The sequence below is a fragment of the Massilia sp. UYP32 genome, assembly GCF_050434365.1.
Classification (GTDB): domain Bacteria; phylum Pseudomonadota; class Gammaproteobacteria; order Burkholderiales; family Burkholderiaceae_D; genus Telluria; species Telluria timonae.
On record NZ_JBNDIK010000010.1, the window covers coordinates 57,197 to 114,517 of the forward strand.

The following is a 57,321-nucleotide window of genomic DNA, read 5'->3' on the forward strand; positions in this document are numbered from 1 at the left end:
AGTACATGAAGTCGTTGCCGGCCACCGAGCGCGCCAGGTCGGTGCCGCCGCCGTAGTAGGGCACCACCTCGTCGCGCCAGTAGAACGACAGCACCGAGCCCACCAGGCGGTCGTCTTCGGTATAGATGGTGCGCACCTCGCACTCGTCGCCGAAGGTTTTTTGTAGCAGGGCGAAGTATTTTTTCGGGAACACCGGGGTGCCCAGGCGCAGTACGCTGGTGGCGTAGGCCTCGAACATGCGGTCGACGTTGTCCTCGACCACGCCCTTCAGGCCCAGCTTGATCCCCTTGCGCACCATCGCGCGCTGCTTGCGCGGGATGGCGTTCATATTGGTCTCGTCGTCGCCCGTGATCTCCTTGCGGAAGGTGACGTACAGTTCCTTGGTATGCCACGAGTCGTCGCCCGGATGGGCGCGCTGCATGCCGCGGTATTCCAGGTGGCCCACGCCCAGCTTCTTCGCGAGCTGGTCGGCCGCGCCGTCGAGCAGCAGGCGCGCGCCGTCGTCGACCGCGGCCACGCCGCCGTACACGCAGAACGGCATCGCGCCCAGCGAGTGGCCGAACAGGCGGCTCTTGATCTCGGCCAGCGGCAGCACGCCCTGGATCTGGCCGTCCTGCTCCACGTAGTAGAACCAGGTCTTGATGCCGAACGACTGCTCGATGACTTTCTGCCAGCCCGACAGGTGGAAGAAGGTGGCGCTGGGGCAGGCGCGCACGAAAGCGTCCCAGCGGGCTGCGTCCTGCGGCTGCATCAGGCGCAGGGTCTGGGCGCCGGCGGCGGCGGCCGGCATGGCGCGCTTGGCCTGCGCCGCTTCGATGATCGAGTTCATGGCTTGTCCAGGAAGATGCGGTCCATGCGGTCCCACTTGAAGTCGCGCGCCAGCTGTTCCAGGCGCCGCTCCATGCGGTCGATATTGACGTAGTGGCGGAAGCGCGCCTTGGCGCCCAGGCCTTCGGGACGCGGCTGGCCGGGATCGACTTCCCACGGGTGGAAGTAGAACAGGGCCGGTTCGCCGTCCTCGCGGTTGACCTTCTCCATCATCCAGCGCGACAGGGCGTAGGGCAGCAGGCGGAAGTAGCCGCCGCCGCCGGCCGGCAGGTTGCGGCCCGCCATCTTGACCGTGGTGATCGGCACTTCGAGCAGGCCGTCCGGGCCGTTCGGATAGAAGGCGAAGCGCGGCGCGTCCGGCATGCCGTAGTGGTCGTGGGCGATCGGATAGATGCTCGAGCTGTACTTGTAGCCGGCCTCGTGCAGCGCGTCCAGCGCCCACAGGTTGGCGTGGCCGATCGAGAAGCTCGGCGCGCGGTAGCCGACCACGGCTTGTCCGCCGATGTCTTCCAGCAGCGCCTTGCTCGACCGGATGTCGTTGTCGAATTCGGCCCGGCTCTGGTCCGAGGCGCGCAGGTGGCCGTAGCCGTGGCTGGCCAGTTCGTGGCCGGCGGCGACGATCCGGCGCACCATGGCGGGATAGCGCTCGGCGATCCAGCCCAGGGTGAAGAAGGTCGCGCGCACGCCGTGGCGCTCGTACAGCGCCAGGATGCGTTCCATATTGGCCTCGACCCGGCATTCGCGGATCGGCCAGCTGGCGCGGTCGATGTAGGGGGCGAAGGCCGAGACCTGGAAGTAGTCCTCGACGTCGCAGGTCATCGCATTGCGGATCTTCTCGCCGGGCGCTGGACGCGGCCGGGCTGCGGGAGCGGTCATTTTCATTGCCGGGTTCCTGAACTGTTATTCCTGGTTGTCCACGTGGCGCGGAGAGGTGCCGGACTGCGCACCGGGTGGGGTGGCGGCGATCTTTTTCAAGATCGACAGCACCGACACGATCGATTTTTCGAGGCGCATCATGCGTTCGTCGAGCTGCTCGACGCTGGCGCTGCGCCGTTCCCCGTGCTGCAGCTGGTGCTGGCCGGAGGTCGCGCGCATGGAGGCCGGCTCAGGCTCGCCCAGTCCGTCGGGGGCCTGGAACTCGTCCGAGATGTCGCGCACGACTTCCTCGATGTGGGCGCCGCCGAATCCATGCAGTTCTTCGAGGTAGCCCATCAGCAGCACGCGGTCCATCAGCGTGTTGGTCTTGCGCGGAATGCCGCCGCTGTAGGCATAGATCGCGGCGTGGGCGGCGTCGTCGAACGACGGGTCGCCCTTCCAGCCGACCGTGGCCAGGCGGTGCTCGACGTAGGCGCGGGTCTCTTGCGCGTCCATCGGTCCCAGGTGGTAGCTGGCGATCACGCGCTGGCGCAGCTGCTGCATGGTGGGGCTGTGCAGGGTGGCGCGGAACTCGGGCTGGCCGAGCAGGAAGGTCTGCAGCAGCGAGCGGTCGTCGGTCTGGAAATTGGACAGCATGCGCAGCTCTTCGACCGTGCGCGCGTTCAGGTTCTGGGCCTCGTCGATCACGAGCAGGGCGCGCTTGCCCTGGCGGTCGACCGAGCGCAGGAATTGTTCCAGGCGATTGAGCAGCTCGGCCTTGCTGGCGCCCTCGTAGGGCAGGCCGAAGGCGGAGACTACCATGCGCAGCGTGTCTTCGGGATCGAGGCTGGTGTTGACGATGTGCGCCGCGATGATCTGGTCGAGCGGGATGCGGCCCAGCAGGTTGCGCACCAGCGTGGTCTTGCCGGCGCCGACCTCGCCCGTGATGACGATGAAGCCCTCGCCCTGCGACAGGCCGTAGTCGAGGTAGGCCATGGCGCGCTTGTGGCCCTTGGAACCGAAAAAGAAATGCGGGTCCGGGCGGAGCTGGAAGGGCTTGGCCGACAGGCCGTAATAGGATTCGTACATCGTGGTTCCCTGGGGTCTGTTGCGCTTAAAACGTCTTGAACAGGCTGGCCGAAATGGCGTTCTCGGTGTAGGTGCCGGCGTTGAAACGGTCGCCGCTGCGACGACGCAGGTCGACCGATCCGATGGTCTCGCCGAAACGGCGCGACACGCCGAGCTGGAACACGCGCTGGGTGCTCTTGTAGCCGCGGTCGCGCGACTCGCTTTCGTCGATGTCGTAGCGGGCGGTCAGGTTCGAACGCGAGTTCAGCCGGTAAGTGTAGTTCGCTTCGAAGCCACGCTGGCGCACGTTGTCGCTGTAGCGGCCCTGCTGGCTGCCCAGCAGCGGGCTGTCGCTTTGCTGGTCCGAGATCGCGCTGCGGTCGCTGGCATGGGCCGACAGCACCGCGCTGCTGCGGCCCTTGCGGTACACCATCGATGCCTGCAGCCGCTTCTGACGCATGAAGCGGTTGCTCAGGTAGTTGATGCTGTCGGACAGCGATGGCGGCAGGCCGGTCTGGTCGATATAGGCCTGCACCACCTGCGCGCGCACTACCGGATCCGGGTAGGCGGTGGAAAACATGCGGTCGAGCAGGCCCGCGGTGTCGATCGTCGACGGCAGCGTGAACTGCTGGCGCGACGTCGTGATGACGTCGTTGTAGCTCACGTTCCAGCTGGTGTGGCGGCTGCGGTGCAGGGCCATCAGGTTGCCGGTGTTGCCATAGAAGTGGCGGCCGGCGGTGGCCTGCAGGCTGGTGCGCGAGGACGGCGTCCAGGCGAAGCCGAGCGACCAGTTGGCGCCTTGCTCGCCGCCGCCCAGTCCTTCGAACTCGTAGCGGTCGTAGCCGGCGTTGGCCAACAGCGAGAAGCGGCCGTTGACCATGTAGCGCAGGTTAGTGGCCAGCATTTCGCTCGAGGAGTCGCCATAGCGCCCGCCGTTCAGGTCCTGCTTGGTGTAGGTGACGCCCCAGCCGACGGTGCGGAAGGCGGGACCGTTCACCAGCGAGGCCAGCAGGGTGTTGCCGCCGGTGCGCCGAAAGCCGATATTGTCGCCGCCACCGACCGAGTCGCGCGTGAAGCGCAACTGGCCCGCGGCGGTGCTGCCGAAATTCTTCAGCAGGTAAGGGCTGATGCTCCAGGTATCGATGTCGGTACGGTTGGCGTTCGAATACTGGTCGTTGGTGATGCGCGGACCGAAGGCCGAGATGTTCTGCTGGCCGCGCGACGCGGTGGCGTCGACGTACAGCAGGTCTTGCGCCAGTTCGCCGCGCAGGTTGGCGCGGTAGCTGCGCCGCACGCTCGACACGCCGCCGTTTTCGCCATCACCGAAGGAACCGTCGCGGTTGCGCTTGTCGCTGTCGTGCAGGTAGGCGAACGTATGCAGCTGGGCGCTGGCGTTCACGGTCAGGCGCCGGGTCTGGTTGCTGAGCCTGAAGCCGGGCGATATCTGTGTGATCAGGTCGCTGTACGCGAGTTCGTCTTCCGTCAGGTTGACGTTATCGGTCCAGGTCTCGACCACCCTCAGGGTCGGCGTCACACGCCAGTCGGCGTGGGCCGGCAGGGCGGCCAGCAGCAGCACCGCCACCGCCAGCGGCGTCAGGACGGGCATCCGGCGTCCCGGCATGCGCCGCGAGCGGATGACGGCGGATTCTTTAGCCGTAGTGATAGTCATACGTTTCTTCGATGCCGGGGATATCCCTGGTCTTGTTATAGACGAGATTGACGTTGCTCATGCCTTCGAGCTGCTGCAGCGATTCCTTGACCGCATGCTGGGTCGTGGTCTGGGCTTCCACCACCACCACGATCTGGCCCATGTGGCTGGCCAGCACGCGCGCCTCGGTGGTCAGCATCAGCGGCGGCGAGTCGAAGATGATGACGCGGTCCGGATAGCGGTTGGCCAGTTCGGTCAGCATGGCGGCCATCGTCGAGCTGGCCAGCAGCTCGGTGGCGGCGTTGGAGGTGGCGCCGGCCGGCAGCAGCGCCAGGGTGTCGACGTTGGTGCGCAGGATCACGTCCGGCAATTGGAGCGTGTCGTCGACCAGGATGTCCATCAGGCCGCGCTGGGCCGGCAGGCCGAGCGTGCGCAGGACCGACGGACGCGCCACGTCGGCGTCGACCAGCAGCACGGTGTGGTCGAGCTCCATGGCGATGCTCATCGCCAGGTTGATCGCGCAATAGGTCTTGCCTTCGCCGGGCAGCGAGCTGGTGATCATGATCAGGTTGGCCGGGTTGTCCTTCGGACCGCGCTCGGCAAAGGCGCGCTTGAGCAGCGGGCGCTTGATGATGCGGAATTCTTCCAGCAGGTTGGTGCGGCCGCCGGCGGCGGTGACCATGCCCAGCTCGCGCATGCGGCCCAGGTCGAGTTCGACACGGCGGGTGCGCGCCGGGGCGGGCGCGGCTTCCGCGGCCAGGTCCGGCGTCGGGGCCGGCGCGACCGGCACGTCGACCAGCACGGCGGCCGGTGCTTCGACCAGTGGCGGCTCGGCCGGCACGATGCTGGCGGCGGGATTAACGGGGGCGGCGTTCTGGCGCTGCTGGTCGATGCGGCTGGCGGCTTTTTCGATAATGCTCACATTTACTCCTTATTGGCCATCCGGCCTTACATCGCGGGGCGGACCAGGATGGCGGCGACGCCGGCGCCATAGGCGCCGAACAGCAGCAACACCGAAGCGGCAAGGGCGACCAGGCGGCGCTTGCGCAGCACGGTCTGTTCGGAGGTCCAGTTCATGCTCACCGAACCCAGGACCGGCAGGCCGGTGGCCTCGCGCAGGGAGGCCTGGCTGAGGAAGGTCGGGCGCAGTTGGCTCAGCAGCAGGGCGCCGGCCAGGCCGGCGGCGAGGGCGCCGACGAACACCAGCGAGAACAGCTGCAGGCGGTTCGGACCGGTCGGCACGGCCGGCGCGATCGGCGGATCGATCACGCGGAAGGTCAGCATGTCGGTGACCGAGGACACCTCGCCCGACAGCTTGGCCGATTCGCGCCGCTCGACCAGGCGCTGGTAGTTCTGGCGGTTGACTTCGTAATCGCGGTTGAGCTGGGCCAGCTGGGCTTCGACCTCCGGCACCAATTCGCTCTGGCCGCGCAGGCGCGCCACGCGGGCGCTGTATTCGTTCACGCGTGCCCGCAGCGAAGCGACGCGCGCCTCGGCGTCGGACAGCTGTACGGTCAGCTGCTGCAGCATGGGACTGAAGCTGGCGCCCGGGTCCGAGCTCTGCACGGGATTCTTGGCCGCATCGGCGCGGCGCTCCATCAGCTGCTCGAGCAGGCGGCGGTTGGCGACGATGTCGGGGTGCTGTTCGGTGTACTGGGTACGCAGGCTGTCCAGGTTCTTGTTGACGGCAGCGATGCGTTCGTCCAGCGCCGGGTCGCGCAGCACCGGGGCGCCGGCGCCGCCCTTGTAGTCGCCCGACATCCTGCTGCGGATCGCATTGCGCGCCTGTTCGGCCTCGGCCAGGTCGAGCTGCGCCTGGTTCAGGGCTTCGGTGGCCGACATCAGGCGCGCGCCGTAGTCGGCGCCGGCGCGCGGCAGCATGCCCATATTCTTGATCTTGAATTCCTTGAGCGAGTTCTCGGCCGCGGCCAGGCGTTCTTCATAGCTGCGGATCTGTTCGTCGATGAACTGGACTGCCTTTTCGGAGTCCTGCTTCTTGCCGGCGAAGCTGCCCTCGACGAAGATCGTCAGGAAGGCCTGCACCACGTCCTTGCTCTCGCGCGCGCTGGTGCCGGTGTAGCTGATGGTATAGATGTTCTCGCGGCCGGTGCCGGCCATCTTGAGCTTGTCGATCATGTCGTCGACCAGCCTGTCGAATTCCTTGGGGGTACGCGTGCGGGAGTCGAGGTCGAGCTCGCGCGCCACGCGCTCGACGTTCGGGCGGCTCATCAAGGTGCGGCGCATGAACTGCACCTGCTGGTTCAGGTTCGGCAGGGTGGTCATGCCCGACAGCAGGGGCTTGAGTATGGTCTGAGTGTCGACGTAGACGCGCGCCGACGCCTCGTACTGATTGGGGAGCGAATACACCACCCCCCAGCCGGCCAGCGCCACCACCCAGGTGATGACGACTGCATGCCAGCGGTACTTGCCGATGGCTTTGAGGAGGTGAAGAATCTGGGTTGTGATTTCAGCCATCGTGTCGATCTCGTCGGTCAGGGCCTGGGCTGCAGGCTCAACAAATAAACAATGTGCATGATCGCTTGTACCCTAATCAATTGCAATTGAGGGTTAAGGGATGCAGCGATTCGTGGTCACCGATGCCATCGGTTTGCAACACATGTTCCGCACTGCAATAAGAAGATGTTAAACAAATTGCATCATGCCAGTTGTTGCATTATCGCAAACATCTGAAGAATTCGCATGTTGTATTTCGCTAAACGAATCCACCTATCTGCCGGGGTTCGGTTCGTGGCCCTTCAGGGCCGCGCGGTTCTTCAAATAGTTGCTGAAATTCAAAGAAGCTTATTGTAATGTTTAAAAATGGAAAGGGGCTGTACGATTGCCTCAGCTCTGTTACAACTACCTCAAGATTGTGAAGGTTTGATGACGCGAAGACTATTTTCAAAACGCCTGGCCGCCGGCGCGCTGCTCTGGTGGGCGGGAGCCGGTCTGCAGGCGGCGACCCTGCCGCAGACGGTGGCGGCGGTCAAGCCGTCTATCGTGGGCGTCGGCACGCAGCTGCAGACGCGCAGCCCGGCGATCGTGTTCAGCGGCACCGGCTTCGTGGTCGGCGACGGCCTGAGCGTGATCACCAATTCCCACGTGGTGCCGGACAAGCTCGATGCGGCGCGCATGGAGCAGCTCGGCGTGGTGCTGCCGGACGGCGCCGGGGTGCGCTTCCGCCCGGCCCAGCTGGTGGCCCTGGACCGCGAGCACGACCTGGCTCACCTGCGCCTGGAAGGCGCGCCGCTGCCGGCCCTGCGCCTGGATGACGCGGACAGGGCGGTCGAGGGCCAGGACCTGGCCTTCACCGGCTTTCCGCTTGGCATGGTGCTGGGCCTCCACCCGGCCACCCACCGCGCGCTGCTGGCTGCGATCACGCCGGTGATGCAGCCTTCGCTCAGCGCGCGCCGCCTCGATGCGCGCGCCGTGGCCCGGCTGCAGCGCACGCCGTTCAGCATCTACCAGCTCGACGGCACCGCCTATCCGGGCAACAGCGGCTCGCCGTTGTACGACCCCGCGACCGGGGAGGTGGTGGGCGTGATCAATATGGTGTTCGTGAAAGGCTTGAAGGAATCGGCGATCTCGACCCCCAGCGGCATCACCTATGCCATTCCGGTGCGCCACGTGCGGGAATTGCTGAGCCGCTAGCATCGGTGGGCGGCGCGCGCTGGCGTACGGCAGCAACACGCAAGTATTTCAATTGTGCATGGCTTGTCGCCACGCCGGTCTGCGCTACAATAGCGCAGGCCGTGATGGCGAAATTACAATTTTTGATTCACGTCGAACACTATTCCACCAGGGATGGCCGGTAGGCGCGAAGGGGATGAACGCGATGATGACGAAGACCATGAAGAATCTGTTGGCAACCGGCGCCGCCGCTTGCATGCTGCTGCTGGGCGGCTGTTCCACTCCGGTACCTCCCAGCACCGCCGCGCTGGCGCCGGTCAACCCGGACTATCTGATTGGACCGGGCGATGCCGTCAACATCATCGTCTGGCGCAATCCGGAAGTGTCGATGTCGGTCCCGGTGCGGCCGGATGGCAAGATCACGACTCCGCTGGTCGAAGACCTGCCGGCAGCCGGCAAGACTTCGACCCAGCTCGCGCGTGACATTGAGCAGGCCCTGGCCCAGTTCATCCAGCAGCCGGTGGTCACCGTGGTCGTGACCAACTTCGTCGGCAATTTCAACGAACAGATCCGCGTGATCGGCCAGGCGGCGCGCCCGCAGGCGCTGCCGTATCGTCGCGAGATGTCGCTGATGGACGTGCTGATCGCGGTGGGCGGCGTCACCGAGTTTGCCTCGGGTAACAAGGCCAGCATCGTGCGCACCGTCGAAGGCAAGCAGGAAAAAATCAATGTGCGTCTCGACGACCTGATCAAGGATGGCGACATCTCGGCCAATGTCATGATGCGTCCAGGCGACATCCTGGTCATTCCCGAGAGCTTCTTCTAAGCCCGTTCATCCTGCCCGGCCGGCCCTCGCGCCGGTCGTCTTCCCCCTGGCATTCGCCATGGCGGCGCCTTGCCGCACAACCGGTCACCACCAGTGCGCCGGTTACTTTCTTCAAGACATATTGTCCCCGCGCGCCGCAGTGCCTGCTGAAGCTGCTATCGTCCACCATGCGGTGACATTCAAAATGTCAAAGTATCAAATACTCCTAGTTAATACAATTGATAATTTGTAATTTATAATGCTATGATGATCAGGAATGCCGCCGTCACTCGACGTGCCGGACTGCCTGGAGAATGACCATGATCGAGACATTAGCGCCGGCCTCCTTCTGTGCCGGCCCAGGCGACGACGAGGTCGCCGCTTCCGACGGACCCAGCATCATCGACGTCGCCATCAACGAGCGCGTGTTCGGTATCCGCGCGGCCGATATCGATTCACAGCGCAATTCCGCCAGCATGCTCATCAGTAAGATGTATTCCTGGCGCGGCTACAGCGGCAACCACCAGGTGCAAAGCGACCCCAACCGGATCACCTTGACGGCATCCGACCACGGCCAGGTGTTCGGCACGCTGAGCCTGGGCCTGGATTCCGAGATCGGCTTGCTGGCCGACCAGGTGTTCAAGGATTGCATCGATGTGCGGCGCAGCGACGGGCGGGTGTGCGAGATCACCAAGCTGGCGGTCGACCCGGCGGTCAAGTCCAAGGCGGTGCTGGCCTCGCTGTTCCACGTGGCCCTGATCTATGCCCGCGACCTGAACGGCTGCAAGGATATCTTCATCGAAGTCAATCCGCGTCATCGCCGCTTCTACGAAGCCATGCTCGGCTTCCAGACCGTGTGCGAGTCGCGCCCCAACCCGCGGGTGCAGGCCCCGGCGGTGCTGCTGCGCGTCGACACCGCCTTCGGCACCGAACAGGTGGAGAAATGGGGCGGCATGCAGGACCGGGCGGTGGGCGAGCGCTCGCTGTTTCCGTGGTTCTTCTCGCCGCGCGAAGAGGCCGGCATCATCAACCGCCTGCGCCAGCTGGGCTGAGCTACCCGATCCTCGCTTGCCTGCAGTTCATTAACGACCTATATTTTCCGCTTCTATCCAATCAACGAGGACGCTCCATGACGACCGGTAAGACCAGGGATGAAATCGCCGAAGCCTATTCATCCGAACCGTGGTGGTACGACCTGCGCGGCTTTTTCATTCTCACCTTCGCCTATAACAGCACGATCGGCACCCAGATGCGCTTCTTCGGGCCGAATTTCGGACCCGACCACCTGGAGGTGGCCTGCGGCACCGGCACCCTGCTCGAGATGGTCCTGAACTGGCGCCGCCGCCGCAAGCTGCCGCCGGTCAAGGTGACCGGCATCGACTACGCCCCGTCGATGCTGGCCGGCGCCAAGCGCCGCTTCGCCGGCAATCCGCAGGTCGAGGTGCAGCATGCCGACGCGGCCCAGCTGCCGTTCGCCGACAACCGCTTCGACACCGCCAATATCGCCAATTCGATCCACTGCTTCCCGACGGTCGACGGCGCCTTGCGCGACATCTTGCGCGTGCTCAAGCCGGGCGGGACGCTGGCCGCCAACGTGCTGCTGTATCCGTCCGGTTTCGCACCGCTGCGCTGGGCGGCGCAGAAGATCAATGACTGGGGCATCCGCAAGGGCATCCTGTACAGCCCCTTCCACGTCGAGGAGCTGCGCGCCAAGGTGCTGGCGGCTGGCTACGAGGTCGCCAGCGAATTCACCTCCGGAAATACTTGGAATGTAGTGCTGCGGAAACCCCTGTAGGACAAGACCGACAGCGCCATGAGAATTTCTAAAATGTGGCTGTCGGGATCTTTTACAGTGTTGTAATTTCTTCTACGAAATACTGGCTTAAGTAGTTGATTTTAAAAGGGTCGAGTTTGCTGGCACGATGGTTGCTTACATAGAGGTCGTTAGTACGAACCCTACAACCAGGAGATCCAAGATGAAAGCAGTTTCGAAGACCATTATCGCTTGCGCAATCGCTGCCACCTCGATGTTCGGCGCCGCCGCCCACGCCGATAACTTCAACCCGTTCACCGTGGAATACGACGGCCGTAAATTCACCGCCGACAAGATCACCGGCAACTACAGCGAAGTCGCTACCTTCACTCCGAGCACCCCTACTTCCACGAGCGGTACTTTCGACGTGTCGTTGTACTGGAATGCAGGCCAATTCGTTACCGGCGAAGGCAATACCGCCGTCAACGGCACCGGGTTGACCAACGACTACGGCCTGTATGCTGTGTACCGGGCCAGCGGCACCTATGGCGTCGTGAACGGGCGTAATCAGTTCACCTTCACCGAAGGCAGCGGTAGCCTGGCGATGTACCTGGATGCAGGCCTGAACACCACCTTCGGCCTTGGCGCAACGGGAGCTGACGGCGTCATCCTCGGCAACACCGGCGACGACCTGCTGCTGGCGGAAGGCGATCCGCTGTCGGGCTTCGGCGTACTCGATCCGACTCTGCCGACCTGCGGTCCTCGCGGCATCAACTGCGGTAGCTTCGGCGCCGACTCGACGTTCGCCCTGGCTGGTTTCGGTCCAGAGTTCTTTACCTCGCCGAATCCGTTCTACAACATGTCGTTCCAGTCGGGCCAGCTGAACAACTTCCAGGTCGGCGGCACCCAGCGTATCAATGGTTCGCTCGACGTGGTCTTCGGCAACGCGGCCGAAGTGCCTGAGCCTGCATCGGTCGCCCTGCTGGGCCTGGGCATGCTGGGCCTGTACGGCGCCCGCCGCCGCAACAAGAAAGCCGCCTGAGCACGACGCACGGGCCTGCCTCGCAGGCCCGATGTGCAAAGGTAAAAGCCACTGCCGGAGCGATCCGGCAGTGGCTTTTTTATGTCCGGGAAGCCGCCGGCCGGCGGCGCTCGCTCAGCGTCCGGCGGCCGCCATGCGCGCGAACTGGCGCCGCCCGATCGCCAGCATCAGCCGCTGGATCGGATGGCGGTTGCCGCCCGGCCGCCAGGTGCGCTTGAGCTTGTTGCGATAGGCGTCGAACTGCATGCCCCAGGGCGCCGCCAGCACGTCGCCGCGGCCGAGCAGGATCTTGAGCGCCTCGGTGGCGCAGACGCCGGCGCACAGCTGGCAAGCCATGATGGTCGATGGGCCGCGCCGCTCCGCCAGGTTGACCGATCCCGGCACCATCAGATAAGGCCGGTGCAGGCCGGCGGGGGCCAGGCCGACCACGAATCGGATCGCCTTCTCCTGCTCGGGCAGGTCGCCCCAGCCGAAATACTCTTCGAAGGTCATCTTGCCCGGCATGAAGTTGAGCAGGGCCGTTCCCATGCCCAGCGGCGCGCCGGTGGTGGCCGGGATGCCGAGCCGGGCGCAGGCGGCGAAAGTCTGCTGGCGCGCGTCGAAGGCGAAGAAATCGAGCGCGTCGACGTACAGGTCGACCCCCGCCAGGAAGGCGTCGAGATTGTTCTTGTGCACGCCGTCCGGAAAGATCTCGATCTCGATCTCGGGATTGATGTCGCGCGCCATGCGCGCCAGGACCTCGGCCTTGGGCTGGCCGACCGTCGACATCATGGCCCCGACCTGGCGATTGAAATTGGCGATGTCGAAACTGTCGAAATCGGCGATGTGGAAGCGGCTCACACCCAGTCGCGCAAGGGTCAGCAGGTGCACGCCGCCGACCCCGCCGCCGCCGGCAATGGCGACGCGCTTGCCGCGTAATTGCTGCTGTTCGGCTTGCGTCACCCAGCCGATATTGCGCGAGAAAGCCTGTTCGTAGTTGAACGGTTTATTCATTGGTTCAAAAAAAGTGGGGAACAAGAGCCCGGCCTCATGCCGGATGCGATTCGTCCATGCGCAACAGGCGATTGATAATGCCACGCTCTTCGCGTGGGGAAAAGAAATATGGATAGAAAGAACGTTCTTCTGTTTCGCCCTCGGCGGCCCAGGTGCCGCCGAAACGGTCGATCTGTTCGGTGACGAAGGCCAGGTTCACGCGCAGCAGGTAGGCCGGCGCGTCGACCCGTGGATTGATCTTGAGTTCGCCTTCCTTGCGAAAACCCAGCATGCGCTCGTAGAAGCGGCGGTGACGCGGATTGACCTCGATCACGATGTCGGTACAGCCATGCATGTCGCGCGCGTAGATCACGGCCAGGTGGAACACATTGGCCAGCGCGGTCTTGGAACGCACCGAAGGGTCGAAGGCGAACTTGGTGAACTCGCACAGTTTCGCGCCGCGCTGGCGGTGGGCGTCGAGTTCGTCCTTGAAGATTTCGTCGGCCATCAGGCCGACCTCGGAATCGATGCCGATGCTGAGCGTGCCGACCACGTCGCCCTTGTCGGTGGCGGTCAGGGTGATGCGGTTGGGGTCGCTACTGGGCTGGTGATCTCCGGCGTAGCCGCGCCAGGCATACATCCTGTTGATCAGCATACTGGCCGTGTTACGACCGTCCGAAGTATCGGTAAGCCGGATTCCGTACGAATCGTCGTCCACGATAAACATCCTCATTTAGGAGAACGTTATCTTATCGCGACATTAATAAATCCAGCGTTCGATAGGATGAGGCCGCGAGCCTTTACTGATGGGAAGAAGGGCGCCTCAACGGGTGCGCCGCGGGACCGGGCCAGGTCCCGCGGCGAAGGCACCGCTTACAGGGTCTTGAGCAGCGCGCGCGCCTCGTCGGCGTGGGCGAACGGCGCGTTCGACCCCAGCAGTTTGTCGAGCTCGCGGCGTGCGCCGGCCTTGTCGCCGCTCTTGTGCAGGGCCTGCGCCAGGTGGTAGCGGATCTCCATCGAGTTCGGCGCCTGGCTGCTGGCCTTCTGCAGCAGCGGCAGGCCGCGCGCGGTGTCGCCTTGCTCCACCAGCACCCAGCCCAGGGTGTCCATCACGCCCGGGCTGTCGCTGGCCAGCTTGTATGCCTTCTCGGCGGTCGCCAGTGCGCGCGGGTCCTTCACCTGCTGGTAGGCCCAGGCCAGGTTGTTCAGCACCAGCGGATGCTCGGGAGCGCGCTTCTGCGCGTTCTCGAGCCTGGCGATGGCGCCCTTGTAGTCCTTGGACGCCAGGTTGAGCTCGGCGACCAGCAGCAAGACACGCACGTCGTCCGGCTGGGCGGCCAGCCAGGCCTGGCCGCGCGCCAGCGCTTCCTTGCTCTTGCCGCCGGCCTGCATGGCCTGCATGACCTTGACCGTCAGTTCCGACGAGCGCGCCAGGGACAGGCCTTTTTCAAAGGACTGCTGGGCCTGGGCAAATTTCTGCTGCGACATCAGCACGTCCCCTTCGATGACGTGGCCGACCGGCGCCTTGGGCGCCGCCTTCTGCAGCTCGCGCGCCACCGCCAGCGCCTCGTCCGGACGCTTGCCGCGCAGCGCCAGGTCGACCTGCATCAGGCGCGCCGGCACGAAGTCGGGCTGGAGGTCGACCGCGCGCTTGAGGTGGGTGGCGGCCGCCGATTCGTTCTTCAGCGCCAGCTGCACCTGAGCCAGGCGCAGCTGGGCGCCAGGCGCCTTCGGCAGCACGTTGACCAGCTTGCTGTAGGTGTCGAGCGCGCCGTTCAGGTCCTTGTTCGCGGCCTGCGACTGGCCGAGCAGTTCCAGCACGCCGGCATCGGTCGGATGCGAGGTCTGGAGCTTGCGCGCCAGCGCCAGCGCCTTGGGCGCCTGCCCGGTGGCCAGGTAGTGCGCGCCGAGCTTGAGCGAAGGCGCGGTGGCGTTCGGATTGGCTGCGCTGGCCTTCTCGAACCAGCTCGTGGCCTCGGCCTGGTTCTTTTGCAGCATGGCCAGTTCGCCCAGTGCCGTCATGGCCTCGACGTTGTCCTTGTTCTTGTCCAGGAAGGCGGTGAAGCGGGCCTTGGCGGCATCCGGCTTCTTGTCCTGCACGTCCAGGCGCGCCAGGTTGGTCACCGCCGGCAGGAAGCTCGGCTGCAGCGACAGCGCCTTTTCGAAGGCGGCGCGCGCTTCCGCGTGCTTGTTCTGGACCATGTAGACGGCGCCCTTGAGCTGCTGCACTTGCGCGCTGTCAGGTTGCTGTTTTTCGAGCGCATTGACGGCTGCCAGGGCCTTGTCGTAGCGCTTCATATTGATCTCGGTCTGGACCAGGGCCATGGTCGCCTGCAGCGATTTCGGATCGAGCGTGGCGGCCATCTCGAGGTCGCTCAGGGCACGCGCCTGGTCGCCCTGGGCCAGGCGCGACAGCCCCAGCGAGGTGCGCACCGCGGCCGCCTCCGGCGCCAGGGTGGCGGCCTGCTGCAGGTAGTTGGCGGCCTTGTCGAAGTCGCGCACCTGCATGTACGATTCGCCGGCCAGGGCCAGCAGCTGGGCATCCTGTGGCGCATCCTTCAGGGCCGGCGCCAGGGTGGCGGCGGCATCGGCCGGCTGCGAATTCTTGAGCTGGGCCTGGGCCAGCAGCTTGCGCGCATAGACGTTGTTCGGATTGGCTTCCAGGTACTTGCGCAGATGCTGTTCGGCCTGCTGGGTGCCGCCCAGCTGCAGCTCGGAGGCGCCGGCCAGCAGGATGCTCGGATAATGGTTGGGCGCGACCTTGAGGATCTTCGCCAGCGCATCCCGCGCCGCCGAATGCTTGCCTTGCGAGAATTCATACAGGGCGCGGGTGTACACCACCAGCAGGCTGCCCGGCGAATTCTTTTCCGCCGCCTCGACTTCCTTCTTTGCCGCATCAAACTTGCCGCGCGCGATCTCGATATACGCTTTCTCGATGTGGGCGCCGCGGTGATCCGGCTTGAGCGCCAGCGCCTTGTCGTAGGCGCCCAGGGCTTCGTCCGGCTTGTTCATCGAGCGCAGCATCGCGCCTTGCATGATGAAGACTTCGGGATTCTTCGGATCCTTGGCCACCGCCTGGTCGACGTAGAGGAGGGCGGCGTCGCGCTCGCCACGTACGGCGGACAGGCGCGCCAGGCCCATCAGGGCATCGCCGGAATTGGCGTTCGCGGCCAGGGCCGCCTCGTAGGCCTGTTTCGCCTCGTCGGGCTTGCCGCTGCCCAGCAAGGCGTCGCCCCGCAGCGACAGCAGCGCGGCCGATTTGCCGGCCTTCTCGGGCGTGATCAGCTCCAGCACTTCCTTGAACTTGCCCTGCTGCGCCAGGGTGCTGCCCAGCAGCGGCAGCACCCGCTCGTCGGCGATGCCGAGCGCGCGCGCGCGGCCCAGTTCCTTCTCGGCCGAGACGTTGTCGCCGGTCGACAATTGCAGGGTGCCCAGCGCCAGGCGCGCCTCGCCGTCTTCCGGGCTGTTCGCCACGGCGTTCTTGAGCTGGATCAGGGCAGCCTTGATGTCGCCCTTCTGCTGGTATTCGGATGCTTCCGCCAGCAGGGTTTCGGTCGACTGGGTCCGGTTGCAGCCGGCCAGGCCGACGGTCAGGAGGGCGCCGGTCAGGAGGGCGGCGGTGAGTTTGAGCTTGGTGGGATGGCGCGGCATGTGGAATTCCTCAGGCAGTGGAGACGGTCGTTTCGCTGGGTAAGCGAAATTCTCAACAACAAATCATACCTGAAGGAACCGCGCACCCAGTGTACAAACGGACACAGCTATTGCAAAACTTATTCGATGCGTGTTGCGTGAATGCTGAAAAAATTACTACAGGGGAAAATTACCCCTCGCCGCTGCCGTCAAGGCCGGGGTCGCGGCGCAGCCGGCCCAGCAGGGCTTCGACGTTCTCGCCCACCGGCAGGCCGTGGCGCCGCAACAGCTGGACATGCAGCACCAGGTTTTCCAGCACCAGCTTGGCCGCCACGGCGAGCAAGGTCAGCGTGCGGTCTTCCTCGCTAAAGTTCTCCATCGCCGCCGCCATCTCGCACAGGTGGTCGGCGACGATGGCGCGCATCTCGTCCTCTGGGAAGGGCAGGTCGGCGAAGTCGATCGGGTCTTCCCGTTCGACTTCGCGCATCAGGGCGGCGAGCTGGTCTGGCTGGATGGACATGCGAGCTCCTGTGGGGTCTTGCTGACATTGTAGGTTCGTCCATGCGAACAGGCTTGCCCCGCTGTGCTTCGGCAGGTGCGCAGTCGATCATCTGCCCAGAGGAGAACAATGCCAGCCGGTCGAAAGCTCGCGTGCCCGGCTCGGTTTATTCCTCGACCGGCAAGTGCATTGACACGGTCGCTCGCAACCGATCGGCAAAACTGTAGAGATCGTCGATTTCTTCGAGTGGAAAACGTTCCTCGGCCTTGTCCGGCCCGAATATGCCAACCGCCAGCTTCTGGGTGTTATTGAAGCGCAAGCGACAGACGGGCTTGCGATTATTGTCGTCGAGCAGAATGGCGCAATAACTCAGGTTGTCGCGCATGACGATGCGGCGTGGGCTGACGACATCGCGCAAAATCGAGCGAACGATATGCAGGCCCTCGATTTCCTCGGCGCTGGTTTCGACTTCGGCTTCATCTGCAGGGTGGGGAATGATCGGCGCGGAATGCTCGGACGTCGTTGGCGCCTCGGCGGCCATCGCACCTTTCAGTCGTACGTTGATGCGCTCGCTTAGCAGCTGTTCAAAAGCACGTTTTGTGATCTGCGTGAACTGGTCCTTGAGTGTCGGCGTGAAGCGTCGCCCGCCAAGCAGGTCGGCAGACAGCAAGCGCACGAATTCTTCCGGAGGATTGGCCACCCACTCGTTCAAGCGTTCTTGAATGGCCCGCGTATATTTGAGATCGCTGGCAGTGTTAAGAATTGTGTCGATATCGAAGCTCGATTTGGCGAACTTTTTCAGCTCCTCGACGTCACGCTCCTTGAAATCGAGGATGTCGAACTCAAAAAATGGCGTGCTGTCCATCTTGTTCGGTTGCTCGAGATCGGTAAAGAACCGGTATTTCAGGCCGTTCGTCAACACGCCAAAGCGGGATTCGGTGACATGGAAATAACGGAACAACTGACTTGCATGATTAATATGCAGGTCGCCACCACAACGTTTGCACTCGAAAAGCATGATGGGATTCCCGTCGCGCAGAATCGCATAGTCTACCTTTTCGCCCTTCTTGGTCCCGACATCCGCGATCAATTCCGGGGTGACTTCGGTTGGATCGAAAACGTTGTAGCCGAGGATCTGAATGAATGGCATTACCATGGCATTCTTGGTAGCCTCTTCTGTCTGAATCAGGTCTTTGGTAGCACGAATACGGGTAGCCAGTGCGTTGAGCTGGTCGATCAGATCCACGGTAATGCTCCTTCAAGCTGGGTTGAACAGGTAAAGATGCAACAAATCAATGGAAATAACATTTCCATATTGCACATTTTTTAATGCTGTATCAACCTTTAAATGAAGCGCTGGCATGGTGGCGCATTTTCGCCACATAACTGAATTGAGCCAGATCCAGACAGGTACTGGTCGGTATGTCAGGAAGGGAATAAGGACGCGGCTGGCGCGCCCCTTTTTCACATATTGCGGCGATACTGCCCACCCACCTCGAACAGCGCGGTCGTGATCTGCCCCAGCGAGCATACGCGCACCGCGTCCATCAGGCGCGCGAACACGTTCTCGTTGTCGATCGCGGCCTGGCGCAGGGCGGCCAGCGCGGCTGGCGCCGCATCGGCGTTGCGGCGGTGGAAGTCTTCCAGGCGCTGCAGCTGCGATTGCTTTTCCTCGTCGGTCGAACGGGCCAGTTCGATCGTGGCGGGAAGCGCGGCGCCCTTCGGGTTGCGGAAGGTGTTGACGCCGATGATCGGCAGGCTGCCGTCGTGCTTGCGGTGCTCGTACAGCATCGACTCTTCCTGGATCTTGCCGCGCTGGTAGCCGGTTTCCATCGCCCCCAGCACGCCGCCGCGCTCGGCGATGCGCTCGAACTCCTGCAGCACCTGCTCTTCGACCAGGTCGGTCAGCTCGTCCATGATGAAGGCGCCCTGGTTCGGGTTTTCGTTCTTGGCCAGGCCCCATTCCCGGTTGATGATCAACTGGATCGCCAATGCCCTGCGCACCGATTCGTCGGTCGGCGTGGTGATCGCCTCGTCGTAGGCATTCGTGTGCAGCGAATTGCAGTTGTCGTAGATCGCGATCAGCGCCTGCAGGGTGGTGCGGATGTCGTTGAAGTCGATCTCCTGCGCGTGCAGCGAGCGGCCGGAAGTCTGGATATGGTACTTGAGCTTCTGGCTGCGATCGTTGGCGCCGTACTTGTCGCGCATCGCCACCGCCCAGATGCGGCGCGCCACGCGGCCCAGCACCGTGTATTCCGGGTCCATGCCGTTCGAGAAGAAGAACGACAGGTTCGGCGCGAAGTCGTCGATGTGCATGCCGCGCGCCAGATACGCTTCCACGAACGTGAAGCCGTTCGACAGGGTAAACGCCAGCTGCGAGATCGGGTTGGCTCCCGCTTCGGCGATGTGGTAGCCCGAGATCGACACCGAGTAAAAATTGCGCACGCCGTGCGTCACGAAATATTCCTGGATGTCTCCCATCACCTTCAGCGAAAACTCGGTCGAGAAGATGCAGGTGTTCTGGCCCTGGTCTTCCTTCAGGATGTCGGCCTGCACGGTACCGCGCACGGCGGTCAGCACCCAGGCGCGGATCTGCGCGGCTTCTTCGCCGCTCGGCTGGCGCCCGTTGTTCTCGACGAACTTGTCCATCTGCTGGTCGATGGCGGTGTTCATGAACATCGCCAGGATGGTCGGGGCCGGGCCGTTGATGGTCATCGAGACCGAGGTCGACGGGCTGCACAGGTCGAAGCCGTCGTACAGCACCTTCATGTCGTCCAGCGTCGCGATCGACACGCCCGAGTTGCCGACCTTGCCGTAGATGTCCGGGCGCAGCGCCGGGTCGGCGCCGTACAGGGTCACCGAGTCGAAGGCGGTCGACAGGCGCTTGGCGTCCATGCCGGTCGAGACGAGCTTGAAGCGGCGGTTGGTGCGGAAGGCGTCGCCCTCGCCGGCGAACATGCGGGTCGGATCCTCGCCCTCGCGCTTGAAGGGGAACACTCCGGCCGTGTAGGGGAAGGAACCCGGCACGTTTTCCAGCATCAGGAAGCGCAGGATCTCGCCATGGTCCTCGAAGCGCGGTAACGCCACCTTGCGCACCGGATTGCCGGACAAGGTCGTCGAGATCAGGCGCGTGCGGATTTCCTTGTCGCGGATCTTCACCACGTGCTCGTCGCCCGCGTAGGTCGCCTGCAGCTGCGGCCAGGAGGCCACCAGCGCCCTGGCTTCGCCGTCCATGGCGTTGTCGCGCTGGGCGATCACATCGTCGAAGCCGGCATCCTTGCCCGCCTCGGCCAGCATGCGCTTCGCCTCCTGCAGCTGCTGGCGCTCGCGCGCGAGCTTGACCTGCGTGCCGACCCGGCGGTGGTAGCCGCGCACGGTGTCGGCGATCTCGGCCAGGTAGCGGCTGCGCGCGGGCGGCACGATCACGTTCTTGCCGCTCGAGTAGCGCTGCGCCGGCGCCTGCAGCTTGCCGGTTTCGACCTTCAGGCCCAGTTCCGCCAGTTTCGGCAGCAGGCCGTGGTAGAGGGCGGTCACGCCGTCGTCGTTGAAGCGCGAGGCCTGGGTGCCGTAGACCGGCATCTGGTCCGGGCTCATCGACCACAGTTCGCGGTTGCGCTGGTATTGCTTGGCGACGTCGCGCAGCGCGTCGAGCGCGCCCTTGCGGTCGAACTTGTTGATGGCGATGAGATCGGCGAAATCGAGCATGTCGATCTTCTCGAGCTGCGAGGCGGCGCCGAATTCCGGGGTCATCACGTACATCGAGGTGTCGACGTGCGGCACGATGGCGGCGTCGCCCTGGCCGATGCCCGAGGTCTCGACGATCACGAGGTCGAAGCCGGCCACCTTGCAGGCGGCGATCACGTCGGGCAGGGCCTGCGAGATCTCGGAGCCCGCTTCGCGCGTGGCCAGCGAGCGCATGAACACGCGCTGCTGCCCGTTCCAGGGATTGATCGCGTTCATGCGGATGCGGTCGCCCAGCAGGGCGCCGCCCGACTTGCGGCGCGACGGGTCGATCGAGATCACGGCGATGTTCAGGCGGTCGCCCTGGTCGAGGCGGATGCGGCGGATCAGCTCATCGGTCAGCGAGGACTTGCCGGCGCCGCCGGTGCCGGTGATGCCCAGGGTCGGCACGCGCAGCGTGTCGGCCGTGTCGAGGATCTCCTTGCGCAGGGCCGGGTCGGCCCGGTCGTTTTCCAGCGCCGTGATCAGCTGGGCCAGCGGGCGGTGGCGCGCGGCGATGTCGCCGCTGCGCAGCGCCGCGAGCGAAGTCGGGGCGTAGGGCGACAGGTCGACGTCGCAGGCTTCGAGCATCGAGCGGATCATGCCGACCAGACCCATGCGCTGGCCGTCTTCCGGACTGAAGATGCGCGTCACGCCATACGCGTGCAGGTCTTCGATCTCGCTCGGGACGATCACCCCGCCGCCGCCGCCGAACACCTTGATGTGCTCGCCGCCGCGCTGGCGCAGCAAGTCGATCATGTACTTGAAGTATTCGACGTGGCCGCCCTGGTAGCTCGAGATGGCGATGCCCTGCGCATCCTCGGCCAGCGCCGCAGTGACCACGTCGTCGACCGAGCGGTTGTGGCCGAGGTGGATCACCTCGGCGCCGTTCGACTGCAGGATGCGGCGCATGATGTTGATCGAGGCGTCGTGGCCGTCGAACAGCGAGGCGGCGGTGACGAAACGGACCTTGTTGGCCAGGCGCGGCTGTTCGGGCAGGTCGAGCTTCGCGACGGGAGTGATGTCGTTCATGAGGGACGGGTCCTTGTGAGCGGTGAGGACGGATGCTGGTACGGTATATGACGTTAACGTTAACGTCAAGCTCGCGGCGAAGTAATACGGCTGGCTTCGATCCATTTCACATTGCGTATCCCTAAGGCAACATTAAGTTCCATTATGCAATCTGCTTGTTATACTCAATGCATAATCGGAATTCATGCAGAAGAAGAGACACGACAGATGCTGAAAAAAGTGGATTCTTCACAGCTCAGGGCGGGCATGTTCATCCACGACCTGGATTGCGGTTGGATGGAGCATCCGTTCGTACGCAACCAGTTCCTGATCACGAACGAAGCCGAGATCCGCAAGATCGTCGAGGCGCGTATCCGCGGCGTCGTGATCGATTGCCGTCGCGGCCTGGACGTCGACGCGCCCACCGTCGACGAGAGCATGGCCGCCACCGAGGCCGAGGTGACCGCGCTGGCGCAGGCCGCCACGGCCTCCGCGCGCATGCGGGTGCCGCTGGCCGAGGAATTGCAGCGCGCCATCCATGTGCGGCGCCAGGCCGAGGGTCTGGTGCGCGCCGTGATGCAGGACGCGCGCCTGGGAAAGGCCGTCGAGCTGGACCAGGTAAGCCCGGTGGTGCAGAGCGTTACCGAATCGATCCTGCGCAATTCGGGCGCCTTGCCCAGCCTCCTGCAGCTCAAGAACAAGGACGACTACACCTTCCTGCACTCGGTCAGCGTGTGCGCGCTGCTGGTCGCCTTCTGCCGCTCGCGCGGCATGGACGAGGAAACCATCTACCAGGCCGGCCTGGGCGGCCTGCTGCACGACACCGGCAAGGCCATGGTGCCGGACGCCATCCTCAACAAGCAGGGCCGCCTGACCGACGCCGAATTCGACATCGTCAAGCGCCATCCGCGCGACGGTTACGACATCCTGGTCAAGACGCCCGGCATCGGCCCGGTGCCGCTCGACATCACGCTGCACCACCACGAGCGGCGCGACGGCAGTGGCTATCCGGACCGCCAGGCCGGGGACGGCATCAGCGAGCTGGCGCAGATGGCGGCCATCGTCGACGTGTACGACGCGATCACGTCCGACCGCTGCTACCACAAGGGCATCCCGCCGGCCGAGGCGCTGCGCAAGATCTACGAGTGGAGCAAGCACCACTTCAATCCGGCGCTGGTCCAGGAGTTCATGCGCTGCGTCGGCATCTACCCGGTCGGCACCCTGGTGCTGCTGGAATCGGGCCGGCTGGGCGTGGTGGTCGAGCCGCACGAATCGAGCCTGCTCACGCCGAAGGTGAACGTGTTCTTCCATGCGAAGCAGCAGGTGTATATCCGCCCCGAGACGGTCGACCTGTCGCGCGCGACGGGCTTCGGCGGCGGCGACCGCATCGTGCGCCACGAGTCGGCCGCCAAGTGGCAGGTCGAGCCGCTGCGCTTCATGCAGCTGGCCGAGGCCTGAGCGCCTGCCATCCGCCGGCGCGGCGCGCGGCTGCTTCGGCATGCGATTGAACGCGCTGCCCTCACGTGCAGGGAATCAGAAGAATTCGGCGGTGTCGTTGACGGCCACGGTCTGCAGCAGCCCGCCGGCGACCAGCTCTTCGTAATGGCACACGCGGTTGCGGCCGTGGGCCTTGGCGTAGTACAGGGCCTGGTCGGCGTGGCCCAGCGTGACCACCGGCGAATCGGCGGCGCTGACGCTGGTGAAGCCGATGCTGACCGTGACCTTGCCCACCTGCGGGAAGTCGTGGCTCTCGACGTCGGCGCGGAAGCGCTCGATGATGCGGCGGGCGTTCTCCAGGTTCGTCGAGCGCAGCAGCACCACGAACTCCTCGCCGCCGAAGCGGAACACCCGGTCCTGGGCGCGGAACGACGACTGCAGCAGGTTGGCGATCAGGATCAGCACTTCGTCGCCGTACAGGTGGCCGAAGCGGTCGTTGACGCCCTTGAAGTGGTCGACGTCGACCACCGCCAGCCACTGCTTTTCTTCGCCGTTGTGGTGGCGCCGCTCGGCCTGGCCGGGGGCCGTGGCGTCGGTCTCGGAGGCGTGCAGCATGCGCGCCAGCTGGTCGTCGAAGGTCTTGCGGTTGAGCAGGCCCGTGAGCGAGTCGCGCTCGCTGTAGTCGAGCAGGTTCTGGAAGTTGCGGTACACGCTGACGATCCCGTTGACCATGTACAGCGCCTCGGGCGTGAACGGTTCGGCATGCACGATCTCGAGGCAGGTGTCGGCCTTGTCGCCGAACCAGATCGGCAGCCACAGGCGGCGCAGGCCGTCGGCGCCGATGCTTTCCGCGCGCGGTTCGTGGCGGCGCACGCAGGCGCCGAGTTCGGGATAGAGCGCGATCGGTTCGCCGGGACCGCTGTCCTGCGGCTCTTCGGGGCAGGCCACGCCGCCGGCATGGATGCAGGCGCGCGAACGCACGAAGTACTGTTCGCCGACGCTGGAGATGGTGAGCACCCGGGTGCGGGCCGCGCCGGACAATTCCTGGACCGCCGAAATCACGGAGATGTCCAGCATGGTGTGATCGCGGTGGCCGGTCATGTCCACCATGTGTCGCAGCAGGGAATCCATGTCGTCGTTATCAGACCAAGCAATAAGAGGTACCGGGAGACCGCCCCGCGCAAGGCGTGGCGCACAGGGCGGACAGCGCTGAATGGATGCCCAGCGCCATGATCGGCGGTGCCGCATTTTTCAGCGGTCAAGCGAAACAGCATAATACTTTTTTGTATTACCGGCAACTATTCTTAACAATTTTTATTCATGGTTTCCCGCGCGTTGACACATCGCCCTGGGAGTTTGTTTCTCATAAGAAGCATGAATTTCCATACGGAAAAGTTGTGGACGGTCAACTTGCCGTACGGCACTAATCGGTACAGTGAACTCACTGGCAAACGTAACACAGCAGTAGCGACGGGGCCCAGTCGCAGCCAGTATTTCCTCAACCATCATAAGGAGTTTGTCATGAGCACGATTACCTCCGCCATCAAAGCATTTTTCGCTGACGAAAACGGTGTGACTGCCATCGAGTATGGCCTGATCGCCGCCCTCATCGGCGTGGTGATGGCCGGTGTCGCTGGCGAAGTCGGTGAAAACATCGAGGCGGCCTTCATCTACATCCGCGATCAGTTGGTCGTTCCGGAGTAATCCGCCTGCCCCCCGGGACGCGGTTCGGCCCCGGGGGGCTTTTTTTTTCGTGGAGTCCGATCATGGCTGTCGCACTTTACCTCGATACGCTGCTGCTGCTGATGGTGACGGCGGCGGCGCTCAAGGACCTGGAGAGCCGGCGCATTCCGAACCGGCTGCTGGCCGCCGGCATGGCATGCGCCCTGGTCCTGCACCTGCTGTCGCCGCAACCGCTGGCGGGGCTGCTCGCCTGGCTGGGCGGGACGGCGACCGGCCTGGCGATCTTCCTGCCTTTTTACCTGGTCCGCGGCATGGCCGCCGGGGACGTCAAGATGATGGCCGCGGTCGGCGCCTTCGCCGGTCCCGGCGACGCGCTGCGCATCGCCATCCTGGCCTGGTGCGTGGGCGGCGTCATGGCGCTGGCCGTCATCGTCTTCAAGGGCCGCCTGCGCATGGCGCTGGCCAATATGTGGGCGATCCTGAAGCCCATGCTGCTGCGCCTGCCGCGCGGGCCGGCGCCCGTGATCGGCGGCGCCGGCGGCCAACCCAGCGCCGGCTCGATTCCCTATGGCGTGGCGATCGCCGCCGGCGCCATCGCGCTGCTGGTCAGCCGCTACGCCGACCGACCGCTGTTATGAGCGGCGGGTCGGGCCTTTGTCAGGTATCAAGTGCCTGATGAGGCCGCTCGCTAGAATCAAATCAAGGTTTTCCGAAACATCTTCATGGGCAGGAGGGTGCATGATGGGAATGTTGTCGGCCACCACGGCCGCCGCCGGGCACGATGCATCGTTCGGGTCCGGGGCCAGCGCGTCGTCAAGCGATGGCGACGTGGCCGCCGTGCTGCCGCGCCAGCCGCGCACCGTGCGCGACACCGGGCTCGATCCGCGCCTGGTGACGGGATTGGTGCTCAAGGTCCTGCATGCCGGCGGCAAGACGCCGCTGTCCAGGCTTACCGGACGCCTGCGGCTGTCGGTCAGCGTGGTGCGCGAAGTGCTGCAGGGCCTGGTCGCCAGCCAGCAGGCCGAAGTCGCCTATTCGGGCGAGACCGATCTCGACGTGCACTACCAGCTCACCGCCGCCGGCGCGCGCGCCGCCGGCGAGCACCTGGCCGAGTCGCGTTATGCCGGACCGGCGCCGGTGACCCTGGCGGCCTGGCGTTCGGTGGTGGCGCAGCAGTCGCAGCGCCAGCCGGACGCGCCGCGCGTGGCGCGCGCCGAACTCGAAGCGGTGCTCGACGGCGACGGCCTGGAACCGGCGATGCGCGAACTGATCGGCGCGGCCCTGTATTCCGGCCGTCCACTGCTGCTGTATGGCCCGTCCGGCAGCGGCAAGACCACCCTGGCGCGCAAGTTCGCCCGCCTGCGCCAGGATCCGATCGCGGTGCCGTACGCGGTGCTGGTCAACCACGAGATCGTCCAGCTGCACGATCCGGCCCTGCATCCGTTGCCGCTGCAGATGCGCGGCCTGGAAGAACGCCGCAGTTGCGACGCGCGCTGGGCCCTGAGCCAGCGGCCGCTGGTGCACGTCGGCGCCGAGCTCACGCGCGACATGCTGGAACTGCGGGTCGACGCCGCCAGCGGCGTGCTGCGCGCGCCGCCCCACATCCTGGCCAATAACGGCCTGCTGGTGCTGGACGACCTGGGACGCCAGCGGATGCCGGCCGGCGAGCTGCTGCACCGCTGGCTGGGCGCGCTGGAGGCCGGCCAGGACCACGTGACGGTGCCGCACGGCCCGAGCCACGCGCTGCCGTTCGACGTCGGCCTGGTGCTGGCCACCAGCCTGGCGCCGGAATCGGTGCTGGACGACGCCTGCCTGCGCCGCATCGGCTACCGCATTGCCGTGGGGCCGCTGTCCGAAGCGAGTTACCGCGCGCTGCTGCGGCGCCAGGCGCGGCTGCGCCGCATCGAGGTCGACGAGGCGGCGTTCGATTTCCTGGTCGACGAACTGCATCGCCGCACCCGGCGCCCGCTGCTGGCCGCCTGGCCGCACGAGCTGCTGGGACGCATCGCCGATTTCGCCGGCTTCGCCGGCCGCGCGCCGCGCTGCGACGTGGACGGCCTGGTCCAGGCCTGGAGCAGCCTGTTCGGAGCCAGCGCCCTGCCGCCCGCGCTGCCTTGTGCATCGAACCCAGCGGCGATGAAGCGGGAAGACAAGGAAGGGGATGCGCGATGAAGAACAAGCGTGCCGTGATCATGATGGCACTGGCGGTGCTGCTGGGCCTGCTGGCGGTGGCGCTGGCGGCGAGCTGGCTGCTCAATGCCCCGGGCGCAAGCGCCGGCCGGATCGTCGTCGCCAAGGCCGACGTCGACATCGGCCAGCGCCTGACGCCCGAGATGTTCAAGCTGGCCGACTGGCCGGCCGACAGCGTGCCGAAGGGCGCCTTCACCGATCCCGCGCCGCTGGGCGGACGGGTATTGCGCAGCAGCCTGCTCGCGGGCGAACCGATCAGCGAAGCCAAGCTGGCGCCGGCCGGCACCCTGGGCGGCCTGTCGGCCCTGATCACCGAGGGCAAGCGCGCGATCACGGTGCGCGTCAACGACGTGATCGGGGTGGCCGGCTTCACCCTGCCGGGCAACTACGTCGACATCATCGTCAGCACCGAGACCATGCCGGACCCGAACGCGACCCGGGCGCGCGAGCAGAGCATCTCGAAGATCGTGCTGGAGCGGATCCTGGTGCTGGCGGTGGCGCAGGAAGTCAATCGCGACGAGACCAAGCCCAAGGTGGTCAATGCCGTCACGCTCGAGGTCACGCCAAGCGAGGCCGAAAAGCTGGACCTGGCGCGCAGCGTGGGCACCCTGTCGCTGGCGCTGCGCAACCAGGTCGATCCGGCCGCCGCCGCCACCTTCGGCGCGACCAAGGAGAACCTGCTGCCCGCTGTCGCCGCCGCGCCGCCGCCGGTGGTGCGGGCCCCGCCGCGGCCGCGCGTGCAGCAGGCGCGCGCCCCGGCCCCGCCCAAGCGCGACTGCATCAGCGTCATCAACGGCCTGCACGCATCGCAGGAATGCTTCTGACCACCGACTGGATCGATCATGAAACGACGTCCCTCGATCGCATTGCGCGCCACTCTTGCCGCCGTCCTTGCCGCGCTGGCCGGCCCGGTCCTGGCCAGCGCCGCGCCCGCCACTGCCGCCGCCGCGCAAAAGGTGGCTGAACCGAAGCCGGCGCCGAAGAAACCGGCGCCCGCCCGCACCGCGAGCGAAGCGCCCGCGCGCGTCGCCGAAGGCTGCCGCGGCGAGGCCGCGCGGCCGGCCGTGATGGCGCTCCAGATGGGCAAGTCGACCATGCTGCGCCTGCCCGAGAAGGTAGCCCGCCGCAGCGTCGGCAACCCGGCCGTGGTGCAGGCGATGCTGGTCGCCCCGGACACCCTGTACATCGCCGCCGTCGACGTCGGCAGCACCAATATGATCGTGCAGGGCCGCAGCGGCTTGTGCAGCGTGATCGACATCACGATCGCGATGGACCCGAGCGGGCTGGAAGCCACGCTCAAGGCCGCGATGCCGGACGAGCAGGACATCCGCGTGATGGCGGCCAACGACAGCCTGATCCTGACCGGAACCGTCAGCGACGCCACCGTCGTGCAGCGCGCGGTGGAGCTGGCCGGCGCCTATGTGCGGCGTCCGCTGCGCCAGCTGCCGGCGGCCGACAAGGAAAACGATACCGATGGCGTGATCGTGGTGGGAAGGAACGGCGCCAGCGGCGCCGGCGCGGCGGGCGGCGCCGGCGCCCGGGTGATCAACCTGCTGGCGGTGAGCGCGCCGCAGCAGGTGCAGCTCGAGGTCAAGGTGGCCGAGATCTCGCGCACCCTGCTCGAACGGCTCGAGACCGGCACCCGCTTCAGCTTCGGCTCCGGCAGCTGGACCACCACCCTGGCCACCGATTTCCTGAGCGGCCTGCTGGGCGGCGGCCTGTCGGGAGTCAAGACCAATGGCAACCGCTTCGCCATCGAGGCCGACAAGCTCGATGGCCTGGTGCGCATCCTGGCCGAGCCGAACGTGCTGGCCATCAGCGGCCAGGAAGGCTCGTTCCTGGCCGGCGGCAAGTTCTACATCCCGGTGTCGCAGGACGATGACCGCGTCACGCTGGAAGAAAAGGAATTCGGGGTCGGCGTGCGCTTCACCCCGACCGTGCTGTCGGGCGGGCGCATCAACCTGAAGGTGGCGCCGGAGGTGTCCGAACTGTCGCGCGAAGGGATCGGCATCACCGCCACCGGCATCACCGGCACCGCCATCATGCCGCTGGTGACCACGCGCCGCGCCAGCACCACGGTGCAGCTGCATGACGGCCAGAGCTTCGCGATCGGCGGCCTGGTGCGCAACAACCTGATCGCCAACATGAAAGGCTTGCCGGGCCTGGGCGAGATTCCGGTGCTGGGCGCGCTGTTTCGCAGCACCGACTACCAGCAGGACCGCACCGAGCTGGTGTTCGTGATCACGGCGCGCCTGGTCAAGCCGCTGCCGGGCGGCAGCCATGTGCTGCCCACCGACGGCCATGTCGCGCCGTCGCGCGCCGGCCTGATGCTGGGCGGGCGGCTGGAAGGGGAGCGGCCCGCCGCCGCCGCGCCTGCCGGGGCGGTCACGCCGCCGGCCGCGGTATCCGGTCCGGTATCCGGCGCGGTATCCGGGAGCTTCGAACTGACGCCGGCGGCTTCGAACTGACACAGGGGAATGCAATGCGAACCACATTCACACGATGGGCGGCGCTGGCGCTGCTCGCCTGCGGCGCGTCGGGATGCGTCTCGACCACGCCGGACTGGGATGCGCGCTTCGGCGCGGCCACCCGCAGCAATTTGGCGGCCCAGGTGCTCGACCCGAGCGGCGCCGCCAGCGGCAATCCCGCCCTGGGCCTCGATGGCCGCGCCGCGCGCGCCGCCATCGACAACTACCAGCGCTCGTTCGCCCGGCCGGATACCGGCCAGCCGGCGGCGATGGTGGACCAGTGATGGACGCGCGCGCAGCGAACGTCCTCTGTCCGGGGCTGCCATGAGAGCGCTCCTGATCAGCCGCGACAGCCACTTGTACGCGGAGCTGGCCTCGCAGGGCGCGGCGCGGGTGCCGCCCCTGCACCTGGCCGCCACCCGCGCCAGCCTGCGCGAAGCGCTCGACCGCCCCGAACCCGACGCCCCGCAACTGGTGATCGTCGACGCCAGCGGGCTGGAGCCGCTGGAGGCCGCCCTGCTCGAGCGCCTGGGCCGCCAGTATCCGGGATCGCAGCTGATGCTGCTCACCAACCAGCACCAGCCCGACCTGTTGATCACGGCGATGCGCGCCGGCGTGCGCGAGCTGCTGCAACTGCCGCTGGTGCACCGCGCCTTCCACGAGGCGATGGACCGGATCGCCACCGCCGCCGGCGTGTCGAGCCTGCGCGAAGGCAAGGTGCTGGCCTTCATCGCCTGCAAGGGCGGCAGCGGCGCCACCTTCATCTCGGCCAACTTCGGCTATGCGCTGGCCACGCTGGCGGGCAAGAAGGTCTTGCTCATCGACCTGCACGGCCAGTTCGGCGACGCCGCCCTGTACGTGTCGGACCAGAAGCCGGCCATGACGATGTCGGACGTGTGCGCCCAGATCGCGCGCGTGGACGGGCCCTTCCTCGAATCGTGCCTGGTGCACGTCACGCCGGGCTTCGGCGTGCTGGCCGCGGCCGACGATCCCGGCCACGCGAAAGAGGCCAAGCCGGAACACATCGACACCATCCTGCGCGTGGCGCGCCAGAACTACGACTACGTGCTGCTCGACGTCGGGCGCCAGATCGACGCGGTGTCGCTGCGCGCGCTGGACGTCACCGACACCATCTATCCGGTGCTGCAGCTGGCGCTGCCCGACATCCGCGACGCGCGGCGCCTGCTCGACATCTTCCGCTCGCTGGGCTACGTGCTGGACAACATCCGCCTGATCGTCAACCGCTACGAGAAGGGCGGCAAGCTGCGCCTGCAAGACCTGCATGCGGCGCTCGGCTGCGAGGTGGTGCACACCTTCCCCAACGACTACGTCGCGGTGACCGATTCGGTGAACCAGGGCGTGCCGGTGCTGCAGCTGTCGCGCTCGAGCTCCGCCGCGCGCAGCCTGGCCGAGATGGTCGAGCTGGTGACCGCGCACCGGGTCCAGGAAAGCCGCGGCCTGCTGGACCGCCTGTTCGGGCGCCAGGACGCCGATTACTGACCAGTTGAGAAAGACGCCCATGTCCCTTCGCGAACGACTTGCCTTGTCCGGCCAGGAGCGCATCCCCAGCGGCGGCGCCGAGCTGCAGGACGCGCCGAACCAGGCTTACCAGGAGCTCAAGAAGCTGATGCACCAGATGATCCTCGACCGGATCGACCTGGAGCGGCTCAAGCGCCTGACCGCCGAGCAGTTCAAGCACGAACTGGCGCTGCTGGTCCAGCGCATCATCGAGGACGAGCGCATCGTCCTCAACCAGCACGAGCGGCATCACCTGGTGCTCGACATCCAGCACGAGATGCTGGGCTTCGGCCCGCTCGAGCCGCTGCTGTCCGACCCCTCGATCTCGGACATCCTGGTCAATACCTTCAACAAGGTCTACGTCGAGCGCCACGGCCGTCTGGAGCTGACCGAGATCACCTTCCACGACAACGCCCACCTGATGAAGATCATCGAAAAGATCGTCTCGCGCGTGGGCCGCCGGGTGGACGAGTCGAGCCCGATGGTCGACGCCAGGCTGCCGGACGGCTCGCGGGTGAACGCGATCATCCCGCCGCTGGCGGTGGACGGGCCGATCCTGTCGATCCGCCGCTTCAGCGGCAGCCCGCTGACGGTGCAGAACCTGCTCGACTACAAGAGCATGACCGCGCCCATGATCCGGGTGCTGGAAGGGCTGGGCACGGCCAAGGTCAACATCCTGATCTCGGGCGGCACCGGCAGCGGCAAGACCACCTTGCTCAACCTGATCTCGGGCTTCATCCCGGCCAGCGAACGGGTGGTGACGATCGAGGACGCGGCCGAGCTGCAGCTGCGCCAGCCGCACGTGGTGCGCCTGGAGACGCGACCGGCCAACATCGAGGGCAAGGGCGAGGTGCCGCAGCGCGCGCTGGTGCGCAACGCGCTGCGCATGCGGCCCGACCGCATCATCCTGGGCGAGGTGCGCGGCCCGGAAGCGCTGGACATGCTGCAGGCGATGAACACCGGCCACGAAGGGTCGCTGGCCACCATCCACTCGAACACGCCGCGCGACGCGCTGTCGCGGCTGGAGAACATGGTCAGCATGGCGGCGGTGAACCTGACGCCGCGCGCGATCCGCCAGCAGATCGTGTCGGCGGTGACGGTGGTGGTGCAGGTCTCGCGCCTGACCGACGGCACGCGCAAGCTGGTCAGCCTGCAGGAGATCACCGGCATGGAGGGCGAGATCATCTCGATGCAGGAGATCTTCCGCTTCGAGCAGCGCGGGGTCGACGTCGACGGGAAAGTGCTGGGCCACTTCAGCGCCACCGGCGTGCGCCCGCGCTTCGCCGACCGCCTCAAGCTGTTCGGGGTCCCGGTGCCGGACGATTCGTTCGACCCCGACCGCCGGTTTGACTGAATCGAGCGACCGGGAGCGCGCATATGGATGGCTTGTTCTATGGCTTCGTGGTGCTGGTGTTCGCGGCCGTGATCCTGGCGGTCGAGGGCTTCTATCTGTGGTGGATGAGCACCCATGGCGCGGCGGCGCGCCGCATCGCGCGCCGCCTGCAGATCATGTCCGGCGGCCTGCAAGGCCGCAGCGGCGAACGGATCTCGATCCTCAAGCAGCGCCGCTACAGCCGCATCGAGGCGCTGGACCGCCTGCTGCATCGCTCGACGCTGGCGCAGCGCGTCGATGCGCTGCTGGTGCAGGCCGGCGCCACCTGGTCGGTCGGCCAGTTCCTCGCCGGCTCGCTCGGCTGCCTGGCGGCGGCCCTAGTGCTCACTTCGAGCGCCGTCAGCGCGGTCGAGGTGCCGCTGCCGGCGCGCCTGCTGGCCTGCGTCGGCGGCCTGCTCCTGCCCTGGTGGCTGCTGCACCGCATGCGCATGCGGCGCCTGGTGCGCATCGAGCACCAGCTGCCCGAGGCGGCCGACTTCATCGCGCGCGCGCTGCGCGCCGGCCACTCGTTCACCAACGTGCTGCAAATCGTCGGCAACGAGCTGCCCGAGCCGCTGGCCGGCGAGTTCCGCATCACGCGCGAGGAAATCAACTACGGCGTGCCGATGAACGAGGCCCTGCACGGCCTGGCCGAACGGATCCCGCTGACCGACCTGCGCTACCTGATCATCGCGGTGCTGATCCAGCGCGAGTCGGGCGGCAACCTGGCTGAAATCCTCGGCAACATCAGCCAGATCATCCGTGCCCGCTTGAAGCTGGTGGCGCACGTGCGCGTGCTGTCGGCCGAGGGCCGCATGTCGGCCTGGATCCTGGGCTTGCTGCCGTTCGGCGTGATGGGCGTGATGCTGGTCAGCAGCCCGGCCTACGTGCGCATGCTGTGGACCGATCCGTCCGGGGTGCGCCTGCTGTGGTACGGCCTGGGCATGATCGTGTTCGGCGTGCTGTGGCTGCGCAAGACCATCCGCATCCGCGTGTGAGGCCTCCATGACTTCTTCCCAGCTGATCTTCCTGCTGATCGTCTTCGCCGTCGTCTGCCTGCTGGCCTGGGTCGCGCTGGTGCTGTTCGCGCCGCTGGCCCTGCGCGAGCGCCTGCTCCGCTTCCTCGGCCCGCGCGCCGGACAGGAAGCAGGCGTGCGCTGGATCGAGCGCGTCGCCAGCGTCGCCCGTCCCCTCACCAGGCTGTCGATCCCCGAGGAGGGCTGGGAAAAATCGACCTTGCGCACCCGTTTCATGAACGCCGGCTGGCGCCACCCGTCGGCGCCGACCCTGTACTTCGCGTCCAAGACCGCGCTGGCGCTGCTGGTGCCTGCCCTGTGCGCGCCGTTCCTGGTGCTGTATGGCTCGTCCCTGAACGGCGGCAAGGTGCTGGGCATCCTGCTGCTGGGCGCCGCGTTCGGCTACTACGCGCCGAACGCGGTGCTCGAGCGCCTGGTGCGGCGGCGCCGGCGCGAGATCTTCGAGACCATCCCCGACGCGCTCGACCTCCTGACGGTTTGCGTCGAGGCCGGCCTGAGCCTGGAGCGGGCGCTGGTCAAGGTGGCGGCCGAAATCCACATCAAGAGCATGGTGCTGTCGCAGGAGCTGCAACTGGTGCTGATGGAAATGCGCGCCGGCTTCAGCAAGGAAAAGGCGCTGCGCAACTTCGCGCTGCGCTCGGGCGTGGACGACGTCGACACCCTGGTCGCGATGCTGATCCAGTCCGAGCGCTTCGGCACCAGCGTCGGCGACTCGCTGCGAGTGCATGCCGAGAACCTGCGCCACAAGCGGCGCATGATGGCCGAGGAAACCGCCGCCAAGATCGGCCTCAAGCTGCTGTTCCCGCTGATCTTCTGCATTTTCCCGACGCTGCTGATGGTCCTGCTCGGACCGGCGGCGATCCAGATCTCGCGCACCCTGGGCTCCTTGCCCTTCGCGCGCTGAAAGGAGCGACTCCCATGCGACGCACCCTCAAGATGACCCGCCTGGCGCTGTTGTGCGCCGGCCTGATGGCCTGCTCGCCGTCCGGCTGGCGCGCCGCCGTCGACACCGGCGCGCAGGCCGAGCAACTCTATGGCGCCGGCCGCGCGCAACACCTGGCGCAGCAGCCGGACGCCGCGCGCGCCTCCTACCAGGCCGCGCTTCAGCTAGAGCCCGGCCATCCCGGCGCGCGCAACGGCCTGGCGACCCTGTACGCCGAAGGACGCGAATTGGAACCGGCGATCGCCATCTGGCGCGAGCTGACAGCATCGATCGGGCTGGATGCGGGGCCGGGCAAGGCTTATTTGTTCGCCAACCTGGGGCAGGCTTACCTGCTGGGCGGCGCGCACGAGGAAGCGCGGGGCGCGCTGGAACGCGCCTGCCTGCTCGACCCGCTCAATCCGCGCGCCTGGCAGCTGCTGGGCGACGCGCTTGCGGGCTTGGGACAAACGGAAAGGGCGGAACAGATGCGCAGACAGGCGGCGGCGCTGCGCCAGCATGACCTGCGCGCCGATTTTGCCGCCGCCGGCGGCAAGACCGAGGTGGCGCCGCTCGGCCAGGCCTTGGCCGCGCCAAAGCCGCAGGCCCACCCCGACTGGTCCCAGTCCTATATCCACGTCGGCGTGGATGGCATGATGGAGTTGCGGCGGGTGGAGGCGGCGCGCGCGGCGCACGAGGCGCAGGAGGAACGCGAGGCGCCGGCTTCGGCTGCGGTGGCGCGGCTGGAGATCCGCAACGGCAATGGGGTGACCGGCATGGCGCGCGCGCTGTCGAATCGCATCGACGAACCGGGCATCCGGGTGACGCGCCTGTCGAACGAGGCGGGCTTCGCGGTGCCGCATACCCGCATCGAATACGAGCCGTCCCATGCCGACGCCGCGCGCAGGCTGGCGCGGCGCCTGGGCAGCACCCAGCTGCGCGAAGTCGACCTGGGCGCGCCCGTCAACTTGCGGCTGGTGCTGGGCCGCGACCTGGCGCGCCACGGCACGGCGCTGCGGCTGGCGCCGCCCGCGCCGGCCGCGGACCAGCAGCGGCTGGCTTACCGGTAGCGTTCCAGCCACCAGCCGTACTGCGGCGGCAGGATGGCGAACGGATTTTCCACGCCCAGCTCCTTGGCCGCGCGGAAGGCGTAGTGCGGATCGGCCAGGTGCTCGCGGCCGATCATCACCAGGTCCATCTGCTCATCAAGCACCGCCTGGTTGGCCACCTGCGGGTCGCCGATATACCAGGACGACGCCACCGGCAGGCCGGCCTCGTTCTTCACACGCCTGGCGACCGGCGCCAGGAAGCCCGGACCCCAGGGAATCTTGACGTCGGGGACGGTGAAGTTGACGCTCACGTTCAACATGTCCAGGCCGGCCTCGCGCATGCGACGGGTCAGCTCGATCGATTCCGCCAGCGTCTCTTCGTCGCTGCCGTCGTATTCGATCACGCCCATGCGCGCCGTCAGCGGCAGGTGCTGCGGCCATACCTCGCGCACCGCGGCCAGGGTCTCGAGCAGGAAGCGTCCGCGGCCATCGAGGTCGCCGCCGTACTGGTCATCGCGGCGGTTCGAATGCGGCGACAGGAAGGATTGCGCCAGGTAGCCGTGGGCGAAGTGCAGCTCCAGCCATTCGAAGCCGGCGGCCAGGGCGCGCCGCGCGGCGTCGACGAAGCCCTGGCGCACGCGCGCGATGTCGTCCAGGGTCATCTCTTGCGGCACTTTCGGCAGGTCGCCGCCGAAGGCGAGGGCGGATGGGGCGATGGTCTGCCAGCCGTCCGGCGCGTCGTTCGGGATGTGCGCGTTGCCGTCCCACGGACGGTTCGCGCTCGCCTTGCGGCCGGCGTGGCCGATCTGGATGCCGGCCACCGCGCCGGCATCCTTGATCGCGGCGGCGATGGCGGCCATGCCGGCCACCTGTTCGTCGTTCCACAGGCCGGCGCAGCCCGGGGTGATGCGGCCTTCCGGCGTGACGGCCGTGGCTTCGACGATCACCAGGCCGGCGCCGCCGCGCGCGATCGACGCGTAGTGGGCGCGATGCCAGTCATTGGTGACGCCGTCGACGGCGCTGTACTGGCACATCGGCGGCACCGCGATGCGGTTGCGCAGGGTGACGGATTTGAGGGTGAAGGGAGTGAATAATGCGGTCATTGGTGCTTTCCAGGTGATGCTTCCTGCGCAACGACGCCAATACTGGCGCGCCGGGCGGCAAATGGCCGCTCGGGTCTGTGGTCGCTGTGGAGGAAGATCGGGGATTGTCGAATCGGTCCTGGCATGCACCCTGTGTCAGGGTTGCGTGCCTGGCCGTATTCTCGCACCGATGCGGATTGTTTGCAGGAGGCGGCCACGAATCCGGCCGCCCGGCCAGGCCGTCAGGGCGCGGCCTTGCGATACACGCGCACGTAATCGACCAGCATGCGGCGCGGGAACGGCGTGGTCGCATCCGGATAGCCCGGCCAGTAGCCGCCCACGGCCAGGTTGAGCAGCACGAAGAAGGGATGCTCGAACACCCATTCTCCCTTGACCGTCGCGGGCGTCGCGGTGTGGTAGTGAATGCCGTCGCGGTACCAACGAATTTCTTTCGGCTCCCATTCGACGGCGAACACGTGGAAGTCGTCGCCGTACTCCGCGCCCTCGAGCGCGCTGGCGCGGCTGTTTGCGTGCTCGCCCGAGTAGCCCGGCCCGTGCAGGGTGCCGTAGGCATTGGCCGGCTCCTTGCCGATGATCTCCATGATGTCGATCTCGCCGCTCTTCGGCCAGCCGACCTGCTTGATGTTCGCCCCCAGCATCCAGAACGCGGGCCAGATGCCCTGGCCCTTCGGCACCTTGATGCGCGCTTCGTAGCGGCCGTACTGCGTTTCCTTCAGCCCGGCCGTCTTGAGCCGCGCCGAGGTGTAGTCCTTGCCTTCGTAGCGTTCCTTGCGCGCCTCGATCACCAGGTGACCGTCTTCCACGCGCACGTTCTCGGGCCGGCCGGTATAGAACTGCATCTCGTTGTTGCCCCAGCCATGGCCGCCGGTCTCGGGGAGCCATTTGCCGCGGTCCAGCGTGGCGCCGTCGAATTCATCGCTCCATTCGAGGGTCCAGCCGGCCAGGCCGTCGGTGGCGGCGGGCTGCGTGGCGCAGCCCGCGCTGGCGGCCAGCACGAGCAGCGCGGCCAGTTTGCTTATTGTCTTCATATGTCTCCAAGGCGACGTCATCGCGCCGCGGGCGTCGCCGCCCGCTGCTGCCTGACGTGCTTCATGATGTTGAGGAAGGTGTCGGTCCAGTACTCCTGGCGATGCGCGGCGAGGAAGCGGACCAGCTCCTCGTGCGCCTGCGATGACACGCTCAAGTGGTCGCCGCCGATGCCGTGGAAGGTGAACGCGATCATGGTGCCGCGTTCGCGCGCCTGCTTGACCTGCGCAATCAGTTCGGCGCCGCTCGCGCCCACAGGCGCGATCGAGGCCACCCGGTAGGGATCGACCGCCGCCATCGAGGCCGGCACGCCGGGACCATTGCCGGCCTTGATCGCCACGAAGCGCGCGTGCAGCGCCGGCAGGTAGTCGCCGCCGAGGGCCTGCACGTCGAAGCAGGGGGCGGTATAGGTGCGCTCGCGGCGGCCGTCGATCGCGTTCAGGAACGTGTTGGCGAGCAGGACCTGGTCTTGCATCTGCTCGCGCGTGGTGGTGTCCAGGTCGCGCTGCGGCGCGACCCAGGCGCGGTCCGGCCCCGCGCCGGAACATTGATGGAACAGGCTGTGGTTGCCCAGTTCATGGCCGCCCCTGGCCGCGGCGCGCCAGTCCTCCATGCGCCTGGCCACCGGCTCGCTGGACAGCTGCAGGAAGAACGTGCCCTTGATGCCGTGGCGGTCGAGCGTCGGGATCGCGTTGTCGAGCTGGGAATCGAGGGCGTCGTCATACGCCAGGCTGACCGCGGCCCGCGCGCCGCCGGGCCAGGCAAAGGCGGCATCCTGCGCATGCGCCGGGCTGGTAACGACGAAGGTAACGCCGGCCGCGAGCAGGGCGGTCCGGACGATGGCGCGGCCCGCGCGACGGGCAAGAAAGTGGTGCATCCATGCTCCAATTTGGAAACGTTACCATAACGTCAACCCGACTATAGCATCGCCGAAAAATCGGTGTCAACGAGGGAAACGACAGGACGCGCCTTCGTTCGGTAACAGGCGCTCACTCCAGGGCTGCACCAAAGTGTTGCAAAACTACGTCATACCCCCTTGGATATTCGGTTGACAATTTTTTTTCCTAACCCTAATATTCAGTCAACTTCATGGAAACGTTTCCATGTCTCGAACCAGGCAGCTTCGTTCCCCAAATGGTCGACAAGGCCAAGGAGCCGAGGACACATGAAACAGCGCGACGCGCACCGGGCAATCCACGCAACGAGGCCACCGGCACCAGCCGGAGGCCTCGTTGCGCCGCTTGGCGCGCCGCAGGTCTTCCTGGTCGGGAGGTGACCAGGCAAGGATGGATCAGCAGCGAGTAGCGAAAAACACGACGCATGCCGCAGTGCGTCCGATTTGGCGGAGACACCGTAGCTAGGCGACGGTCATATTTATAAAAAAACAGGAGAAGACATGTACTACCCGAAGGCGAAACAGACTCTGATCAGCCTGGCAGTTGCCAGCGCATGTTCGGCATTCATCCCGGCATTCGCGCAGGACCAGGCGACCGCGCCGGCCGAGACCGCGACCAGCGCCCCGAACCAGGCACTTGATCCCGCCAGCAACCCCACCGGCTCGATCACCGGCCCGGCGCAGCCGGGCACCCAGACCGTCGTCGTGACCGGCCTGCGCGCCAGTCTCGAATCGTCGATGAACCTCAAGCGCAATGCGCAGGGCTTCGTCGACGGCATCGTCGCCGAAGACATCGGCAAATTCCCCGACACGAACCTGGCCGAATCGCTGCAGCGCATCTCGGGCGTGTCGATCGACCGCGAAATCGGCGAAGGCTCGAAGATCACCGTGCGCGGCGTGGGCCCCGACTTCAACCTGGTGCTGCTCAACGGCCGCCAGATGCCGGTCTCGAACCTGGGCGACCGCAACGGCCGCGCCTTCGACTTCGCCAACATCGCCTCGGAAGCGATCTCGCAGCTGCAGGTCTACAAATCGAGCCGCGCCGAGACCCCGACCGGCGGCGTCGGCGCGACCATCAACGTGATCACCGCGCGTCCGCTGTCGCGTCCGGGCATGCAGGCCAGCATCGGCATCAAGGGCGTGCACGACACCTCGGCCACCAACCTGCCGGATGGCCTCCAGCACGGCAACAAGGTCACCCCTGAAGTGTCGGGCATCTATTCGAACACCTCGGCCGACGGCCGCTTCGGCATCGGCCTGTCGGCCAGCTACCAGGAGCGCAACCTGGGCTACAACCGCGCCTCGGTGCCGAATGGCTGGAAAGGCCCGTTCCGCGGCGACGAGAACACCTGGGGCACGATCCCGCAGCCGGGCACCCCGGGCTCGGAACTGATCACCAACCGTCCCGGCCCGAACGACCAGTACCAGGTTCCGCAAAACCTGAACTACAACCTCTCCGGCGTGCAGCGCGAGCGCACCAACGGCCAGGTGGTGTTCCAGTTCGCGCCGAACAAGTCGATCACCTCGACCCTCGACTACACCTACTCGGAAAACAAGATCCACACCCGCCGCAACGACATGTCGGCCTGGTTCAACTTCGGCCCGTCGTCGAGCAGCTGGACCGACGGTCCGATCGCCTCGCCGCTGGTGTACACCGAGTTGATCCCGGCCGGTAACAGCGACATCGCCATGGGCGCCTCGGACTTCGCGACCAGGAGCGAGAACAAGTCGCTGGGCTTCAACACCGTCTGGCGCGTCAACCCCGACCTCCGCCTGGAACTCGACGCCCACAGCTCGTCGGCCGAATCGACTCCAGACAGCCCATGGGGTTCGAGCAACGTGATCGGCACCGCCAGCTTCAGCCGCGGCAACACCACCGCCGACTTCTCGCAGGACTTCCCGGTCCTCTCCATCGACGGCGCCGACTTCCTGCGCTCGCCGCAGCAGGTGACCGGCTCGGTGTTCGAGAACGGCTACATGAAGACCGAAGTCGACCAAATCCAGACCCACGGCAGCTGGAAGGTGATGGAAGCGTCCGAGTTCAAGTTCGGCGTCGGCGCCACCAAGGTCAAGTACCGCTCGGCGTTCTCGGTGCAGCAGCGCGACACCTGGGGCGGCGCCACCCAGGCCTCGGACTACCCGGCCAGCCTGTTCACGCCGGACAGCCTGTCCAAATACTTCGACCAGATCGACGGCAGCGGCAACCCGAACCTGTTCAACCGCTTCCACACCTTCAACTTCGGCCAGATCCGCGACATCGTGGCGCAAGCCTCGGGCCTGCCGCACCTGTACCTGCCGAAGACCACCTACGACACCGACCGCCGCACCGAGGAAAAGTCGAAGAGCCTGTACCTGCAGTTCAACACCGAGTGGGACACCCGCTACCCGATCAACACCTCGGTCGGCGTGCGCTACGAGAAGACCGACGTCAGCTCGACCGCGCTGGTGCCGACCCCGGTCGCGATCAGCTGGGTGTCGCAGAACGAACTGCCGGTGGTGTTCGGCGAATCGGGCTTCACCACGCTGACCGGCAAGTACAACCACGTGCTGCCGACGTTCGACGCCGACATCTCCTTCCGTCCCGACCTGAAGGGCCGCTTCAGCTACGGCGAAACCATCGGCCGTCCGCGCTACGACCAGATCGCCGGCGGCCAGGTGCTCGACACCCTGGCGCGCGTCGAAGGCGGCACCGGTTCGCAGGGCAATCCGGCGCTGGAGCCGGTCAAGTCGAAGAACATCGACCTGGCCATCGAGTGGTACTACGCCCGCCAGAGCTTCTTCTCGGTCAATCACTTCCGCAAGCACCTGGACAACTACGCCGGGCAGTCGCAGATCATCGCCCAGCCGTTCGGCGTGCGCACCCCGGTCGGGGGCGCCTACTGGAACGCGGCGCTGGCCAACGGCTGCACGACCGCGGACACCACTTGCATCCGCAACTACATCTTCCGCAACTTCAACGGCCAGCCGGGCGTGGTCGCGGGTCCGGACAACGCCTCGGGCGACGCCACCGGCACCATCACGGCCATCGGCACCGATCCGATCGCGGACTTCCGCATCACCTCGTACTCGAACCAGCAGAAGGCGCGCATCCGCGGCCTGGAATTCAACCTCCAGCACATGTTCGGCAACAGCGGCTTCGGCATCCAGGCCAACTACACCTACGTGAACTCGGGCCTGAAGTACGACAACGCCAGCAAGGGCGAGCAGTTCGCGCTGGTCGGCCTGGGCGACTCGGCCAACCTGGTGGGCATCTTCGAGAACGACAAGTGGAATGCGCGCGTGGCCTACAACTGGCGCGACGAGTTCCTGTCGTCGACCTTCGACGGCCAGGGCCCGAACCCGAACTACGTCGAGAAATACGGCCAGCTGGACGTGAGCGTCGGCTACAACGTGAACGACAACCTGTCGCTGTCGTTCGAAGGCATCAACCTGACCGACGAGATCCAGCGCATCCACGGCCGCACCAAGAACCAGGTGCTGTTCGTGACGCAGTCGGGCCCGCGCTACATGCTGGCCGCACGCTACAAGTTCTGATCGGGCTTTGTCTGTGCCGTCGTTCGGGAGTAGACTTCCCGGATGACGGTATTGACGGCGGGTCGGCAACAGCCGGCCCGCCGTTGTCGTTTCACTGACACCCACTACAAGATAACGAGACATCCATGCCCAACATCGCCCTGCTGAACAATATCGAGCACAAGGACCTGCGCATCATCCACGGCCACCGCCCCGGCCTGGGCAGCGAAGTCGCCTGGGTGCCGACCTTCGCCGACGAATTCCGCTCGCTGCAGGCGCACTATCCGATCATCTTCCGCCAGCTGGACGACGGCGCCAACTACGAGGCGATCGCGCTGCTCGGCTTCCAGCAAGACGAGAACCTGTTCCTCGAGGACGGCCGCTGGGATGCGCCGCTGGTGCCGTGGCTGCACGAGCGCCTGCCGTTCTACATCGGCCGCAACGGCGACGAACTGATGATCCAGGTCGACCTGGATCACCCGCGCGTCAGCACGACCGAGGGCGAACCGGTGTTCAAGCCGCATGGCGGCAATACCGACTTGCTCGAGAAGATGAGCCAGACGCTGTCGAACATCCACAACGGCGTGCAGGCCAACGCGGGCTTCCTCGAGGCCCTCAAGCGTTACGAGCTGCTCGATGCCTTTGTGCTCGACATCGAATTCGACAACGGTGAAAAAGCCCGCATGAGCGGCTTCTTCACCATCCACGAGGAACGCCTGGGCGCGTTGGACGGCGCCGCCATCGCCGAGCTGCACGCGGCCGGCCACCTGGCCCCCATCTACTTCGCGCTGGCGTCGTTATCGCATTTCCGCGACCTGATCGACCGCAAGAACCGCAGGAACGCGCGCGATGGCGCCGGCCGCTAAGCCGGTCCGCGAGCTCACCGGGCTGCGGCCCGCCGACCTCGGCCCCGCCATCCTCGCATCCACCGAGCCGCTGCTCTTGCGCGGCCTGGTGGCCGACTGGCCGGCGGTGGCCGCCGCGCGCACGTCGCCGCAGGCCGCCATCGCCTACCTGCGCCGCTGGTACGTCGACGCCACCGTCAACGCCATGCTCGGCGCGCCCGAGATCGACGGCCGCTTCTTCTACAACGAGGCGCTGGACGGCTTCAATTTCCAGTCCATGCGGGTGCGGCTCGACGCCGTGCTGGACGAACTGGAAAAGCACCTGGCCAATCCAACGCCGCCGGCCATCTACGTCGGCTCCACCACGATCGACGGCGCGCTGCCGGGTTTCAGGGGCGAGAACGACGTCGACCTGGGCCCGCGCGATCCGTTGGCCAGCATCTGGATCGGCAACCGCACGCGCATCTCGGCCCACTACGACCTGCCCGACAACCTGGCCTGCATCGGCGCCGGGCGCCGCCGCTTCACCTTGTTCCCGCCGGGCCAGCAACGCAATCTCTACGTCGGCCCGATCGACCTGACCCCGGCCGGCCAGCCCATCAGCCTGGTGGACTTCAAGCATCCTGATCTCGCGCGCTTTCCGCGCTTCGCCCAGGCGCTGGAACACGCCCAGGTGGCCGACATGGAGCCAGGCGACGCGATCTTCGTGCCCAGCATGTGGTGGCACCACGTCGAGGCGCTGGATGGCTTCAACGTGCTGGTGAACTACTGGTGGCGCCAGTCGCCGGACTGGATGGACACGCCCAACAACGCCCTGATGCACGCCCTGATGACGGTGCGCGACCTGCCGCCCGCGCAGCGCGCGGCCTGGGCCGAGCTGTTCCGCCACTACGTGTTCGAGGCCGATGCCGACACCGCGGCCCACATCCCGCCGGCCGCGCGCGGCCTGCTGGCGCCGTTCGACGACAACGCCTCGCGCATGGTGCGCGCGCAGCTGCTCAAGCGGCTGAACCGCTGATAAAAAAGGCCCGCAGATCCTGCGGGCCTTTTGCCTGATGCTGGCGCGGTTTATTCGGCCGCGATCTTCTGCTTGTGCAGGTTGGCGTACTTCACGCCGTAATACATGATGAACAGGTAGCAGGCCGCCGGCACCAGGAAGGAGATCTGCAGACCGATGGTGTCGGCCAGGATGCCCTGCACGAACGGCACCACGGCGCCGCCGACGATGGCCATGCACAGGATGCCCGAGCCCTGGCCGGTGAACTTGCCCAAGCCGTGCAGCGCCATGCTGAAGATGGTCGGGAACATGATCGAGTTGCACAGGCCCACCGCCACGATCGCCCACATCGCCAGGCTGCCTTCGGTGAAGGTCGCGGTCAGGACCAGCGCGATCGAACCGAGCGCGGTGACCGCCAGCGATTTGCCCGGGCTCACATAGCGCATCACGGCGAAGCCGATGAAGCGGCCGACCAGGGCGCCGCCCCAGTACATGCTGACGTAGCGCGCCGCGTCGGCGTGCGACAGGCCGGCGATGTGCGGCTCGCCGATGAAGTTGATCAGGAAGCTGCCGATGCTCACCTCGGCGCCGACGTACAGGAAGATGCCCAGCGCGCCCAGCACCAGGTGGCGATACGACATCGCGCCGCCCTTGGCGTCGACCGCCGCGGTGGTGTCGTCGAAGGCGATCTTCGGCAGGCGCGCCATCGCGAACAGCACCGCCAGCAGCGCCAGCGCGGCGGCAAGACCCAGGTAAGGGCCTTGCACGGCGGCGGCTTCGGCGGCCTTGTGCGCGGCCTGCTCGGCCGCCGGCAGCAGGGCCAGCTGGTCGGCCGAGAGCACCACGGTCGACAGGATCAGGATGCCGCCCAGCGCCGGCGCCACCGTGGTGCCGAGCGAGTTGAAGGCTTGCGTCAGGGTCAGGCGGCTGGCCGCGGTGCGCGCCGGTCCCAGCGCGGTGACGTAGGGATTGGCCGCCACCTGCAGGATGGTGATGCCGCTGGCCAGCACGAACAGCGCGAACAGGAACATGCCGTAGCCGCCGTTCGAGGCCGGGTAGAACAGGGCGCAGCCTGCGGCCGCGATCATCAGGCCGGTGACCGCGCCGTTCTGGTAGCCCAGGCGTCGGATCAGCGCGCCGGCCGGCAGCGAGACGATGAAATAGGCGCCGAAGAAGCAGAACTGCACCAGCATCGCCTGCATGTAGGTGAGGGTGTAGATCGACTTCAGGTGCGGGATCAGGACGTCGTTCAGCGAGGTGATGAGTCCCCACATGAAGAACAGGATGGTGACGATGACCAGCGCACCGGTGTGCTGGTTGTGTTCCCCATCCACGGCCGCGCTGGCCACGGTGGGGTTCTGGATTGGGTTCTGCATGGAGTCTCCGTTTTATTGCAGAGTAAGGACGTGATCCGACAGCATAGCCGAAACCCCGCGCAAAGCGGGATACTGTTCGGTGATCAGGTAGGTCGGGATACGCGACAGATAGTCGCCGAGGCGCCCCTTGTCTTCGAAGCGCGCGCGGAACGCCGATTGTTCGAAGACGGGGCCCAGGCGCGGCACGATGCCGCCGCCGATATACATGCCGCCGGTCGCGCCGAGGGTCAGCGCGACATTGCCGGCCACGCTGCCCAGGATGGCGCAGAACACGTCGACCGAGCCGCGGCAATCGTTTGATGACCCATCCAGCGCCGCCGCGCTGATGTCGGCCGCCTTGAGACGCCTGCCGGTGCGGGCCCAGTGGATCAGCTCCATGCCCATGCCCGACAGCAGGCGCTCGGCCGACACGTGGCCGTATTCTCCCCACAGCGCTTCCAGGATCGCCACCTCGTCGCGGTTGACCGGCGCGAAGCTGACGTGGCCTCCTTCGCCGGACAGCGGGATCCAGCGCTCGCCCGCCGGCACCACGCCCGAGACGCCCAGGCCGGTGCCGGGGCCGATCAGGCCGATCGTCCGGTTCGGCAGCTCGATGCCGCCGCCGACCTGCCGGCGGCCGTCCTGCGCCAGGTGCGGCAGCGACATCGCCAGCGCGGCGAAGTCGTTCACCATCAGGAGCGTCGTCAAACCCAGCTCCAGGCGCAAGGCCTCGATCGAGAAGCTCCAGTGGTGATTGGTCATCCTGATCTCGTCGCCCTCGACCGGATTGGCGATCGCGACCGCCGCATGGCGGACGGTGTCGACCGCCAGCCCGCGGGCGCGCGCGTTGGCCAGGTAGGCGCGCATCGCCGCGCCCAGGGTCGGGTAGCCGGCGGCCGCCAGCACCTCGACGTCGTCGAACCCCGCGCCCGGCGCCGACTGCAGGGCGAAACGCGCATTGGTGCCGCCGACGTCGGCCAGCAGCCGCAGCTCAGTCGCGACCTTTCGCGTCATTTCAGTTCGCCGCACTGCACGGCGCCTGCTTCCTTCGCCGCGCCGCCGGCGATCTCGATATTGGCGAAGGCCGCCGAGAATGCGGCGTCGCTGGTGACGGCGAACGGCGTATCGACCCTGGCCAGGTCGAGCCCCTTGGCCTGGAAGCACGACAGCGGAATTGCGACGGTGTTCTTGGCGCCGACGGCCAGGCGCTTGAACAGGGCGGTCGCATCCAGGTCGACGCTGGTCGAACCCTGGCGCATCGAGATCGTCACCTTGCCGGCCGGGGCCTTGGCGACGATGGTGTCGAAGCGCAGCGCGCCATCCTTGACCGCCGCCGCGGGCAGCACAATGGCGCGTGCGCCGCGCGCTTCCAGCGTGGCCGGTCCGGTCCAGGCGCCCAGCTTGGCGTCCTGCTGGGTGTTGACCTGGGCGGTGGTGACGGTGATGTTCGGCAGCTTGAAGCTGGCGTTCAGGTCGGCGCCGAGCACGGTGGTTTGCTGGCCGGAGCGGATCGCCAGCGGATAGCTCAGGCGGTCGGCCTGGCTGAACACCGGGAAGGTGTTGCCGGCGCTGCAGCCGCCTTGCGGATAGCTTTCATCCAGCTTGCCCAGTTTGGAGCGGGTGGCGACCTTCAAGCCATAACCATAGGCGAACAGCGGCGCGTAATCCTTGTCGCCGACGTTCAGCTTGATCTGGCAGGCCGACTTTGGCCACGAGAACGGCAGCACGCCGCGGAAGTCATGGCGCTGCTGGCCTTCGATCAGCAGGTCCGACACGCCCTTGCCCTCGGAGCCCGGCAGCCAGGCCGAGATGAAGGTGTCCGACAGATTCAGCAAGTCGTTGGCGAACACCGGACGGCCGGTGACCATGACGGTGACCACCGGCTTGCCCTTGCCGCCGACGGCCTTGAGCACGGCGAGATCTTCCGGATAGCGGCTGCTGTGGCGCAGGGTGCCCGATGGATGGATGTCGCCGTCGCCTTCGGCATACGGACGCTCGCCGATGACGGCGATCACGACGTCGAACTTCGACACGTCGACGCCTTTCGCATCCAGGCTGAAGGTGACGTTGTCCTTGCCGGCCGCTTCACGGATGCCGGTCAGGATGGTGTCGGCATTTTTAAAATCGGCATTGGTGGTGGCGGTGCCCTGCCAGGTGATCGACCAGCCGCCGCTCTGGTTCGACAGCTCGTCGGCGCTCTTGCCCACCACCAGGATCTTCTGGCCGCGCTTCAGGGGCAGGGCAGGGCCTTCGTTCTTGAGCAGCACCAGCGATTCGCGCACCGCCTGGCGCGCCAAGGCGCGCGCCTGCATCGCGTCGTCCTTGCCGGCATGGGCGTTCTGCATCGGGCTCTTGTCGAACAGGCCGGCGCGCAGCTTGACGCGGATGATGCGCGAGACGGCGTCGTCGATGCGCGACATCGGGATCTCGCCGGCTTCCACCTGCTTGATGGTGTTGGCGATGAAGGCCTTCCAGTCGTCCGGCACCATGATCATGTCGTTGCCGGCGTTGATCGCCTGGGCGCAGCTGTCGTTGCGGCAGCCTTTCACTTCGCCGATGCCGTTCCAGTCGGTGACGACGAAGCCGTCGAAGCCCATCTTGACCTTGAGGATGTCGGTCAGCGCGTACTTGCTGCCATGGAGCTTGCCGTATTCCTTGCCGCTGGCAGTGTCGGTCCAGCTGTTAAACGAGGACATCACGGTCTGGGCGCCCGCTTCCAGGGCCGGGAAGTAGCCGGCGCCGTGGATGTTGATCAGGTCGCGCTCCGGGGCCTCGGTCACGCCGCGATCCTTGCCGTTCTTCGTGCCGCCGTCGCCGATGAAGTGCTTGGCGGTGGCGATGGTGTTGGCGTCGTCCTTGAACACGCCCTGCATGCCCTTGACGTATTCGCCGGCATAGCTGCGCACGACTTCAGGATGCTCGGCATAGCTTTCGTAGGTGCGGCCCCAGCGGTCGTCGCGCACCACGGCCAGGGTCGGGCCGAACACCCAGGCGATGCCGGTCGCGCGCACCGCCCTGGCAGTGGCGGCGCCGATCTCGCGCATCAGCTGCGGATTGCGCGCCGCGCCCAGGCCGATATTGTGCGGGAACAGGGTGGCGCCCGGCACGTTATTGTGGCCGTGGACCGCGTCCGTGCCCCACACCACCGGCACCTTGATCGCCATGTCGGTCTTCATCGAGGCCTCGTGGTAGGCCTGGGCCAGCGCCAGCCATTCTTTCGCATCGGCGGCCTTGTTGTTGTTTGGCCAGCTGCCGCCGCCGTTCAGGACCGAGCCGAGGTAGTACTTGGTCACGTCCTCGGGCCTGGTGGTCTTGATCTCGGGCTGGGTCATCTGGCCGACCTTCTGCGCCAGCGTCATCTTGCCGACGATTTCCTTGACCCGCTTCTCGATCGCGTCGTCCATCTTGATGGCGCTGGTCACGTGCGGCCAGTCGGCCAACCTGGTGTCGACCGGAGCGGCGGCGCCGCAGACAGCCGGCAGGGCCAGGGCGATGGAAAGGGCCAGCGTGGAAGGACGAAGCTTGAAGGTCATGGGTTGTCTCGCTTTATTGTTCGTTGATGTTGAAGGTTCATTCCTGGCGCAGGAAGGAACCATACCATTTGCCGCTGTTCTTCAGGCGGCGCTGCTGGGTGGCGTAATCGATGTGCACCAGGCCGAAGCGGCGCTGGTAGCCTTCGGCCCATTCGAAGTTATCGAGCAGGCTCCAGGCGAAGTAGCCCTTGATCGGCGCGCCCCCGTCGATCGCATCCTTCATGGCGGCCAGGTGGCGCATCAGGTAGTGGCGGCGCTGGACGTCGTCGATCTCGCCATCCGGGCCGACGGTATCCTCGAAGGCCGAACCGTTCTCGGTGACGTACATCGGGCCCGGGTGGTAGTCGTTCTCGATGCGGGTGAGGAGTTCGGTGAAGCCTTCCGGCGACACCGGCCAGCCCATCGCGGTGATCTCGCCGCTGGTGGTCGGCAGCACTTTCGCGTCGAGTGGCGCGTGGCCGGCCTCGTGCTTGATCACTTCGGGGAAGTAGTAGTTCACGCCCATGAAGTCGGTCTTGACCGCGATCGCTTCCATGTCGCCCGGCGCGACGTCGGGCGCCGCGGCGCCGAACCGTTCGCGCGTGGCCTCAGGGTAGCCGCGGCCGAACAGCGGATCGAGGAACCAGCGGTAGCGCAGGCCGTCGTGGCGTTCCATCGCCGCCTTGTCTTCCTCGCTGTCGCTGGCCGCGCGCAGCGGGTGCAGGCTGACCGCCATGCCTACCTTCGCATCCGGTACGTTGGCGCGGATCAGCGGCACTGCCTTGCCGTGCGAGACCAGCACATTGTGCGCGACCTGCAGCGCCGCCTTGAGGTCGGTCTTGCCTGGGGCATGCCAGCCTTCGAAGTTGCCGATGATCGCCGTGCACCATGGCTCGTTGTGGGTGATCCAGTGCTTGACCCTGTCGCCCAAGGTGCGCGTCATGGCGTCGGTGTACTCGAGGAAGGCGTCGATGGTGGCGCGGTTTTCCCAGCCGCCTGCTTCCTGCAGCGCCTGCGGCAGGTCCCAGTGGTACAGCGTGGCCCATGGCTGCAGGCCGCGTTCGAGCATGCCGTCGACCAGGCGCGAATAGAAGTCCAGGCCCTTCTGGTTCGGCTGGCCCTTGATGCCGGTGTAGATGCGCGGCCAGGCGAACGAGAAGCGGTAGGCGTTCAGGCCCATGCCGCGCGCGATGTCGAAGTCTTCCGGCCAGCGGTGGTAGTGGTCGCAGGCTTCGATGCCGCTGGAACCGTCGCGGATCGTGCCGGGCGTGGCGGCGAAGCGGTCCCAGATCGATTCCACGCGGCCGTCTTCACGGCCGGCGCCTTCTATCTGGTAGGACGAGGTGGCGCAACCCCACAGGAAATCGCGGGCGAAATCGCTGCGCTGCGGCGCGGAAGGCTCGGGTCGGTTGGCAGTGGTCATGGTCTCGCTTCAGGTAATGAATATGTTCTGATTAAATTTTGGGAAAGCTTACCAACACATTGGAAAGCTTTCCAGTCTGGCGCCAAAAAAATGGCCGCACGCGGCCGTGGATGAGGCAAACATGCCTCACTCACTTTTACTTTTGCCTTTGCTCCCGGTTTTGCTCTTGGTGCTTTTCGCCTTGCCGCCGCCGACCCTGGCCAGCGACGCGCGCATGGTCACGCCCACCGGGAAGCTGCGCGCCACCGGGCGTTTCAGGTCATAGCAGCGGTTGAGCAGGGCGTTGATGCCGTTCTGCGTCATCTCGCGCCACGGCATGTGGACCGACGTCAGGCGCGGCGCCGAGAACTCCGCGCTCGGCGTGTCGTCGTAGCCGATCACCGACAGGTCGCGCGGCACGCTGATGCCGGCTTCCTGGAAGTAGGACAGGGCGCCGACCGCCATCTCGTCGTTGGCGCAGAACAGGGCGGTGCACGGCGTCTTCGATTCGACCAGGGCCTTGGCGGCATGCCAGCCGCCTTGCGGCGAGAAGTCGCTTTCGACCAGCCACACCTTGTCGGTGTCGACGCCGTTGGCTTTCAATTCGAGCATGAAGCCATCGATACGCGCCACGTTGTCGACCAGCGCGCTGGGGCCGGCGATGACGGCGATGTCGCGGTGGCCGTGCTCGAGCAGGGTCTGCGCCGCCAGCCTGCCGCCTTGCGCATGGTCGACCGTGAAGCACTGCTCCGGGATGTCCTTGAAGTCGTGGTTCAGCGCGACGATCAGGCGCCGCTTGCCGCCGAGGGCGGCGATGTCTTCGTCGAGCAGGGCGCTGCTCATCATGATCAGGCCGTCGCAGCCGCGCTCGATCAGGAACTCGATGCCTTCGATGGCCTGGTTGCGCGCGTCGCCCAGGCCGACGCCGAAGGCGACCACCATGTGCAGGCCTGCCGCGCGCAGCTCGGTGTCGATGATCTGCAGGATCGGCGTGTAAAAGGTGCCGGACAACACGGGGATGTAGACGCCGACCATCCGGCTGGTGCCGGACAGCAGGGCGCGCGCTGCGTGCGAAGGCCGGAAGCCCAGCTCGTCGATCGCCTTGCGCACGCGTTCGAGCGTGGCCGGCGATACCGAACCCTTGCCGCTGACCACGCGCGAGGCGGTGCCGAGACCTACTCCAGCCAGCCGCGCTACGTCCTTGATTGTCGCCACCTGCGATCCCTATTCAATAAATACGTCGATCAAAACAACCGCCAAGCATACTGCATCCGCGTGCGGATGGCACCCATCCTTCATAAACGCTGACCATTTTCAGGATCGAACAAGGAAACACGGGCGGTGTCGATCGCGAAGCGCACCGCCTGGCCGGACGCCAGCGGCCGTCCATCGTGCTCGATGCACGACAGCGCCTGCCCGCCGCAGTCGAGCCACACCACCTGGTGGTTTCCCATCGGTTCGACCAGGGTGACCGTCGCATTCAAAGGGCCGTTGTCGTCGACGTGGATGTGTTCCGGTCGCGCGGCCAGCGTGACGGCGCCGGCTGCCGCGCCACCCGTAAGTGGCAACGTCACTGCGCCGGCGTTGAAGCGGCCCCGCGCATCGACGCTGCCGTCAATAAAATTCATCGAGGGCGAACCGAGGAAGCCGGCCACGAAGCGGTTGGCGGGCGTGTCATAGACCTCGGCCGGGGTGCCGATCTGCTGGATGCGGCCGCCTTGCATCACCACGATACGGGTCGCGAGCGTCATCGCCTCGGCCTGGTCGTGGGTCACGTAGATCATGGTCGAACCGAGCGTCTGGTGCAGCATTTTGAGTTCGCGGCGCAGTTCGGCGCGCAGCTTGGCGTCGAGGTTCGACAGCGGTTCGTCGAACAGGTAAACGCCGGCTTCGCGCACCAGCGCGCGCCCGATCGCCACGCGCTGGCGCTGGCCGCCCGAGAGTTGGGACGGCTTGCGATCGAGCAGGGCGTCGAGCTGCAGCATCTCGGCCGTCTTGCGCACGCGGCGTTGCACTTCCGCCTTCGGCGTGCCGGCGATCTTGAGGCCGAACGACATGTTCTTTTCGACCGTCATGGTCGGATACAGCGCATACGACTGGAACACCATGCCGATCCCGCGCTCGCTCGGGTCGGCGTAGCTCATGTCGCGCCCGCCGATCTCGATCGCGCCGCCGGACAGGTCGATCAGGCCGGCGATGCTGTGCAACAGGGTCGACTTGCCGCAGCCCGAAGGGCCGAGCAGCACGAGGAATTCGCCCGGCTCGATCTGCAAATCGAGATCACGAATGATCTCGTTGCTGCCGCGGGTAATGCACAGTTTGCGCAGGTGGACGTTCGACATGCCGGGTTATCCTTTCACGGCGCCGGCGGCGATGCCGCGCACGAACCAGCGTCCGGAGATGAAGTAGATCGCCAGCGGCACCGCGGCCGTCAGGATGGTCGCCGCCATGTTGACGTTGTACAGGCGGGTGCCGGTGGTGGTGTTGATCACGTTGTTCAGCTGGACCGTCATCGGCAGGTTCTCGCGACCGGCGAACACCAGGCCCAGGATATAGTCGTTCCAGACGCCGGTGACCTGCATGATCGCGGCCACGACGATGATCGGCAACGACATCGGCAGCATCACCTGGATAAAGATGCGCCAGAAGCCGCCGCCGTCGATGCGCGCGGCCTGGAACAGCTCGTGCGGCACCGAGGCATAGTAGTTGCGGAACAGGAGGGTCATGAGCGGCATGCCGAAGATGACGTGCACCACCACGATCGCCGGCAGCGAACCGAACACGCCGGCATGCGCCATCATCCATACCAGCGGATAAATCATGACCTGCACCGGAATGAAGGCGCCGGCCAGCAGCACGCCGAACAGCACATTCGCGCCGCGCGGACGCCAGAACGACAGCGCATAGCCGTTGACGGCGCCGAGCAGGATCGGGATCACGGTGCTGGGCACGGCGATCGCCACCGAATTCCAGAAGCCGTGGCTGACCGCGCCCCAGGCCGCGCGCCATGGCTCGAGCGTGGCGGCAGCGGGCAGGGCGAACACATTGCCCGTCCTGATCTCGTCCATCGGCTTGAACGAGGTGATGATCATGACGTACAGCGGCAGCAAAAAGAACAGGGCGGCGCTGAACAGGAAGGCGTAGACGCCCAGGCGCGCCGGCGTGAACAGGCGCCTGCGGCGCGCGGCTTGGGCAGGGTGGCTGGACATGGGTGGCGCGATCGCCTGCAGCGAATGGTGGCTCACGCGTGGCCTCCGTTCAGGCGCGCGCGGCGGCTGCGGGCATAGGCGTAGGGCGCCAGCAGGGCCAGCACCGGGATCAGGAGTGTCACCGCGCCCGCCGAGGCCAGGCCGACGTTCGAGCGCAGGAACAGGTGGTCCATGATGAACTTGGCCGGCACTTCGCTGGCGATGCCGGGGCCACCCTGGGTCATCGCGACCACGGCGTCGAACAGTTTCACGACCGCGGTGGACAGCAGCAGGAACACGGTGGCGACCGACGGGCCGAGCATGGGCAGGACGATCTGCAGGTACACGCGCCAGGCCGGGATGCCGTCCAGGCGCGCGGCTTTATAGATTTCGGGGTCGATGCCGCGCAGGCCGGCCAGCATCAGCGCCATCACCAGGCCCGAGGCTTGCCACACGGTGGCGATGACGACGGTGTAGATCACCAGGTCCTGGTGCACGATCCAGTCGAACGAGAAGCCGTCAAAACCCATGCGGCGCACGGCGCCTTCGATGCCGCTGCCGGGCGCCAGCAGCCATTGCCATACGAGGCCGGTGGCGATGAAGGACATCGCATACGGGTAGAGGAACACGGTGCGCAGCAGGCCTTCGCCCTTGACGTTCTGGTCGATGAAGACGGCCAGCAGGAAGCCGATCACCATGCAGGCGAGGATGAAGGCGACGCCGTAGACGGCGAGGTTGTGCAGGGACAGCAGCCAGCGCTCGTTGTCGAACAGGCGCACGTACTGCGCCGCGCCGATGAAGGTATCGGACGGGAAGGTGCGCGAGGCCGTGAACGAGGTGCGCAAGGTCCACAGCGCGCCGCCGATGTAGGCGCCCAGCACCACCAGCGCCATCGGCAGGAGGGCGAAGTGAGGCGTGAGGCGGACGTGGAGGCGTTGGGCGAGCATGGCGTCAGTATTTGAGGGCGTTGGCGATGCTGCGCTGGACTTTATCCACCTTGATGTCCATGTTCCAGTAGGCGGTGAGGATGTCCTGCATGGCGCCGTTCTGGTCCGGGGTCAGGTAGACCTCGGTGACGCCCAGCTGGCGGCTGCGGTCCTTGACGATCTCGATGCCCTTTTGCGCGCACAGGTCGAGCTGCGACGCATCGGCATCAAGACGCACCGGGATCGAGCCTTTCAGCTTGCTGAAGGAGACTTGCAGCTCGGGCTGCGACACGACGTTGGCCAGCAGTTGTTGGGCCTTGATCGCCTCCATCTTGTTCGTGCGCGGGAAGACGAAGACGTCGCCCTGCATCAGGTAGGGCGTGTCGGGCTTGAGCCCGGGGATGCAGCCATAGTGCTGGCCGGGCAGCTGGCCGGCATTGGTGAACTCGCCCTTGGCCCAGTCGCCCATCACCTGGAAGCCGGCCTTACCGCTGATGAGCATCGCGGTGGCGTCGTTCCAGTTGCGGCCCGGCGAACCGGCATCGACATAGGACTTCATGCGCTTGAAGGTGAGCAGCACGTTGCGAAACTGCGGTGAGAGGATCGTGGCCTGGTCGCGATCGCGGATCACTTTCAGGTACAACTCTCGGCCGCCGATATTGACCAGCAGGGCGGAGAACAGCACGGTCTCTTGCCATGACTGGCCGCCGTGGGCCAGCGGCACCAGGCCGGCGGCCTTCAATTTATCCAGGGCGGCGAACAGCTCGTCGATGCTGGCCGGCTCCTTGTCGATGCCGGCCTTCTGGAAGGCGGCCTTCGAGTACCAGATCCAGGTCTGCATGTGGATGTTGAGCGGCACCGCGTAATAGTGGCCGTCGTGTTTGATCACGTCGATCAGCGGCTCGGGCAGGATGCGGTCCCAGTCCTGGGCCTTGGCGACCAGGTCGACGTTGTTGAGCATGTCCTGCTCGATGACGTCGGTGAACTGCTTGGAGGTGTTGAACTGGGCGGCGGTGGGCGGGTTGCCGCCGATGATGCGGTTGATGGTGACGGCGCGCGACTGGTCGCCGCCAGCGATGGCGCTGTCGATCCAGACGCCACCGGCGGCGCGGTAGGCCTGGGCGACCTGCATGACGGCGCTCGATTCGCCACCGGACGTCCACCAATGGATGACTTCCGCCTTGGGCGCGGCGGCGTTGGCCAGTGCGGTGCCTGGCGCGAAAGCAGCGGCGCACAGCCATGCGCAGGCTGCAGCCAGGTTGCGGGGTGTGACCATTTTGTCTCCATTGGTGCCGTTATTGTTTTGGTAAGTTTGGAAACGTTACCATCGGCTTGGCCCGACTATAGCACCGGGTTAATTCTCGGTCAAACTAATCTTGCATTATGTTATTTTGACACGAATCTTCAGAGAAACTTCACGTTGTAGATTGCTGCGTGCTGATATTTACGGGGATACTCGCGGGAGATCGTGTGGCTCGTCCTGGGGCGGGCGCCTTCACCATAATAATCAGCTTGAGACAGTCCGATGCACAGCGCAATGAGTACCACCGAAATCTTCCTGATCGCGATGTTGCTGATCTTTGCCGTGCCCTATCTGATCTGGCGACTCGGCAATACCGATTACTGGGCGCCGCTGGTCGTCGTGCAGATCATCACCGGCGTGTTGCTGGGGCCTGGCGTGCTGGGCAAGGCGTATCCGGAGTACTACAGCTTCGTGTTCAATCCGCAGGTCATCCAGACTCTCAACGGGATTGCCTGGTGGGCGGTCATGATCTTCGTCATGCTGGCGGGGATCGAGCTCGATCTCAGGAAGGCCTGGGAGCATCGGCGCGAGAGCAGTATTACTGCCGGGTTGGCGCTTGGGGTGCCGCTAGTGTTCGGTAGCGTCGTTGCGGTGGGCATGCTCGGCTATTCCGGATGGATCGGGGCTGAGGCGCAAAGCTGGCAGTTCGTGCTGGGTGTGGGCATGGCCTGTGCGGTGACGGCGTTGCCCATTCTGATCCTGCTGATGGAGAAGCTGGACATCCTGCGGCAGCCGCTGGGGCAGCGCATCTTGCGGTATGCCAGCCTGGACGATATCGCGATCTGGGGCGTGCTGGCGCTGATTCTGCTCGACTGGGAGCGGGTGGGGCGGCAGCTGGGATTCTTCCTGGTGTTTTTCGTGGCGACCAAGCTGTTCCGGCGCTTGATGGTGAGTATTCCTGAGCGGGATCGGTGGTTCGTGATGCTGGTATGGCTGATCGTGTGCGGGTTCGCTGCTGACTGGGCTGGGTTGCACTATATGGTGGGGGCGTTCCTGGCCGGCGCTGTCATGGATGCGGACTGGTTCGACCAGGAGAAACTCGATTTCCTGCGCCATAACGTATTGCTGGTATTGATGCCGGTCTTTTTCTTGAGCACCGGCTTGCGTACCAACTGGGCAGTGGGAGGGGCGGCAGTGTTCGTCGTGGCGGCCGTCCTGCTGGCGGCGTCGGTGTCGGGCAAGCTGGTGGGTGTGCGGATTGCCGGCCGCATTCTCGGGTGGAGCAAGGAAGAAGCCTCGATCATCGGCTGGCTGCTGCAGACCAAGGCGCTGATCATGATCATCTTTGCAAATATCCTGCTCGACAAGGGCGTCATTACCAGCGAGACGTTTACCGCGTTGCTGCTGATGGCGATTGGCAGCACGATGTTGACCGTGCCTATGGTATATCCGAAGCTGCGGCACCGCATGGCGCTGTCGCTCAAGGCGAGGTAGGCGGACCGCGAAAAACAAAAAGCCCAGTCTGGAGGACTGGGCTTTTTGCTGAATGACTGGTGCCGACTGCAGGACTCGAACCCGCCACCTGATGATTACAAATCAACTGCTCTACCTGATGAGCTAAGTCGGCATGACCTTAAGACAACGATTATACGCTATTTGATCCGCGTCAAGGTTGGCCGTCCACCCTTCTTCGGCGGCTCATCATCCCCGCCAGGCGTAGTCGTAGGCGCATCCGCCACCACCGGCGAATCCACACCCTTCGACGGCACCGCCGACAAGGCCGGCGCAGCCGGCGCACTCTCGACCGAAGCCCCCGACGACTGCGCATCACCCTCCGGCGCCGTGCCCACCTCAAACGCCATCCCCTGCCCATTCTCATTGGCATAAATCGCCAACACATTGTGCACAGGGATATAGATCTCCCGCGACACGCCATTGAAGCGCGCACGGAAGTGGATGGCGTCATTGTCCATCTTCAGCCCCGACGTCGCGCCGTAGCTGATGTTCAGGATGATCTCGCCTTTCCGGACATACTCCATCGGCACCGTCGTCGCCCCGTCGACCTTGACGGCGATATAGGGCGTGAAGCCACTGTCCGTGCACCACTCATAGATGGCGCGCAGCAGGTAGGGTTTGGTGGAAATTTCTGCCATGGTGGTGTTGTCTAGAAATACAGGCGTTT

At 65.9% G+C, this 57,321-nt stretch carries 47 protein-coding genes and 1 tRNA gene (1 of these 48 running past the window's edge); 21 read left to right on the plus strand and 27 right to left on the minus strand.

The features are described 5' to 3' along the window. The 6 genes in view from ABIB42_RS09630 to ABIB42_RS09655 are tightly spaced (at most 26 nt apart) and all read right to left on the minus strand, a layout consistent with a single transcriptional unit that may run on beyond the window. Nucleotides 1-829, minus strand: the 5' portion of a protein-coding gene (locus tag ABIB42_RS09630) for a FemAB family XrtA/PEP-CTERM system-associated protein (protein WP_005663862.1). It extends 269 nt beyond the left edge of the window; only the first 829 of its 1,098 coding nucleotides appear in the window; the start codon lies at nt 827-829; its stop codon lies beyond the left edge, outside the window. After that, nucleotides 826-1,710, minus strand: a complete 885-nt coding sequence (locus ABIB42_RS09635; RefSeq protein WP_005663860.1) for an XrtA system polysaccharide deacetylase — start codon at nt 1,708-1,710, stop codon at nt 826-828. The genes ABIB42_RS09630 and ABIB42_RS09635 overlap by 4 nt, the downstream gene beginning before the upstream one ends. A gap of 18 nt (nt 1,711-1,728) precedes the next feature. Then, nucleotides 1,729-2,772, minus strand: a complete 1,044-nt coding sequence (locus ABIB42_RS09640) for an XrtA/PEP-CTERM system-associated ATPase (protein ID WP_005663859.1) — start codon at nt 2,770-2,772, stop codon at nt 1,729-1,731. Between the two features lie 25 nt (nt 2,773-2,797). Continuing rightward, on the minus strand, nt 2,798-4,420 hold the full coding sequence (locus tag ABIB42_RS09645) for a TIGR03016 family PEP-CTERM system-associated outer membrane protein (protein ID WP_157225419.1): 1,623 nt from the start codon (nt 4,418-4,420) through the stop codon (nt 2,798-2,800). After that, nucleotides 4,401-5,321 carry an XrtA-associated tyrosine autokinase gene (locus ABIB42_RS09650; protein ID WP_005663855.1) on the minus strand — a complete coding sequence of 307 codons (921 nt, stop codon included), beginning with the start codon at nt 5,319-5,321 and terminating at the stop codon, nt 4,401-4,403. The genes ABIB42_RS09645 and ABIB42_RS09650 overlap by 20 nt, the downstream gene beginning before the upstream one ends. A 26-nt stretch (nt 5,322-5,347) precedes the next feature. Then, on the minus strand, nt 5,348-6,874 hold the full coding sequence (locus tag ABIB42_RS09655) for an XrtA system polysaccharide chain length determinant (RefSeq protein ID WP_005663854.1): 1,527 nt from the start codon (nt 6,872-6,874) through the stop codon (nt 5,348-5,350). A gap of 408 nt (nt 6,875-7,282) precedes the next feature. Between ABIB42_RS09655 and ABIB42_RS09660 the strand changes: the two genes are divergently transcribed. The 5 genes from ABIB42_RS09660 (at nt 7,283) to pepA (ending at nt 11,629) form a co-directional block, all read left to right on the plus strand. Continuing rightward, nucleotides 7,283-8,050: a S1 family peptidase gene (locus ABIB42_RS09660; RefSeq protein ID WP_005663852.1), complete on the plus strand. Its 768-nt coding sequence runs from the start codon at nt 7,283-7,285 to the stop codon at nt 8,048-8,050. A gap of 199 nt (nt 8,051-8,249) precedes the next feature. After that, nucleotides 8,250-8,855, plus strand: a complete 606-nt coding sequence (locus ABIB42_RS09665; RefSeq protein ID WP_229409714.1) for an XrtA/PEP-CTERM system exopolysaccharide export protein — start codon at nt 8,250-8,252, stop codon at nt 8,853-8,855. 299 nt (nt 8,856-9,154) lie between these two features. Beyond that, nucleotides 9,155-9,886, plus strand: a complete 732-nt coding sequence (locus tag ABIB42_RS09670) for a GNAT family N-acetyltransferase (RefSeq protein WP_005663848.1) — start codon at nt 9,155-9,157, stop codon at nt 9,884-9,886. Nucleotides 9,887-9,963: 77 nt separating this feature from the next. After that, nucleotides 9,964-10,629 (plus strand): class I SAM-dependent methyltransferase, encoded by a 666-nt coding sequence (locus ABIB42_RS09675; RefSeq protein WP_005663846.1) that lies wholly within the window; start codon nt 9,964-9,966, stop codon nt 10,627-10,629. Between the two features lie 181 nt (nt 10,630-10,810). Then, nucleotides 10,811-11,629 carry a flocculation-associated PEP-CTERM protein PepA gene (gene pepA, locus ABIB42_RS09680; RefSeq protein ID WP_313632259.1) on the plus strand — a complete coding sequence of 273 codons (819 nt, stop codon included), beginning with the start codon at nt 10,811-10,813 and terminating at the stop codon, nt 11,627-11,629. A 114-nt stretch (nt 11,630-11,743) separates the two neighbouring features. Here the strand turns inward: pepA and ABIB42_RS09685 are convergent, their stop codons facing one another. The 6 genes from ABIB42_RS09685 to icmF form a co-directional block, all read right to left on the minus strand. Next, nucleotides 11,744-12,622 carry a ThiF family adenylyltransferase gene (locus ABIB42_RS09685; RefSeq protein ID WP_005663841.1) on the minus strand — a complete coding sequence of 293 codons (879 nt, stop codon included), beginning with the start codon at nt 12,620-12,622 and terminating at the stop codon, nt 11,744-11,746. 34 nt (nt 12,623-12,656) lie between these two features. Then, entirely contained in the window at nt 12,657-13,256 is a 600-nt protein-coding gene (locus ABIB42_RS09690) for a GNAT family N-acetyltransferase (RefSeq protein ID WP_229409713.1), read from the minus strand. 218 nt (nt 13,257-13,474) lie between these two features. Continuing rightward, nucleotides 13,475-16,252 (minus strand): XrtA/PEP-CTERM system TPR-repeat protein PrsT, encoded by a 2,778-nt coding sequence (gene prsT / locus ABIB42_RS09695; RefSeq protein ID WP_005663837.1) that lies wholly within the window; start codon nt 16,250-16,252, stop codon nt 13,475-13,477. 169 nt (nt 16,253-16,421) lie between these two features. Then, on the minus strand, nt 16,422-16,751 hold the full coding sequence (locus ABIB42_RS09700; protein WP_005663835.1) for a hypothetical protein: 330 nt from the start codon (nt 16,749-16,751) through the stop codon (nt 16,422-16,424). Nucleotides 16,752-16,896: 145 nt separating this feature from the next. Next, entirely contained in the window at nt 16,897-17,976 is a 1,080-nt protein-coding gene (locus tag ABIB42_RS09705) for a type I restriction endonuclease (RefSeq protein ID WP_005663833.1), read from the minus strand. A gap of 218 nt (nt 17,977-18,194) precedes the next feature. Then, a complete protein-coding gene (icmF, locus tag ABIB42_RS09710) occupies nt 18,195-21,482 on the minus strand; it encodes a fused isobutyryl-CoA mutase/GTPase IcmF (RefSeq protein ID WP_429248271.1) in 3,288 nt (1,095 codons plus the stop codon). Between the two features lie 207 nt (nt 21,483-21,689). Here icmF and ABIB42_RS09715 point away from each other — a divergent pair, with 207 nt between their 5' ends. Then, the gene (locus tag ABIB42_RS09715; RefSeq protein ID WP_429248272.1) at nt 21,690-22,919 is read left to right on the plus strand and encodes an HD-GYP domain-containing protein; all 1,230 of its coding nucleotides are present in this window, start codon (nt 21,690-21,692) and stop codon (nt 22,917-22,919) included. 75 nt (nt 22,920-22,994) lie between these two features. Here the strand turns inward: ABIB42_RS09715 and ABIB42_RS09720 are convergent, their stop codons facing one another. Further along, entirely contained in the window at nt 22,995-24,029 is a 1,035-nt protein-coding gene (locus ABIB42_RS09720) for a GGDEF domain-containing protein (protein ID WP_005663827.1), read from the minus strand. A 390-nt stretch (nt 24,030-24,419) separates the two neighbouring features. Between ABIB42_RS09720 and ABIB42_RS09725 the strand changes: the two genes are divergently transcribed. The 11 genes from ABIB42_RS09725 (at nt 24,420) to ABIB42_RS09775 (ending at nt 35,155) form a co-directional block, all read left to right on the plus strand. After that, on the plus strand, nt 24,420-24,602 hold the full coding sequence (locus ABIB42_RS09725) for a Flp family type IVb pilin (RefSeq protein ID WP_005663826.1): 183 nt from the start codon (nt 24,420-24,422) through the stop codon (nt 24,600-24,602). A gap of 62 nt (nt 24,603-24,664) precedes the next feature. Beyond that, a complete protein-coding gene (locus tag ABIB42_RS09730) occupies nt 24,665-25,219 on the plus strand; it encodes an A24 family peptidase (protein WP_184238482.1) in 555 nt (184 codons plus the stop codon). A 100-nt stretch (nt 25,220-25,319) separates the two neighbouring features. Then, nucleotides 25,320-26,753: an ATP-binding protein gene (locus ABIB42_RS09735; RefSeq protein WP_184238480.1), complete on the plus strand. Its 1,434-nt coding sequence runs from the start codon at nt 25,320-25,322 to the stop codon at nt 26,751-26,753. Continuing rightward, nucleotides 26,750-27,595, plus strand: a complete 846-nt coding sequence (gene cpaB, locus ABIB42_RS09740; RefSeq protein ID WP_005663820.1) for a Flp pilus assembly protein CpaB — start codon at nt 26,750-26,752, stop codon at nt 27,593-27,595. The genes ABIB42_RS09735 and cpaB overlap by 4 nt, the downstream gene beginning before the upstream one ends. Before the next feature lie 18 nt (nt 27,596-27,613). Next, on the plus strand, nt 27,614-29,239 hold the full coding sequence (locus ABIB42_RS09745) for a type II and III secretion system protein family protein (RefSeq protein WP_429248273.1): 1,626 nt from the start codon (nt 27,614-27,616) through the stop codon (nt 29,237-29,239). Nucleotides 29,240-29,253: 14 nt separating this feature from the next. Continuing rightward, nucleotides 29,254-29,523: a hypothetical protein gene (locus ABIB42_RS09750; protein WP_005663816.1), complete on the plus strand. Its 270-nt coding sequence runs from the start codon at nt 29,254-29,256 to the stop codon at nt 29,521-29,523. Nucleotides 29,524-29,563: 40 nt separating this feature from the next. Continuing rightward, nucleotides 29,564-30,739, plus strand: a complete 1,176-nt coding sequence (locus ABIB42_RS09755) for an AAA family ATPase (RefSeq protein WP_005663814.1) — start codon at nt 29,564-29,566, stop codon at nt 30,737-30,739. A gap of 19 nt (nt 30,740-30,758) precedes the next feature. After that, nucleotides 30,759-32,111, plus strand: coding sequence for a CpaF family protein (locus ABIB42_RS09760; RefSeq protein WP_429248274.1), 1,353 nt, complete (start codon nt 30,759-30,761; stop codon nt 32,109-32,111). A 23-nt stretch (nt 32,112-32,134) separates the two neighbouring features. Beyond that, the gene (locus ABIB42_RS09765) at nt 32,135-33,127 is read left to right on the plus strand and encodes a type II secretion system F family protein (RefSeq protein WP_071360861.1); all 993 of its coding nucleotides are present in this window, start codon (nt 32,135-32,137) and stop codon (nt 33,125-33,127) included. Nucleotides 33,128-33,134: 7 nt separating this feature from the next. Next, on the plus strand, nt 33,135-34,070 hold the full coding sequence (locus ABIB42_RS09770; protein ID WP_219862003.1) for a type II secretion system F family protein: 936 nt from the start codon (nt 33,135-33,137) through the stop codon (nt 34,068-34,070). 14 nt (nt 34,071-34,084) lie between these two features. Next, nucleotides 34,085-35,155, plus strand: coding sequence for a tetratricopeptide repeat protein (locus tag ABIB42_RS09775; protein WP_219862004.1), 1,071 nt, complete (start codon nt 34,085-34,087; stop codon nt 35,153-35,155). Here the strand turns inward: ABIB42_RS09775 and ABIB42_RS09780 are convergent. From ABIB42_RS09780 to ABIB42_RS09790, 3 genes are all read right to left on the minus strand, one after another. Then, nucleotides 35,146-36,237 carry an NADH:flavin oxidoreductase/NADH oxidase gene (locus tag ABIB42_RS09780; RefSeq protein ID WP_219862006.1) on the minus strand — a complete coding sequence of 364 codons (1,092 nt, stop codon included), beginning with the start codon at nt 36,235-36,237 and terminating at the stop codon, nt 35,146-35,148. The two genes, ABIB42_RS09775 and ABIB42_RS09780, sit on opposite strands and share 10 nt — an antisense overlap. A gap of 221 nt (nt 36,238-36,458) precedes the next feature. Next, nucleotides 36,459-37,265, minus strand: coding sequence for a glycoside hydrolase family 16 protein (locus tag ABIB42_RS09785; RefSeq protein WP_219862008.1), 807 nt, complete (start codon nt 37,263-37,265; stop codon nt 36,459-36,461). Nucleotides 37,266-37,282: 17 nt separating this feature from the next. After that, nucleotides 37,283-38,140, minus strand: a complete 858-nt coding sequence (locus tag ABIB42_RS09790) for a polysaccharide deacetylase family protein (protein ID WP_219862010.1) — start codon at nt 38,138-38,140, stop codon at nt 37,283-37,285. Between the two features lie 519 nt (nt 38,141-38,659). Here ABIB42_RS09790 and ABIB42_RS09795 point away from each other — a divergent pair. From ABIB42_RS09795 to ABIB42_RS09805, 3 genes are all read left to right on the plus strand, one after another. Next, on the plus strand, nt 38,660-41,692 hold the full coding sequence (locus ABIB42_RS09795) for a TonB-dependent receptor (protein ID WP_219862012.1): 3,033 nt from the start codon (nt 38,660-38,662) through the stop codon (nt 41,690-41,692). A 125-nt stretch (nt 41,693-41,817) separates the two neighbouring features. Next, on the plus strand, nt 41,818-42,537 hold the full coding sequence (locus tag ABIB42_RS09800; protein WP_005663795.1) for a SapC family protein: 720 nt from the start codon (nt 41,818-41,820) through the stop codon (nt 42,535-42,537). Continuing rightward, entirely contained in the window at nt 42,521-43,534 is a 1,014-nt protein-coding gene (locus ABIB42_RS09805) for a cupin-like domain-containing protein (protein WP_219862014.1), read from the plus strand. The genes ABIB42_RS09800 and ABIB42_RS09805 overlap by 17 nt, the downstream gene beginning before the upstream one ends. A gap of 50 nt (nt 43,535-43,584) precedes the next feature. On the opposite strand, the gene ABIB42_RS09810 is transcribed toward ABIB42_RS09805, so the two are convergent. The 9 genes from ABIB42_RS09810 to ABIB42_RS09850 all read right to left on the minus strand — a co-directional run bounded on the left by ABIB42_RS09810 (nt 43,585) and on the right by ABIB42_RS09850 (nt 55,172). Beyond that, a complete protein-coding gene (locus ABIB42_RS09810) occupies nt 43,585-44,889 on the minus strand; it encodes a sugar MFS transporter (protein WP_005663791.1) in 1,305 nt (434 codons plus the stop codon). 12 nt (nt 44,890-44,901) lie between these two features. Then, entirely contained in the window at nt 44,902-45,882 is a 981-nt protein-coding gene (locus tag ABIB42_RS09815) for a glucokinase (RefSeq protein WP_005663789.1), read from the minus strand. Continuing rightward, complete coding sequence (locus ABIB42_RS09820; protein WP_429248275.1) at nt 45,879-48,401, minus strand: glycoside hydrolase family 3 N-terminal domain-containing protein; 2,523 nt, start codon at nt 48,399-48,401, stop codon at nt 45,879-45,881. Before ABIB42_RS09820 ends, ABIB42_RS09815 begins: the two co-directional genes overlap by 4 nt. Before the next feature lie 37 nt (nt 48,402-48,438). Beyond that, nucleotides 48,439-49,803: a GH1 family beta-glucosidase gene (locus ABIB42_RS09825; RefSeq protein WP_005663785.1), complete on the minus strand. Its 1,365-nt coding sequence runs from the start codon at nt 49,801-49,803 to the stop codon at nt 48,439-48,441. A 126-nt stretch (nt 49,804-49,929) separates the two neighbouring features. Further along, on the minus strand, nt 49,930-50,997 hold the full coding sequence (locus ABIB42_RS09830; protein WP_005663783.1) for a LacI family DNA-binding transcriptional regulator: 1,068 nt from the start codon (nt 50,995-50,997) through the stop codon (nt 49,930-49,932). Between the two features lie 80 nt (nt 50,998-51,077). Next, the gene (locus tag ABIB42_RS09835) at nt 51,078-52,124 is read right to left on the minus strand and encodes an ABC transporter ATP-binding protein (RefSeq protein ID WP_005663781.1); all 1,047 of its coding nucleotides are present in this window, start codon (nt 52,122-52,124) and stop codon (nt 51,078-51,080) included. A 6-nt stretch (nt 52,125-52,130) separates the two neighbouring features. Continuing rightward, the gene (locus tag ABIB42_RS09840) at nt 52,131-52,991 is read right to left on the minus strand and encodes a carbohydrate ABC transporter permease (RefSeq protein WP_051205051.1); all 861 of its coding nucleotides are present in this window, start codon (nt 52,989-52,991) and stop codon (nt 52,131-52,133) included. 32 nt (nt 52,992-53,023) lie between these two features. Then, the gene (locus ABIB42_RS09845; RefSeq protein WP_005663778.1) at nt 53,024-53,917 is read right to left on the minus strand and encodes a carbohydrate ABC transporter permease; all 894 of its coding nucleotides are present in this window, start codon (nt 53,915-53,917) and stop codon (nt 53,024-53,026) included. Between the two features lie 4 nt (nt 53,918-53,921). Continuing rightward, complete coding sequence (locus ABIB42_RS09850; RefSeq protein WP_429248276.1) at nt 53,922-55,172, minus strand: ABC transporter substrate-binding protein; 1,251 nt, start codon at nt 55,170-55,172, stop codon at nt 53,922-53,924. A gap of 261 nt (nt 55,173-55,433) precedes the next feature. On the opposite strand from ABIB42_RS09850, the gene ABIB42_RS09855 reads away from it, so the two are divergent. Beyond that, a complete protein-coding gene (locus ABIB42_RS09855; protein ID WP_229409712.1) occupies nt 55,434-56,633 on the plus strand; it encodes a cation:proton antiporter in 1,200 nt (399 codons plus the stop codon). 57 nt (nt 56,634-56,690) lie between these two features. Here ABIB42_RS09855 and ABIB42_RS09860 read toward each other — a convergent pair. Together ABIB42_RS09860 and ABIB42_RS09865 are read right to left on the minus strand one after the other, a co-directional pair. Continuing rightward, a tRNA-Thr gene (locus tag ABIB42_RS09860) sits at nt 56,691-56,766 on the minus strand. Between the two features lie 25 nt (nt 56,767-56,791). Continuing rightward, nucleotides 56,792-57,292 (minus strand): ClpXP protease specificity-enhancing factor, encoded by a 501-nt coding sequence (locus ABIB42_RS09865; protein ID WP_071360827.1) that lies wholly within the window; start codon nt 57,290-57,292, stop codon nt 56,792-56,794. Between the last annotated feature and the right edge of the window lie 29 nt (nt 57,293-57,321).

What these genes read in the sequence shown, in the direction of transcription:
- ABIB42_RS09635 (WP_005663860.1), bottom strand. Translation starts at nt 1,710, where the DNA reads ATGAAAATGACCGCTCCCGCAGCCCGGCCGCGTCCAGCGCCCGGCGAG.
- ABIB42_RS09640 (WP_005663859.1), bottom strand. Translation starts at nt 2,772, where the DNA reads ATGTACGAATCCTATTACGGCCTGTCGGCCAAGCCCTTCCAGCTCCGC.
- ABIB42_RS09645 (WP_157225419.1), bottom strand. Translation starts at nt 4,420, where the DNA reads ATGACTATCACTACGGCTAAAGAATCCGCCGTCATCCGCTCGCGGCGC.
- ABIB42_RS09655 (WP_005663854.1), bottom strand. Translation starts at nt 6,874, where the DNA reads ATGGCTGAAATCACAACCCAGATTCTTCACCTCCTCAAAGCCATCGGC.
- ABIB42_RS09660 (WP_005663852.1), top strand. Translation starts at nt 7,283, where the DNA reads ATGACGCGAAGACTATTTTCAAAACGCCTGGCCGCCGGCGCGCTGCTC.
- ABIB42_RS09665 (WP_229409714.1), top strand. Translation starts at nt 8,250, where the DNA reads ATGAAGAATCTGTTGGCAACCGGCGCCGCCGCTTGCATGCTGCTGCTG.
- ABIB42_RS09670 (WP_005663848.1), top strand. Translation starts at nt 9,155, where the DNA reads ATGATCGAGACATTAGCGCCGGCCTCCTTCTGTGCCGGCCCAGGCGAC.
- ABIB42_RS09675 (WP_005663846.1), top strand. Translation starts at nt 9,964, where the DNA reads ATGACGACCGGTAAGACCAGGGATGAAATCGCCGAAGCCTATTCATCC.
- pepA (WP_313632259.1), top strand. Translation starts at nt 10,811, where the DNA reads ATGAAAGCAGTTTCGAAGACCATTATCGCTTGCGCAATCGCTGCCACC.
- ABIB42_RS09685 (WP_005663841.1), bottom strand. Translation starts at nt 12,622, where the DNA reads ATGAATAAACCGTTCAACTACGAACAGGCTTTCTCGCGCAATATCGGC.
- ABIB42_RS09690 (WP_229409713.1), bottom strand. Translation starts at nt 13,256, where the DNA reads ATGCTGATCAACAGGATGTATGCCTGGCGCGGCTACGCCGGAGATCAC.
- prsT (WP_005663837.1), bottom strand. Translation starts at nt 16,252, where the DNA reads ATGCCGCGCCATCCCACCAAGCTCAAACTCACCGCCGCCCTCCTGACC.
- ABIB42_RS09700 (WP_005663835.1), bottom strand. Translation starts at nt 16,751, where the DNA reads ATGTCCATCCAGCCAGACCAGCTCGCCGCCCTGATGCGCGAAGTCGAA.
- icmF (WP_429248271.1), bottom strand. Translation starts at nt 21,482, where the DNA reads ATGAACGACATCACTCCCGTCGCGAAGCTCGACCTGCCCGAACAGCCG.
- ABIB42_RS09715 (WP_429248272.1), top strand. Translation starts at nt 21,690, where the DNA reads ATGCTGAAAAAAGTGGATTCTTCACAGCTCAGGGCGGGCATGTTCATC.
- ABIB42_RS09720 (WP_005663827.1), bottom strand. Translation starts at nt 24,029, where the DNA reads ATGGATTCCCTGCTGCGACACATGGTGGACATGACCGGCCACCGCGAT.
- ABIB42_RS09725 (WP_005663826.1), top strand. Translation starts at nt 24,420, where the DNA reads ATGAGCACGATTACCTCCGCCATCAAAGCATTTTTCGCTGACGAAAAC.
- ABIB42_RS09730 (WP_184238482.1), top strand. Translation starts at nt 24,665, where the DNA reads ATGGCTGTCGCACTTTACCTCGATACGCTGCTGCTGCTGATGGTGACG.
- ABIB42_RS09735 (WP_184238480.1), top strand. Translation starts at nt 25,320, where the DNA reads ATGATGGGAATGTTGTCGGCCACCACGGCCGCCGCCGGGCACGATGCA.
- cpaB (WP_005663820.1), top strand. Translation starts at nt 26,750, where the DNA reads ATGAAGAACAAGCGTGCCGTGATCATGATGGCACTGGCGGTGCTGCTG.
- ABIB42_RS09745 (WP_429248273.1), top strand. Translation starts at nt 27,614, where the DNA reads ATGAAACGACGTCCCTCGATCGCATTGCGCGCCACTCTTGCCGCCGTC.
- ABIB42_RS09750 (WP_005663816.1), top strand. Translation starts at nt 29,254, where the DNA reads ATGCGAACCACATTCACACGATGGGCGGCGCTGGCGCTGCTCGCCTGC.
- ABIB42_RS09755 (WP_005663814.1), top strand. Translation starts at nt 29,564, where the DNA reads ATGAGAGCGCTCCTGATCAGCCGCGACAGCCACTTGTACGCGGAGCTG.
- ABIB42_RS09760 (WP_429248274.1), top strand. Translation starts at nt 30,759, where the DNA reads ATGTCCCTTCGCGAACGACTTGCCTTGTCCGGCCAGGAGCGCATCCCC.
- ABIB42_RS09765 (WP_071360861.1), top strand. Translation starts at nt 32,135, where the DNA reads ATGGATGGCTTGTTCTATGGCTTCGTGGTGCTGGTGTTCGCGGCCGTG.
- ABIB42_RS09770 (WP_219862003.1), top strand. Translation starts at nt 33,135, where the DNA reads ATGACTTCTTCCCAGCTGATCTTCCTGCTGATCGTCTTCGCCGTCGTC.
- ABIB42_RS09775 (WP_219862004.1), top strand. Translation starts at nt 34,085, where the DNA reads ATGCGACGCACCCTCAAGATGACCCGCCTGGCGCTGTTGTGCGCCGGC.
- ABIB42_RS09780 (WP_219862006.1), bottom strand. Translation starts at nt 36,237, where the DNA reads ATGACCGCATTATTCACTCCCTTCACCCTCAAATCCGTCACCCTGCGC.
- ABIB42_RS09785 (WP_219862008.1), bottom strand. Translation starts at nt 37,265, where the DNA reads ATGAAGACAATAAGCAAACTGGCCGCGCTGCTCGTGCTGGCCGCCAGC.
- ABIB42_RS09790 (WP_219862010.1), bottom strand. Translation starts at nt 38,140, where the DNA reads ATGCACCACTTTCTTGCCCGTCGCGCGGGCCGCGCCATCGTCCGGACC.
- ABIB42_RS09795 (WP_219862012.1), top strand. Translation starts at nt 38,660, where the DNA reads ATGTACTACCCGAAGGCGAAACAGACTCTGATCAGCCTGGCAGTTGCC.
- ABIB42_RS09800 (WP_005663795.1), top strand. Translation starts at nt 41,818, where the DNA reads ATGCCCAACATCGCCCTGCTGAACAATATCGAGCACAAGGACCTGCGC.
- ABIB42_RS09805 (WP_219862014.1), top strand. Translation starts at nt 42,521, where the DNA reads ATGGCGCCGGCCGCTAAGCCGGTCCGCGAGCTCACCGGGCTGCGGCCC.
- ABIB42_RS09810 (WP_005663791.1), bottom strand. Translation starts at nt 44,889, where the DNA reads ATGCAGAACCCAATCCAGAACCCCACCGTGGCCAGCGCGGCCGTGGAT.
- ABIB42_RS09815 (WP_005663789.1), bottom strand. Translation starts at nt 45,882, where the DNA reads ATGACGCGAAAGGTCGCGACTGAGCTGCGGCTGCTGGCCGACGTCGGC.
- ABIB42_RS09820 (WP_429248275.1), bottom strand. Translation starts at nt 48,401, where the DNA reads ATGACCTTCAAGCTTCGTCCTTCCACGCTGGCCCTTTCCATCGCCCTG.
- ABIB42_RS09825 (WP_005663785.1), bottom strand. Translation starts at nt 49,803, where the DNA reads ATGACCACTGCCAACCGACCCGAGCCTTCCGCGCCGCAGCGCAGCGAT.
- ABIB42_RS09835 (WP_005663781.1), bottom strand. Translation starts at nt 52,124, where the DNA reads ATGTCGAACGTCCACCTGCGCAAACTGTGCATTACCCGCGGCAGCAAC.
- ABIB42_RS09840 (WP_051205051.1), bottom strand. Translation starts at nt 52,991, where the DNA reads ATGTCCAGCCACCCTGCCCAAGCCGCGCGCCGCAGGCGCCTGTTCACG.
- ABIB42_RS09845 (WP_005663778.1), bottom strand. Translation starts at nt 53,917, where the DNA reads ATGCTCGCCCAACGCCTCCACGTCCGCCTCACGCCTCACTTCGCCCTC.
- ABIB42_RS09850 (WP_429248276.1), bottom strand. Translation starts at nt 55,172, where the DNA reads ATGGTCACACCCCGCAACCTGGCTGCAGCCTGCGCATGGCTGTGCGCC.
- ABIB42_RS09855 (WP_229409712.1), top strand. Translation starts at nt 55,434, where the DNA reads ATGAGTACCACCGAAATCTTCCTGATCGCGATGTTGCTGATCTTTGCC.
- ABIB42_RS09865 (WP_071360827.1), bottom strand. Translation starts at nt 57,292, where the DNA reads ATGGCAGAAATTTCCACCAAACCCTACCTGCTGCGCGCCATCTATGAG.